General features: G+C 69.0%; 60 protein-coding genes and 2 tRNA genes (1 of these 62 cut by a window edge). 41 read left to right on the top strand and 21 right to left on the bottom strand.

All coding sequences use genetic code 11. The features are described from left to right. The 3 genes in view from ftsY to AB0O24_RS12995 are tightly spaced (at most 50 nt apart) and all read left to right on the top strand, a layout consistent with a single transcriptional unit that may run on beyond the window. Nucleotides 1–439, top strand: the 3' portion of a protein-coding gene (gene ftsY / locus AB0O24_RS13005) for a signal recognition particle-docking protein FtsY (protein ID WP_275798150.1). Its footprint begins 434 nt before the window's first position; 439 of the gene's 873 nt are visible here — the last part of the coding sequence; its start codon lies off the left edge, out of view; its stop codon occupies nt 437–439. 50 nt (nt 440–489) lie between these two features. Further along, nucleotides 490–990, top strand: a complete 501-nt coding sequence (locus AB0O24_RS13000) for a DUF2004 domain-containing protein (RefSeq protein WP_058596508.1) — start codon at nt 490–492, stop codon at nt 988–990. 4 nt (nt 991–994) lie between these two features. Continuing rightward, nucleotides 995–1423 carry an MSMEG_6728 family protein gene (locus tag AB0O24_RS12995; RefSeq protein ID WP_363375403.1) on the top strand — a complete coding sequence of 143 codons (429 nt, stop codon included), beginning with the start codon at nt 995–997 and terminating at the stop codon, nt 1421–1423. Between the two features lie 7 nt (nt 1424–1430). On the opposite strand, the gene AB0O24_RS12990 is transcribed toward AB0O24_RS12995, so the two are convergent. The 4 genes from AB0O24_RS12990 to lipB all read right to left on the bottom strand — a co-directional run bounded on the left by AB0O24_RS12990 (nt 1431) and on the right by lipB (nt 4692). Continuing rightward, nucleotides 1431–1730: a hypothetical protein gene (locus AB0O24_RS12990; RefSeq protein ID WP_275798146.1), complete on the bottom strand. Its 300-nt coding sequence runs from the start codon at nt 1728–1730 to the stop codon at nt 1431–1433. Continuing rightward, the gene (locus tag AB0O24_RS12985) at nt 1727–2896 is read right to left on the bottom strand and encodes an inorganic phosphate transporter (RefSeq protein WP_363375400.1); all 1170 of its coding nucleotides are present in this window, start codon (nt 2894–2896) and stop codon (nt 1727–1729) included. The genes AB0O24_RS12990 and AB0O24_RS12985 overlap by 4 nt, the downstream gene beginning before the upstream one ends. A 126-nt stretch (nt 2897–3022) precedes the next feature. After that, nucleotides 3023–4057, bottom strand: coding sequence for a lipoyl synthase (gene lipA / locus AB0O24_RS12980; protein WP_275798142.1), 1035 nt, complete (start codon nt 4055–4057; stop codon nt 3023–3025). Next, the gene (gene lipB / locus AB0O24_RS12975) at nt 4054–4692 is read right to left on the bottom strand and encodes a lipoyl(octanoyl) transferase LipB (RefSeq protein WP_363375397.1); all 639 of its coding nucleotides are present in this window, start codon (nt 4690–4692) and stop codon (nt 4054–4056) included. The genes lipA and lipB overlap by 4 nt, the downstream gene beginning before the upstream one ends. Nucleotides 4693–4758: 66 nt before the next feature. On the opposite strand from lipB, the gene AB0O24_RS12970 reads away from it, so the two are divergent. Then, complete coding sequence (locus tag AB0O24_RS12970) at nt 4759–5307, top strand: TetR/AcrR family transcriptional regulator (protein WP_275798138.1); 549 nt, start codon at nt 4759–4761, stop codon at nt 5305–5307. A 52-nt stretch (nt 5308–5359) separates the two neighbouring features. Next, nucleotides 5360–6904 carry a signal recognition particle protein gene (gene ffh / locus AB0O24_RS12965; protein ID WP_363375394.1) on the top strand — a complete coding sequence of 515 codons (1545 nt, stop codon included), beginning with the start codon at nt 5360–5362 and terminating at the stop codon, nt 6902–6904. Between the two features lie 25 nt (nt 6905–6929). On the opposite strand, the gene AB0O24_RS12960 is transcribed toward ffh, so the two are convergent. Beyond that, nucleotides 6930–7649, bottom strand: a complete 720-nt coding sequence (locus AB0O24_RS12960; protein ID WP_275798134.1) for an SGNH/GDSL hydrolase family protein — start codon at nt 7647–7649, stop codon at nt 6930–6932. Nucleotides 7650–7707: 58 nt separating this feature from the next. Then, on the bottom strand, nt 7708–8871 hold the full coding sequence (locus tag AB0O24_RS12955) for a glutamate--cysteine ligase (protein ID WP_275798132.1): 1164 nt from the start codon (nt 8869–8871) through the stop codon (nt 7708–7710). A 193-nt stretch (nt 8872–9064) separates the two neighbouring features. Here AB0O24_RS12955 and rpsP point away from each other — a divergent pair, with 193 nt between their 5' ends. The 4 genes from rpsP to trmD are packed head-to-tail and all read left to right on the top strand — an operon-like array spanning nt 9065 to nt 11082. Then, nucleotides 9065–9481 (top strand): 30S ribosomal protein S16, encoded by a 417-nt coding sequence (gene rpsP, locus AB0O24_RS12950; protein ID WP_275798131.1) that lies wholly within the window; start codon nt 9065–9067, stop codon nt 9479–9481. Between the two features lie 5 nt (nt 9482–9486). Continuing rightward, a complete protein-coding gene (locus AB0O24_RS12945) occupies nt 9487–9717 on the top strand; it encodes an RNA-binding protein (RefSeq protein ID WP_275798129.1) in 231 nt (76 codons plus the stop codon). Further along, nucleotides 9717–10391: a ribosome maturation factor RimM gene (gene rimM, locus AB0O24_RS12940; RefSeq protein WP_275798128.1), complete on the top strand. Its 675-nt coding sequence runs from the start codon at nt 9717–9719 to the stop codon at nt 10389–10391. The genes AB0O24_RS12945 and rimM overlap by 1 nt, the downstream gene beginning before the upstream one ends. A 1-nt stretch (nt 10392) precedes the next feature. After that, nucleotides 10393–11082, top strand: a complete 690-nt coding sequence (gene trmD, locus AB0O24_RS12935) for a tRNA (guanosine(37)-N1)-methyltransferase TrmD (protein ID WP_275798126.1) — start codon at nt 10393–10395, stop codon at nt 11080–11082. A 59-nt stretch (nt 11083–11141) separates the two neighbouring features. Here the strand turns inward: trmD and map are convergent, their stop codons facing one another. After that, complete coding sequence (gene map, locus AB0O24_RS12930; RefSeq protein WP_363375388.1) at nt 11142–11924, bottom strand: type I methionyl aminopeptidase; 783 nt, start codon at nt 11922–11924, stop codon at nt 11142–11144. A gap of 108 nt (nt 11925–12032) precedes the next feature. Between map and AB0O24_RS12925 the strand changes: the two genes are divergently transcribed. From AB0O24_RS12925 to AB0O24_RS12880, 10 genes are all read left to right on the top strand, one after another. Then, nucleotides 12033–12524 (top strand): MFS transporter permease, encoded by a 492-nt coding sequence (locus AB0O24_RS12925; RefSeq protein WP_363375387.1) that lies wholly within the window; start codon nt 12033–12035, stop codon nt 12522–12524. A 160-nt stretch (nt 12525–12684) separates the two neighbouring features. Next, complete coding sequence (rplS, locus tag AB0O24_RS12920; RefSeq protein WP_058597687.1) at nt 12685–13032, top strand: 50S ribosomal protein L19; 348 nt, start codon at nt 12685–12687, stop codon at nt 13030–13032. A 143-nt stretch (nt 13033–13175) separates the two neighbouring features. Further along, complete coding sequence (gene lepB / locus AB0O24_RS12915) at nt 13176–13928, top strand: signal peptidase I (protein ID WP_275801333.1); 753 nt, start codon at nt 13176–13178, stop codon at nt 13926–13928. A gap of 29 nt (nt 13929–13957) precedes the next feature. Beyond that, nucleotides 13958–14578: a ribonuclease HII gene (locus AB0O24_RS12910; protein WP_275801336.1), complete on the top strand. Its 621-nt coding sequence runs from the start codon at nt 13958–13960 to the stop codon at nt 14576–14578. A gap of 113 nt (nt 14579–14691) precedes the next feature. Beyond that, nucleotides 14692–15015 (top strand): DUF2469 family protein, encoded by a 324-nt coding sequence (locus AB0O24_RS12905; protein ID WP_013586353.1) that lies wholly within the window; start codon nt 14692–14694, stop codon nt 15013–15015. Nucleotides 15016–15121: 106 nt separating this feature from the next. Then, the gene (locus tag AB0O24_RS12900; RefSeq protein WP_275801330.1) at nt 15122–15484 is read left to right on the top strand and encodes a YraN family protein; all 363 of its coding nucleotides are present in this window, start codon (nt 15122–15124) and stop codon (nt 15482–15484) included. Then, complete coding sequence (locus tag AB0O24_RS12895) at nt 15481–17004, top strand: YifB family Mg chelatase-like AAA ATPase (RefSeq protein WP_275801328.1); 1524 nt, start codon at nt 15481–15483, stop codon at nt 17002–17004. Before AB0O24_RS12900 ends, AB0O24_RS12895 begins: the two co-directional genes overlap by 4 nt. After that, nucleotides 17001–18161 (top strand): DNA-processing protein DprA, encoded by a 1161-nt coding sequence (gene dprA, locus AB0O24_RS12890; RefSeq protein WP_275801326.1) that lies wholly within the window; start codon nt 17001–17003, stop codon nt 18159–18161. Before AB0O24_RS12895 ends, dprA begins: the two co-directional genes overlap by 4 nt. Before the next feature lie 123 nt (nt 18162–18284). Beyond that, on the top strand, nt 18285–19190 hold the full coding sequence (locus AB0O24_RS12885; RefSeq protein ID WP_275801324.1) for a tyrosine recombinase XerC: 906 nt from the start codon (nt 18285–18287) through the stop codon (nt 19188–19190). Between the two features lie 407 nt (nt 19191–19597). After that, nucleotides 19598–20077, top strand: a complete 480-nt coding sequence (locus tag AB0O24_RS12880; RefSeq protein ID WP_275801322.1) for a DUF3060 domain-containing protein — start codon at nt 19598–19600, stop codon at nt 20075–20077. A 20-nt stretch (nt 20078–20097) separates the two neighbouring features. Here the strand turns inward: AB0O24_RS12880 and AB0O24_RS12875 are convergent, their stop codons facing one another. Continuing rightward, entirely contained in the window at nt 20098–20598 is a 501-nt protein-coding gene (locus tag AB0O24_RS12875; RefSeq protein ID WP_275801319.1) for a M23 family metallopeptidase, read from the bottom strand. Nucleotides 20599–20939: 341 nt separating this feature from the next. Here AB0O24_RS12875 and rpsB point away from each other — a divergent pair, with 341 nt between their 5' ends. The 9 genes from rpsB (at nt 20940) to AB0O24_RS12830 (ending at nt 27680) form a co-directional block, all read left to right on the top strand. After that, a complete protein-coding gene (gene rpsB, locus AB0O24_RS12870; protein ID WP_275801317.1) occupies nt 20940–21833 on the top strand; it encodes a 30S ribosomal protein S2 in 894 nt (297 codons plus the stop codon). 142 nt (nt 21834–21975) lie between these two features. Then, nucleotides 21976–22803: a translation elongation factor Ts gene (gene tsf, locus AB0O24_RS12865; protein WP_275801315.1), complete on the top strand. Its 828-nt coding sequence runs from the start codon at nt 21976–21978 to the stop codon at nt 22801–22803. Nucleotides 22804–22933: 130 nt separating this feature from the next. Continuing rightward, on the top strand, nt 22934–23653 hold the full coding sequence (pyrH, locus tag AB0O24_RS12860; RefSeq protein ID WP_275797029.1) for a UMP kinase: 720 nt from the start codon (nt 22934–22936) through the stop codon (nt 23651–23653). 75 nt (nt 23654–23728) lie between these two features. After that, nucleotides 23729–24283 carry a ribosome recycling factor gene (gene frr, locus AB0O24_RS12855; protein ID WP_058596098.1) on the top strand — a complete coding sequence of 185 codons (555 nt, stop codon included), beginning with the start codon at nt 23729–23731 and terminating at the stop codon, nt 24281–24283. A gap of 5 nt (nt 24284–24288) precedes the next feature. After that, on the top strand, nt 24289–25341 hold the full coding sequence (locus tag AB0O24_RS12850; RefSeq protein ID WP_363375377.1) for a phosphatidate cytidylyltransferase: 1053 nt from the start codon (nt 24289–24291) through the stop codon (nt 25339–25341). Further along, nucleotides 25338–25913: a DivIVA domain-containing protein gene (locus AB0O24_RS12845; protein ID WP_275801834.1), complete on the top strand. Its 576-nt coding sequence runs from the start codon at nt 25338–25340 to the stop codon at nt 25911–25913. Before AB0O24_RS12850 ends, AB0O24_RS12845 begins: the two co-directional genes overlap by 4 nt. Before the next feature lie 46 nt (nt 25914–25959). Beyond that, nucleotides 25960–26661 (top strand): transglycosylase SLT domain-containing protein, encoded by a 702-nt coding sequence (locus AB0O24_RS12840; protein ID WP_275801833.1) that lies wholly within the window; start codon nt 25960–25962, stop codon nt 26659–26661. A 9-nt stretch (nt 26662–26670) separates the two neighbouring features. Continuing rightward, complete coding sequence (locus tag AB0O24_RS12835; RefSeq protein ID WP_275801832.1) at nt 26671–26958, top strand: hypothetical protein; 288 nt, start codon at nt 26671–26673, stop codon at nt 26956–26958. Continuing rightward, complete coding sequence (locus AB0O24_RS12830) at nt 26958–27680, top strand: alpha/beta fold hydrolase (protein ID WP_275801830.1); 723 nt, start codon at nt 26958–26960, stop codon at nt 27678–27680. Before AB0O24_RS12835 ends, AB0O24_RS12830 begins: the two co-directional genes overlap by 1 nt. Nucleotides 27681–27686: 6 nt before the next feature. Here the strand turns inward: AB0O24_RS12830 and AB0O24_RS12825 are convergent, their stop codons facing one another. After that, on the bottom strand, nt 27687–28760 hold the full coding sequence (locus AB0O24_RS12825) for an AI-2E family transporter (RefSeq protein ID WP_275801829.1): 1074 nt from the start codon (nt 28758–28760) through the stop codon (nt 27687–27689). A gap of 173 nt (nt 28761–28933) precedes the next feature. Here AB0O24_RS12825 and AB0O24_RS12820 point away from each other — a divergent pair, with 173 nt between their 5' ends. Both AB0O24_RS12820 and AB0O24_RS12815 read left to right on the top strand, forming a co-directional pair. Then, a complete protein-coding gene (locus AB0O24_RS12820) occupies nt 28934–30814 on the top strand; it encodes a glycosyl transferase (protein WP_275801828.1) in 1881 nt (626 codons plus the stop codon). Next, on the top strand, nt 30811–31752 hold the full coding sequence (locus AB0O24_RS12815) for a tetratricopeptide repeat protein (protein WP_275801826.1): 942 nt from the start codon (nt 30811–30813) through the stop codon (nt 31750–31752). The genes AB0O24_RS12820 and AB0O24_RS12815 overlap by 4 nt, the downstream gene beginning before the upstream one ends. Before the next feature lie 55 nt (nt 31753–31807). Here AB0O24_RS12815 and glgB read toward each other — a convergent pair whose 3' ends face one another. The 3 genes from glgB to glgX all read right to left on the bottom strand — a co-directional run bounded on the left by glgB (nt 31808) and on the right by glgX (nt 38180). Next, nucleotides 31808–33949 carry a 1,4-alpha-glucan branching protein GlgB gene (gene glgB, locus AB0O24_RS12810; protein WP_363375369.1) on the bottom strand — a complete coding sequence of 714 codons (2142 nt, stop codon included), beginning with the start codon at nt 33947–33949 and terminating at the stop codon, nt 31808–31810. Continuing rightward, entirely contained in the window at nt 33946–36030 is a 2085-nt protein-coding gene (locus AB0O24_RS12805; RefSeq protein WP_363375367.1) for a maltotransferase domain-containing protein, read from the bottom strand. Before AB0O24_RS12805 ends, glgB begins: the two co-directional genes overlap by 4 nt. 68 nt (nt 36031–36098) lie before the next feature. Further along, entirely contained in the window at nt 36099–38180 is a 2082-nt protein-coding gene (glgX, locus tag AB0O24_RS12800) for a glycogen debranching protein GlgX (protein WP_363375364.1), read from the bottom strand. A 49-nt stretch (nt 38181–38229) separates the two neighbouring features. Here glgX and AB0O24_RS12795 point away from each other — a divergent pair, with 49 nt between their 5' ends. The 3 genes from AB0O24_RS12795 (at nt 38230) to ligA (ending at nt 43164) form a co-directional block, all read left to right on the top strand. Beyond that, entirely contained in the window at nt 38230–39414 is a 1185-nt protein-coding gene (locus AB0O24_RS12795) for a cysteine desulfurase family protein (RefSeq protein WP_363375361.1), read from the top strand. Nucleotides 39415–39423: 9 nt separating this feature from the next. Next, on the top strand, nt 39424–40521 hold the full coding sequence (gene mnmA, locus AB0O24_RS12790; protein WP_363375358.1) for a tRNA 2-thiouridine(34) synthase MnmA: 1098 nt from the start codon (nt 39424–39426) through the stop codon (nt 40519–40521). A 222-nt stretch (nt 40522–40743) separates the two neighbouring features. Beyond that, complete coding sequence (gene ligA / locus AB0O24_RS12785; RefSeq protein ID WP_275798107.1) at nt 40744–43164, top strand: NAD-dependent DNA ligase LigA; 2421 nt, start codon at nt 40744–40746, stop codon at nt 43162–43164. 46 nt (nt 43165–43210) lie between these two features. Here ligA and AB0O24_RS12780 read toward each other — a convergent pair whose 3' ends face one another. Continuing rightward, complete coding sequence (locus AB0O24_RS12780) at nt 43211–44893, bottom strand: long-chain-fatty-acid--CoA ligase (protein ID WP_275798106.1); 1683 nt, start codon at nt 44891–44893, stop codon at nt 43211–43213. 177 nt (nt 44894–45070) lie between these two features. Between AB0O24_RS12780 and gatC the strand changes: the two genes are divergently transcribed. The 6 genes from gatC (at nt 45071) to AB0O24_RS12750 (ending at nt 50770) form a co-directional block, all read left to right on the top strand. Then, nucleotides 45071–45370 (top strand): Asp-tRNA(Asn)/Glu-tRNA(Gln) amidotransferase subunit GatC, encoded by a 300-nt coding sequence (gene gatC / locus AB0O24_RS12775; protein WP_058626747.1) that lies wholly within the window; start codon nt 45071–45073, stop codon nt 45368–45370. Next, complete coding sequence (gene gatA / locus AB0O24_RS12770) at nt 45367–46908, top strand: Asp-tRNA(Asn)/Glu-tRNA(Gln) amidotransferase subunit GatA (RefSeq protein ID WP_275798103.1); 1542 nt, start codon at nt 45367–45369, stop codon at nt 46906–46908. Before gatC ends, gatA begins: the two co-directional genes overlap by 4 nt. Next, nucleotides 46908–48425 (top strand): Asp-tRNA(Asn)/Glu-tRNA(Gln) amidotransferase subunit GatB, encoded by a 1518-nt coding sequence (gene gatB, locus AB0O24_RS12765; protein WP_275798101.1) that lies wholly within the window; start codon nt 46908–46910, stop codon nt 48423–48425. Before gatA ends, gatB begins: the two co-directional genes overlap by 1 nt. Before the next feature lie 136 nt (nt 48426–48561). Then, nucleotides 48562–49818, top strand: coding sequence for a DNA polymerase IV (locus AB0O24_RS12760; RefSeq protein ID WP_363375352.1), 1257 nt, complete (start codon nt 48562–48564; stop codon nt 49816–49818). A gap of 63 nt (nt 49819–49881) precedes the next feature. Beyond that, entirely contained in the window at nt 49882–50202 is a 321-nt protein-coding gene (locus tag AB0O24_RS12755) for a hypothetical protein (protein WP_058596110.1), read from the top strand. After that, entirely contained in the window at nt 50177–50770 is a 594-nt protein-coding gene (locus AB0O24_RS12750) for a hypothetical protein (protein WP_275798096.1), read from the top strand. Before AB0O24_RS12755 ends, AB0O24_RS12750 begins: the two co-directional genes overlap by 26 nt. A 190-nt stretch (nt 50771–50960) precedes the next feature. Here AB0O24_RS12750 and AB0O24_RS12745 read toward each other — a convergent pair whose 3' ends face one another. The 6 genes from AB0O24_RS12745 to AB0O24_RS12720 form a co-directional block, all read right to left on the bottom strand. After that, nucleotides 50961–51440: a DUF2017 family protein gene (locus tag AB0O24_RS12745; protein ID WP_363375350.1), complete on the bottom strand. Its 480-nt coding sequence runs from the start codon at nt 51438–51440 to the stop codon at nt 50961–50963. Continuing rightward, nucleotides 51437–51736 (bottom strand): ATP-dependent Clp protease adapter ClpS, encoded by a 300-nt coding sequence (gene clpS, locus AB0O24_RS12740; RefSeq protein WP_275798120.1) that lies wholly within the window; start codon nt 51734–51736, stop codon nt 51437–51439. The genes AB0O24_RS12745 and clpS overlap by 4 nt, the downstream gene beginning before the upstream one ends. Further along, the gene (locus tag AB0O24_RS12735; protein WP_275798093.1) at nt 51736–52113 is read right to left on the bottom strand and encodes a metallopeptidase family protein; all 378 of its coding nucleotides are present in this window, start codon (nt 52111–52113) and stop codon (nt 51736–51738) included. Before AB0O24_RS12735 ends, clpS begins: the two co-directional genes overlap by 1 nt. A gap of 104 nt (nt 52114–52217) precedes the next feature. Continuing rightward, nucleotides 52218–52293: transfer RNA gene (locus AB0O24_RS12730), tRNA-His, on the bottom strand. A 36-nt stretch (nt 52294–52329) separates the two neighbouring features. Next, nucleotides 52330–52956, bottom strand: coding sequence for an oligoribonuclease (gene orn / locus AB0O24_RS12725; protein ID WP_275798955.1), 627 nt, complete (start codon nt 52954–52956; stop codon nt 52330–52332). Nucleotides 52957–52995: 39 nt separating this feature from the next. Next, nucleotides 52996–53068: transfer RNA gene (locus tag AB0O24_RS12720), tRNA-Arg, on the bottom strand. Between the two features lie 114 nt (nt 53069–53182). Between AB0O24_RS12720 and AB0O24_RS12715 the strand changes: the two genes are divergently transcribed. Beyond that, nucleotides 53183–53392, top strand: coding sequence for a methyltransferase (locus AB0O24_RS12715; RefSeq protein ID WP_275798953.1), 210 nt, complete (start codon nt 53183–53185; stop codon nt 53390–53392). A 72-nt stretch (nt 53393–53464) separates the two neighbouring features. Here AB0O24_RS12715 and AB0O24_RS12710 read toward each other — a convergent pair whose 3' ends face one another. Then, complete coding sequence (locus AB0O24_RS12710; RefSeq protein WP_275798951.1) at nt 53465–54064, bottom strand: hypothetical protein; 600 nt, start codon at nt 54062–54064, stop codon at nt 53465–53467. Between the two features lie 61 nt (nt 54065–54125). Between AB0O24_RS12710 and AB0O24_RS12705 the strand changes: the two genes are divergently transcribed. Beyond that, nucleotides 54126–55544 (top strand): PLP-dependent aminotransferase family protein, encoded by a 1419-nt coding sequence (locus AB0O24_RS12705; protein WP_363375346.1) that lies wholly within the window; start codon nt 54126–54128, stop codon nt 55542–55544. Between the two features lie 28 nt (nt 55545–55572). On the opposite strand, the gene AB0O24_RS12700 is transcribed toward AB0O24_RS12705, so the two are convergent. Beyond that, a complete protein-coding gene (locus tag AB0O24_RS12700; protein WP_275798945.1) occupies nt 55573–55830 on the bottom strand; it encodes a hypothetical protein in 258 nt (85 codons plus the stop codon). Nucleotides 55831–55945 lie beyond the last annotated feature (115 nt).

Here is a 55945-nt window from a genome sequence, read left to right as displayed (position 1 = left end):
AGCCGCGATCGTGCGTCCGCAGCACGAGGGTCAGGATCCGGCATCCGTCGCTTTCCAGACGGTCGCGCACGCGAAAGAGACGGGGACGGAGATCGTCCTCGTCGACACCGCCGGCCGTCTGCACACCAAGGGCGGGCTCATGGACGAGCTCGGCAAGATCAAGCGGGTGATCGAGAAGCAGGCGCCGATCGCCGAGGTGCTCCTCGTGCTCGATGCCACCACCGGCCAGAACGGGCTCATGCAGGCCCAGGCGTTCCTCGACAGCGCCGGGGTCACCGGTCTCGTGCTGACCAAGCTCGACGGCTCGGCGAAGGGCGGGTTCGTGCTGGCCGTGCAGGAACGCACGGGCATTCCGGTCAAGCTGCTCGGCCAGGGTGAGGGCATCAACGACCTCACCGGTTTCACGCCGCACGTTTTCGCCGCATCGCTCGTCGACTGACCCGGGCGGGTCGCCTTCCCGAAGCGCGTGCCGCCTGGTTTCATGGGGGTATGGCGATCGAGCACGATTTCTTCGGACTCCTCGAGTCCGGGCCCGACGGGTCGATCTTCTGGTCGGAGAACGTCGAGTTCGGCGATCAGAGTGTGACCGTCGATCTCACGGCCCCCGACCAGGATGACGTGTCCGTCGAGGCCCTCGATGTCGCGGCCGCCATGATCTCGGCGCTCGAAGCCATCGACCTGGCTGCGCGCAACGCCATGGTGGGTGAGCTGGACTCCCGCACCAGCGAGGTCACCGAGTACATCCTCCAGCAGCAGGCGACGCTCGGCGAGGAGATCGACGATCTGCTCATCGACCCGTCCGGCGATACGCACATCGATGTGATCAAGTCGATGCAGTTGATGAGCGTGACGATCCTCGCGGATGAGCACGGTGGGACCGATCCGTTCGCGGTTCTCGAGTACGCCCTCGATCCGGATGCCACGGACGACGTGCTGCTGGTGAACCTCGCGTCCGACGGCTCGGTGCAGTCGGTTACGAGCGCTGACTGACCTCGTGCAGACGTTCCTCCCGTATGCATCTTTCGTCGAGTCGGCCCTCGTCCTCGACACGAAGCGTCTGGGTAAGCAGCGCGTCGAAACCTTCCAGCTGCTGCGGGCTCTGACCGTCCCCGGCCACGGGTTCCGCAACCACCCGGCCGCCAGAATGTGGGCTGAACACCTGCCTGCACTGGTGTCCTATGGCCTCGTCATGACCGACGAATGGATCGGACGAGGGCATTCGGACACCGTGCGCGAGAAGATCCGCGCCTTCGCTCCGGAGGTCGACGGCGCGCGACAAGCTGACCTCGACCTCCCGCCGTGGCTCGCCGACGAGCCGTTCCACCTCGCTCACCGCTCGAACCTGGTGCGCAAGGACGCGGCGTTCTACGTGCCCCGCTTCGGCGACGTCCCCGACGACCTGCCCTACATCTGGCCGGTCTGATCGACGCTCAAGATCCGTGGAACGCGGGGATCACGAGGTAGACCCCGTAGATCACCGCCGCCGCGACTCCGGCGAAGCAGGCGAGGCCCGCGACGGTGGCGGGCAGGGGACGCCGGCGCTCACGCGGGAACGCGACAGCGGTCGGGCCCTCCGGATCCTCTCCGGCCGCCACCCTCAGGTCGGGCGCACCCACCGCCAGCAACCGGATGCCGAGGGCGAAAAGCCCGACGATCAGGAGTGTGACACCTAGTCCGACGAGGAAGACGAGGAGGATGGCTCCTCCCTCGTCGCTGAGCCATTCGTTCATGCTCGTTCTCCTTCGGGCTGACGCCGGCCGAGCGCGTCGGCGCTCACGGACTCATCGTTGACGTTGTTCGCGGACACGGGACGTCGACGCGCGAGCACGAACAGGCCCGCGCACGCCGCGAGGCCGAGGATCAGCACGATCATCAGTCCGGCAAGGCCCGTGGATGCCGCCCACGCGGCGCCCCCGCCCACGATGGCGGCGGCGGGCAGCGTCACCACCCAGGCGAAAGCGATGCGCGTCACGACGTTCCAGTGCACGGAGGCGAGGCGCTTGCCGAGGCCCGAGCCGATCACGGCTCCCGAGGTCACCTGCGTGGTCGACAGCGGGAAGCCGAGGGTCGAGGAGATGAGGATCGTCGAGGCCGCGCTCGTTTCCGCCGCGAAGCCCTGGGGTGGCTTCACGTCGGTGATCCGCTTCCCGACCGTCCGCATGATGCGCCATCCGCCGAGGTAGGTGCCGAGCGCGATGGCGCCGCCCGCGCTGAGGATCACCCACAGCTGCGGACCGGTGCCGGCCTCCTGCGCTCCGGCGACGATCAGGGTGAGCGTGATCACGCCCATCGTCTTCTGGGCATCGTTCGTGCCGTGGGCGAGTGAGACGAGGGAGGCGGAGATGGTCTGGCCGTGGCGGAATGCGGTCGTGGATCCGGCCACTGTCGCCATTCTCGTGATGCGGTAGACGAGGTAGGTCGCAGCGAGCGCCACCGTGCCGGCGATGAACGGTGACAGCAGGGCGGGCAGCACGATCTTGGACAGCACTCCGCCCCACTCCACCGCTTGGAAGCCGGCGCCGATCACGGCGGCGCCGATGAGGCCCCCGAAGAGCGCGTGCGTCGAGCTGGACGGGAGGCCGAGCCACCAGGTGAGCAGGTTCCAGACCACGGCGCCCATGAGGCCGGCGAAGATCATCGGAACCGTGATCTGCGGGAGACCCCGGTCGTCCTGGGCGAGGATGCCCTCCGACACCGTCTTCGCGACAGCCGTCGACAGGAACGCGCCGACGAGGTTCAGGACAGCGGAGATGAGGACGGCGACTCTGGGCTTCAAAGCGCCTGTGGCGACCGAGGTGGCCATGGCATTGGCGGTGTCATGGAAGCCGTTGGTGAAGTCGAAGAAGATCGCCAGGGCGATGACGAGAAGGACGGGCAGGACGACGGCGAGATCCACCGTAGCTCCGTTCGCAAGGGTGATGTCGAGGTGGGTCGGTCGACCCGGCGACACGGTAGACCCCGCGGGTGACCACGGGGTTCCCTTCCCTCACGGCGCGAGAAGGCGTAGCCTCCGCACCGCACGTCACACTGCTTGAGCGAAGTCCACGCCGTCTGCCGCGATGTCCTTCGCGAGGTGAGCGAGGTGCGGCGGAATCTCGCGCCCCTTCGACACCATGGACTGCGCCCACAGCCGCCCGGCGCGGTAGGACGAACGCACGAGGGGCCCCGCGAGAACGCCGAGGAAACCGATGCGTTCCGCCTCCTCCTTGAAGGCGACGAACTCGGCGGGCTTGACCCACCGCTGCACGGGGAGGTGGCGCGGGGTCGGGCGCAGGTACTGGGTGATGGTGATGATGTCGGTCCCGGCCTCGTGCAGGTCGTTCAGTGCCTGCACCACCTCTTCGGGCTCCTCGCCCATCCCGAGGATCAGGTTCGACTTCGTGATGAGCCCGGCGTCGCGCGCCGCGGTCAGCACGCCCAGGGAGCGCTCGTAGCGGAAGGCGGGACGGATGCGCTTGAAGATGCGCGGCACCGTCTCGACGTTGTGTGCGAAGACCTCGGGCCGTGAGGAGAAGACCTCCTCGAGGAGTGCGGGGTTCCCCGAGAAGTCCGTCGCGAGGATCTCGACGCCGGTGCCGGGGTTCTCGGCGTGGATGCGCCGCACCGTCTCGGCATGGAGCCATGCGCCCTCATCCGGCAGGTCGTCGCGGGCGACGCCCGTGACCGTGGCGTACCGCAGTTGCATCCGGGTCACGCTCTCGGCAACGCGACGCGGCTCGTCGGTGTCGTAATCCGCGGGTTTGCCGGTGTCGATCTGGCAGAAGTCGCACCGACGGGTGCACTGCGAGCCCCCGATGAGGAAGGTGGCCTCGCGGTCCTCCCAGCACTCGAAGATGTTGGGGCATCCGGCCTCCTGGCAGACGGTGTGAAGCTCCTCGGTCTTCACGAGGTTCTGCAGCGCCGTGTATTCGGGCCCCATCTTGGCCTTGGTCTTGATCCACTCGGGCTTGCGCTCGATCGGCGTCTCGGCGTTGCGCACTTCGAGGCGCAGCAGCTTCCGTCCGTTCGGAGCGGTGGATGCCGGGACTCCGGCCGATCCGGTGCCACAGGTGCTCATGCCGCCACCCCCGCGTACTCGGAGTGGAAGACGTCGACGATGCGGGGCACGAGGTCGCCGGGGGAGACGTCTGCTCCGATCACCTCGCTCACGGTCGTCACGCCGGCATCCGAGATCCCGCACGGGACGATCCGCCGGAAGGCGGCCAACGAGTTGTCGCAGTTGACGGCGAAGCCGTGCATGGTCACTCCTCTTTCGACGCGGACTCCGATCGCCGCGACCTTGTCGAGGCCGAGCGGGCGCTGCACCCAGACGCCGCTGCGGCCATCCACGCGGATGCCGTCGACGCCGATCGGGGCGAGAGCGGCGATGATCAGCGACTCGAGGCGGCGCACGTGCGCGACGACGTCCACCGGCTCGGGCAGACGCACGATCGGGTAGCCGACGAGTTGGCCCGGACCGTGCCAGGTGATCTTTCCCCCGCGGTCGACGTCGATGACCGGCGTCCCGTCGTCGGGCCGTTCGTGATCCTCGGTGCGCTTGCCCGCGGTGTACACGGCTTCGTGTTCGAGGAGGAGCAGCGTGTCGGGGCGACGCCCGGCGACCACCTCCGCGTGGATGCGCCTCTGATGCGACCAGCCGTCGAGGTAGGGCACGTAGTCCGGGGCGAACCCCACGTGGTCGATGTCGAGCATCTCGGCTCCCGCCGTTGTTGGATTGCGTCTAATAATACACGCGGCCCCGTCTTCTAGGCTGGCGGCATGACCTCGCCGAGCCGCAGTGGACGCCCTCGCGCCTCGTCACGCGAGGTCCTCGCCGAGGCGGCGTGCGAGCTGTTCCTCGAGCGCGGATACGAGGCGACATCGGTATCCGACATCACGCGCCGCGCCGGCGTGAGCCGTTCCAGCTTCTTCAACTACTTCTCGGCCAAGAGCGACGTGCTGTGGTCGGGGTTCGACGAGCAGTCGGCGCGTGGCGTCGCCCTCTTGCGCGACGGCGTCGGCACGAGCGAGGCGCTCACGTCGATCGGCGAGGGATTGACCCCCGATGCCCTCGCCCTCGCGATCACGAACGCGGATGCCATGGGGATCGCCGCCGAACTCGACCGCGACCGCGCGGTGCGCCAGTTCCAGCTGCAGCGCGAGATAGCGGCGCGCCTGGTCCGCGACGGCGCGGCGCCGCTCGTCGCTCAGGTGAAGGCGGGAGCGCTGTCGGCGGCGGTCCTGGCTTCTGTCTGGGCCTGGGCCGACCGCACCGCGGCGGGTCGGTCGCTTCCCGACACGCTCGCCGAAGCCCTCGCCGAGGCCTGACCGCCTCGCCGGAGCGGCACGGTTCCCGCGCCCCGCGTAAACTCGACTCATCATGGCGACTTTCGGCACCCTCTCCGACCGGCTCACAGAGACCTTCCGCAATCTCCGGAAGAAGGGCCAGCTCACGCCCGCAGACGTCGACGGGACGGTGCGCGAGATCCGCCGTGCCCTCCTCGACGCCGACGTCGCGCTGCCCGTGGTCAAGGAGTTCACCGCGGCCGTCCGCGAGCGCGCCCTCGGCGACGAGGTCAACCGTGCGCTGAACCCCGCGCAGCAGGTCGTGCAAATCGTCAACGACGAGCTCATCGGCATCCTGGGCGGCCAGCAGCGCCGTCTGCAGTTCGCGAAGAACCCGCCCACGGTCATCATGCTCGCGGGGCTCCAGGGTTCGGGTAAGACGACCTTCGCCGGGAAGCTCGCGAAGATGCTCGAGAAAGACGGCCACACGCCGCTCCTCGTCGCGTGCGACCTCCAGCGGCCGAACGCGGTGAACCAGCTGCAGGTGGTCGCCGAGCGCGCCGGGGCCGCGATCTACGCCCCCGAGCCCGGCAACGGCGTCGGCGACCCGGTGAAGGTCGCGCGCGACGGCGTCGCCTACGCCACGCGCCAGCAACACGACATCGTGATCATCGACACGGCCGGCCGGCTCGGCGTCGACGCCGAGCTGATGAAGCAGGCGTCCGACATCCGCAAGGCGACCGACCCGGACGAGGTGCTCTTCGTCATCGACGCGATGATCGGTCAGGATGCCGTGAACACGGCGAAGGCGTTCCAGGACGGTGTCGACTTCACCGGCGTCGTGCTGTCGAAGCTCGACGGTGACGCGCGCGGTGGGGCCGCTCTCTCAGTCGCCTCTGTCACCGGTCGCCCGATCATCTTCGCGTCGACCGGCGAGGGTCTCGACGACGTCGAGCCCTTCCACCCCGACCGCATGGCATCCCGCATCCTCGACCTCGGTGACATCCTCACCCTGATCGAGCAGGCGCAGAACGCGTTCGACGAGGCCGAGGCGATGAAGGTCGCCGAGAAGATCGCGACCGAGACGTTCACGCTCGAGGACTTCCTCGAGCAGATGCAGCAGATGAAGAAGATGGGCTCCATGAAGAAGATGCTCGGGATGCTCCCGGGCATGGGAAACATGAAGCAGCAGCTCGAGGACTTCGACGAGCGCGAGATCGACCGCACCGAGGCCATCATCCGCTCGATGACCCCGGGCGAGCGTCGCAACCCGAAGGTCCTCAACGGCTCGCGCCGTCTGCGCATCGCGCGCGGTTCCGGCATGACCGTCACCGACGTCAACCAGCTCGTCCAGCGCTTCGAGCAGGCCGCCAAGATGATGAAGACGGTCGCCCGCGGTGGAGTGCCCAACATCCCCGGCATGGGCCCCGTCGGCGGCAAGCCCGGCGCCTCGTCGAAGCGCGGCAAGCAGCAGAAGGCGAAGGGGTCGCGCTCGGGCAACCCGGCCAAGCGCGCGGCCGAGAACGCCGGGATCGCGGCATCCACGGCTCCGACCGGCTCGGGCTTCGGGCTGGGCGGTCAGAAGGCGCCGACGGAGGCGGACCTCGCCGAACTGCAGAAGATGCTCGGCCGCGGCTGACGTCGACGGAGCGTCTCGGTCGGCCTCAGGGCAGGACGTCCGCGTCCTGCAGGGCCGACACGATCGTCTGCTCGATCGCCTTCTGGCCGCGAGCCGTCGGGTGCACGTCGTCGTCCTGCAGCCACTCGGGGTGTCCGAGCAGGGGCTGGCCGATGTCGATGTACGTTCCGCCGACCGCGTCGATCGCATCGTGGAGCGCGTCGGACGTGACCGCGTTGTCGTCCGGGATGTCGGACTCGTCGTTCCAGATCGTGCTCAAACCGACGATGCGTGCGGTGGGCACGGCTTGGTGGAGCTCGTCCACCGTGGCGGTCGTGTCCGCGCGGATCTCGTCGGGGTCCTGCCAGAAGTCGTTACTCGACGACTCCACGATGAGCAGATCCGGCTGCAGGGCAGCGACGGCGGGCGCGAAGCCCGCATAGGCGGTTCCGCACTCACCCTCGACGACGAATCCCATCCCTCCGCAAGCGAGGTTCGTCAGCGCGAGGTGGGCTCGGGATGCCATGAGATCGGGCCATGCCTCACCGATGGCCAATCCCGCACCCGACATGAGCGAGTCGCCCACCGTGACCACGCGCAGGCGCGGGGGAGTGGTGGTGGCCGGAGCGGCAGCAGGAGACTCGACGCCGAAGGTCAGTTCGGGCTGCGGCGCGGCCGGTTCGGGCGCGCACGCGGTCAAGGTCGCGACCAGACCCGCGAGGAGCACGGCCACGGAGCGAGCCGAGCGGGAACGAACGGGGGTCATGGCGCGATCCTAGAGGCGCGGCCATGAGAATCCGCCGAGCGCCCGATCGCCGGATCGGTCACGCGCGGAGCGCCGCCAGGTGCTCTCGCAGCGTCGGGCCCGCGCGGAACTCCCGGATGAGATGCTGCACGACCTCGCGCAGATCGCCGTCGGCGGCTTCGGCCACGGCGAGCTGCCGCGCGGAACTGCCGCCGGTCGAGAGAATGGTCTCAAGGCCCGCGAATTCCCGCGCGCACTTCAGCTCGACGGCGATGTCGGCGAGCTCCTCCATCGTCTCCCGCAAGTGCTCCACCACCGGTCGTTGCGTGCCGTCCCGGTCGACGATGACCCGCGCGTCGAGCCCGTATCGCGCGGAACGCCACTTGTTCTCGCGGGCGAACCACGGGGGGATCCCCGGGAGCTCCTTGCCCTCGTCGATGAGTCGGGAGAAGTGTTCCACGAGTGTCTGGGCGAGAGCGGCGACCGCGGCCAGCTCGGGAAGAGTGGACATCCCGTCGCACGCGCGGATCTCAACGGTGCCCCAGCGCGGGGCCGGACGGATGTCCCACCGCACCTCGGTGGCATCCGCCATCACGCCCGTGCGGACCATGTCGTCGAGATAGGCCTCGAACTGGTCCCACGTCTCCAGCTGCCAGGGGAGCCCCGCCGTCGGCAGTTGCTGGAAGACGAGGGAGCGGTTGGAGACGTATCCGGTCCGCTCGCCGGCCCAGAAGGGACTGGATGCCGAGAGCGCCTGCAGGTGAGGAAGGTAGACGGTCAGGGCGTTGACGATCGGTAGCACCTTGTCCACGCTGTCGACGCCGACGTGGACGTGCACGCCCCAGATCATCATGTTCCGGCCCCACCACTGGGTCCGCTCGATGAGGGTGTGATACCTCGTCTTGTCGGTGACCTGCTGGTCGTACCACTGAGCGAACGGGTGACTGCCCGCGCAGAGCAGCTCGATGCCACGCGGCTCGGTCTCTTCGCGCAGCGCGCCGATGGCGTCGCCGATGTCGTCGACGGCCGCGGCGACCGTGTCCCCGACGCCACTCGTCACCTCGACGGTGTTGGTGAGCAGTTCGCCCGTCACCGTGAAGCGTTCCAGAGCCGTGCGCTCCTCGACGAGATCCAGGATCTCGGGGGCTCGGGGAACGAGATCGCCCGTGTCGCGGTCGGCGAGCATCAGCTCCCACTCCAGCCCCACGGACGAGCGCGTCGAGGAAGCGAACTGCAGCGTCATTCGGTCAGTCTGACACGGGACACGCGCGACGTTCTGTTTCGCGCCTCGCCGTGTCATCTGGCAGAATAGAGGGTCGGACCAGGCACTCGACCCTCTATCCAGTGTCGGCCCGCCTTTTTGAGCTTCCGCCGGGTGTGCACCCCACGCTCCAGGCGATCGGTTCGTTCGCTTTTCACCATCCAGGAGAAAATTCGTGGCTGTCAAGATCCGTCTCAAGCGTCTCGGTAAGATCCGTGCGCCCTACTACCGCATCGTCGTCGCCGACTCGCGCACCAAGCGCGACGGCCGCGTGATCGAGGAGATCGGTAAGTACCACCCCACCGAGGAGCCCTCGTTCATCGAGGTCGACTCGGACCGCGCGCAGTACTGGCTCTCGGTCGGCGCCCAGCCCACCGAGCAGGTCGCTGCGATCCTCAAGCTCACGGGCGACTGGGGCAAGTTCAAGGGCGACAAGGACGCCGTGTCCACCGTCAAGGTGCGCGAGCCCAAGGCCGCTTTCGAGGCTGAGGCCGGCAAGAAGTCGGTCGTCAAGCCCAAGGCCGAGAAGAAGGCCGAGGCTCCCGCAGCCGACGCTCCGGCCGACGACGCCGCCGAGACCTCGGCCGAGTAAGTCCCGTGCTGTCTGCCGCGCTCGAACACGTCGTCAAGGGGATCGTCGATCACCCCGACGACGTGACCATCCGTTCCAGCACCTCGCCCCGCGGTGACGTGCTGGAGGTTCGCGTGCACCCCGATGATCGGGGTCGCGTGATCGGGCGCGGCGGACGCACCGCCAAGGCTCTGCGCACCGTCGTGTCCGCCCTCGCCGACGGGCGCCGCGTGCGCGTCGACGTGGCCGACGACTGATGGCGGCCGGCGAACCCGCGGGCGGTCAGCCCGCCAAGACTCAGCTCCGCGTGGGGCGGCTCGTGAAGGCCCACGGCCTCAAGGGTGCCTTCAAGCTCGAGCTCTACACCGACGACCCCGAGGGGCGCTTCGTCCCGGGGAACACCTTCACTCTGCAGGTGCCGGAGTCGTCGCCGTGGCACGGTCGCCCGCTCACGGTCCGCGAGTTCCGGTGGATGAACTCGCACCCGGTCGCCTTCTTCGAGGGCGTCGACGACCGCACGGCCGCCGAAGAGCTCGTCAAGGCGATCCTGTGGATCGACCAGGACACCGCCGACGCTCCCGCCGAAGATGACGCGTGGTACGACCACCAGCTCGTCGGGCTGGATGTCGTGCGTGATGGCGAGACCGTCGGACGTGTCGTCCGGGTCGACCACTTTCCCGCGCAGGACCTGCTGATCGTGCGCCCCTCCGGCGAGGATCGCGAGGTTCTCGTCCCGTTCGTGAGCGCCATCGTGCCCGAGGTCGACATCGCGGGGGGTCGCGTGGTCGTCACGCCCCCGGCCGGTCTCTTCGAGGACCTTCCGAGCGACGAGGGCGACGAGCACGAGCCGACCGATGCCGAAGGCCCCGAGTCCGAGGACGCCCCGAGCGAGGACGCCGCGAGCGCCGACGAACCCCGCCGCGAGGACTGACGTGCGTATCGACGTCGTCTCGATCTTCCCGACGATCTTCGACGCCCTCGAGGTGTCGCTGCTCGGGAAAGCCCGGACGACGGGCCTTCTCGACGTCCGCGTGCACGACCTGCGCGACTACACGCACGACCGCCATCGCACGGTCGACGACACCCCCTACGGCGGGGGTGCGGGCATGGTCATGAAGCCCGAGCCATGGGGCGAAGCCCTCGACGACGTCACACGTGACGCCGAGTCCCGCCCCGTCATCATCTTCCCGTCGCCCGCCGGTGAGCGGTTCACCCAGGCGACCGCGCGCGAGCTTTCCACGGCGTCGCACCTCGTTTTCGGTTGCGGTCGCTACGAGGGGATCGACGAGCGCGTCTTCGACTACGCCGCGGAGCTCGGCGACGTGCGGCTCCTCTCGCTGGGCGACTACGTGCTGAACGGCGGCGAGGTCGCCGTCATGGCGATGGTCGAGGCCATCGGCCGTCTCATCCCCGGCGTCGTCGGCAATCCCGAGAGCCTCGTCGAGGAGTCGCACGAAGACGGTCTCCTGGAGTACCCCTCGTTCACCAAGCCGGCCGTGTGGCGCGAGCGCGAGGTGCCACCGGTTCTTCTCAGTGGAAACCATGGCGCGGTGGCGACCTGGCGGCGCGAGCAGCAGCTGGAACGCACGCGGGAACGTCGACCCGACCTGCTCGCCGACTGAGATCTCGCACGAATGACGGATGCCGCGGCCTCGAGGCCGCGGCATCCGTCATTCGTCTGTCAGTCGACGCCGAGGAACGACCGGTCGGTGAGCACGATCGGTCCGTCTGCGGTGATCGCGACGGTGTGCTCCGAGTGCGCGCCGCGGGAACCGTCGGCGCTGCGGAGGGTCCAGCCGTCCGGATCGGTCACGAGCTCGTCGGTCGTCTGGAGGAACCACGGCTCGAGCGCGACGACCAGGCCGGCGCGCAGGGGGTAACCCCGCCCGGCCTTGCCGTCGTTGGCGACGTGCGGGTCGCCGTGCATCGTGCGGCCGACGCCGTGACCGCCGAAGTCGGTGTTGATGCTGAGCCCCTCGGCGTGGGCGACGGCAGCGATCGCCGCGGAGATGTCGCCGATCTTGTGGCCGACGGTCGCCGCGTCAATCGCGGCGACCAGGGCGCGCTCGGTGGTGTCGATGAGAGCGAGGTCCTCGTCGCGGGGAGTGCCGACCACGAACGAGACGGCCGAGTCGGCGACCCATCCGTCGACGGATGCTGCGAAGTCGAGCGACACGAGGTCACCGTCGCGCAGCACGTAGTCGTGGGGGAGGCCGTGGAGCACCGCATCGTTGATCGAGGTGCACAGCACCTTTCCGAACGGGCTCGCCCCGAATGACGGGTGGTAGTCGATGTAGCAGGACTGCGCCCCGGCGGTCCGGATCATGTCGTGCGCGCGGCGATCGAGGTGGAGGAGATTGGTGCCCACCTTGGTCTCGTCGCGCAACGTCGCCAGCACCTCGGCGACGAATCGGCCGGCCGGGCGCATCGCCTCGATCTCGGCAGGGGTGCGCAGTTCGATCATCGGTGGTTCCCTTCGTCACCGACCATTCTCCCCGATCCCGCCCGTCCGCCCGTCGCACGCCTTCCTCACTCATAGGCGCTGCACAGTGACGGTGCGTAGCCTCGCTCCATGGTGCTTCGCCGAGTGTTCCTCCGATGGCTGTTCCCTGCCGCCTTCGTTCTGCCGCTGTGGCTTTTCGTCGGGTGGATCGTGTTCGCCGGCGGAAGCGGGTGGGCGTTGCTCTGGCTGCTGATCGCGGCCCCGACCGTGTTCGTCTCGGAGATCCTCCTCACGCTGCTGGTCCGCGCGCGGGCCAGCGTGAGGCTGACCGGCGCCGCTGGCTGGCGCGACATCGCCGGGCTCGGTCTCTGGCACCTCGTCATCGTCGCGTTGGGCTTCTACGACGCGCGGCTGTTCTTCGCTCTGCTGGCCCTCAGCGTGGTCGGTGCGCTCGTGCTCTTCTGGTCGTCGCTGTCGCAGCTGTGGAACGAAGCGCGCGGTTCGGTGACCGTTCTGCACGCGCAGGACGGCACCGCGTACATTCCCCCGACGTCCGCGCCGCCGCGCCCACGGACCGTCGGCGACGTGATCGTGGTGCCGGAGAACCGACCGGGGCACTGAGCCGGTTTGGTGCGGCTCGAGGGGCGTGGCAGAATAGGCGTTTGTGCCCTGACCGGCTCTGCCTCAGGGGAGTCCCGCCGCATCCGCGGCCTCGGGCACGCCTCACCTTTTTCCCTCTTATCGTGCGATCGACCTGTGGCGGTCGCAGGAAGTGATGATCATGCAGATCCTCGACTCCGTCGACGCGGCTTCGCTCCGCTCCGACATCCCCGCCTTCGCCCCCGGCGACACCGTCAAGGTGCACGTCAACATCACCGAAGGCAACCGCTCGCGTATCCAGGTTTTCCAGGGCGTCGTCATCGGCCGCTCGGGCGACGGCGTGCGCGAGACCTTCTGCGTCCGCAAGGTCAGCTTCCAGGTCGGCGTCGAGCGCACCTTCCCGGTCCACAGCCCCGTGATCGACCACATCGAGGTCGTCACGCGCGGTGACGTGCGTCGCGCCAAGCTGTACTACCTGCGCAACCTCCGCGGCAAGAAGGCCAAGATCAAGGAGAAGCGCGACCGCTGAGTCGACTCTCTCGAACGCCCCGTGGCTCCGTCACGGGGCGTTCGGCGTTTTCATGGCCACGCCGTCCGGCGCAGGGCGTGCGATGTGCGACCCTTGTTGCTGCGGGTTCTCCGGTGTGCGGCGAGCCTGGTGAAGGATCTTGCATGAGCGACCAGACCGCGTCGACCCCGGATGCCACGGCATCCGCTTCTCCGGACCGTCGACGACGGGGATGGGGCGCCTTCCTGCGCGACATCGTCGTGATCATCCTGATCGCCCTGGTCGTCTCGTTCCTCGTCAAGACGTTCGTGGTGCGCTCGTTCTACATTCCCTCCGCGTCGATGAACAACACCTTGATCGAGCAGGACCGGATCCTCGTTGACGAGCTCACGCCGCGTTTCGGGCAGTACTCGCGCGGCGACGTGGTGGTCTTCCGCGATCCGGGTGGCTGGCTGCCGGTGAACACCGAACCCGCGCGTCCACCGCTGGAAGAGGGCGCGGATTGGGTGCTGTCGCTGTTCGGCCTCTCGGCGCCCGACAGCGATGACCACCTCATCAAGCGGGTGATCGGAACGCCCGGCGACCATGTCGTCTGCTGCAACGCCCTGGGGCAGACCTCGGTCAACGGCGTCCCCCTCGACGAGCCGTACGTGAAGCTCGCGCCCGGGGCTACGGCCCCCAATCCCGTTCCGTACGACATCACCGTTCCCCCCGGTTCGCTGTGGGTGCTCGGCGACAACCGGAACAGCTCGAAGGACTCCCGCTTCAACCAGGATCAGCCCGGACAGGGGTTCGTGCCGATCGACAACGTGGTCGGACGTGCCTTCCTGATCACCTGGCCGTTCTCGCGCTTCGGGCTCATCGACTTCCACCACAACGTCTTCGCGGGGGTGCCCGCCCCGGAGGCGACCCCGTGATCGAACCCACGCTGACGCTCGAACGGCGCATGCTCAAAGAGCACGCGCTGATCATCGCGTGCGACGAGGTCGGACGCGGAGCGCTCGCGGGGCCGGTGGCTGTGGGCGCCGCCGTGATCGATCCCGCGCGATCGCGCAAGCGCGTTCCGGCCGGGCTGCGCGATTCGAAGCTCGTCCCGGAGGCGCGCCGGCCCGAGGTGGCAGCCCGCGCGGCGGCCTTCGTCCAGCACAGTGCCGTCGGGTGGGCGAGCTCTGACGAGATCGATGAGATCGGCATCATCCGCGCCCTCGGGCTCGCCGCCGTCCGGGCGATAGCCGACCTTCGCGCGCACGGTGTCGTCCCCGAAGACGCGCTGGTCATTCTCGATGGGAACCACGACTACATCACCCCGGCGGGGGAGCGCGGCCTGCGCGTCCAGCCCATCGTCAAGGCCGACCGTGACTGCGCGAGCGCCGCTGCGGCATCCGTCATCGCCAAGGTCGCCCGTGACACCGTCATGACCTATCTGCACGACGACCTGCCCGCGTACGGCTGGGCGCGCAACAAGGGCTACGCGAGCCTCGATCACCGCGAGGCGATCTCGGCGCACGGCATGAGCGTGCACCACCGGCACTCCTGGGCGATCGCCGCAGCCCCCACGCTGTTCTGACTGCTTCGCTTCGCGGACGAGACGAGGCTGGACGTCGGCTGCGGGCCAGGACGCGCCCGGGTCGTCGACGCCGTGCGACCTGCGCGACCATGCGCGCCTAGGATGGAGAGACCATGGATGACGACGTCTTCGAGGATTACGACCGCGAACTCGAACTGGCCCTGTACCGCGAGTATCGCGACGTCGTGCAGCAGTTCCAGTACGTGATCGAGACCGAACGCCGGTTCTATCTGGCCAACGATGTCAACGTCGTCCGCCGCGACACCGAGCACGACTTCTACTTCGAGATCTCGATGTCGGACGTCTGGGTGTGGGACATCTACCGGGCCGACAGGTTCGTGAAGTCCGTGCGGGTGCTGACGTTCAAGGACGTGAACGTCGAAGAGCTCTCGCGTCGCGACTTCCAGCTGCCCGAAGAGCTCTCGCTCGACAACTGAGGATCACGGCGGGGCTCTCCTCCCCAATACGGTGAATCGCTGACTCCTCCACCGAAAGCGCCTTCCCCCCTCACGGCGACCGGCCGCGGCTGTCACGCTCTCGGGCATGGCAGCGAAAGACGAACTCGGACGAGCCGGTGAGAACCGCGCCGTCGCGCACCTCAGCAGTAGCGGCTATCTCATCCTCGATCGCAATTGGCGATGTCCGCAGGGCGAAATCGACATCGTCGCGGATCACCACGGGGCGCTCGTGGTCATCGAGGTCAAGACACGGACGAGTGAGGCGTTCGGTCACCCTTTCGACGCCATCGACGCGCGCAAGGCCGCTCGACTCTGGCGCCTCGCGATGGCGTGGATGGCGGAGCACCCCGAGGAGGCACGCGGTCGTCGATTGCGGCTCGACGCGATCGCGGTGACGGGGCCGGATCCGTCGACCGCGCGGCTCGAGCATCTCGAGGATGCCCTGTGACCGTCGCCCGTACCTGGGCGGTCGCACTATCAGGCCTCCGGGGCGACCTCGTGGAGGTCGAAGCCGACCTGTCGCAGCAGACCCCGGAGTTCTCGATCATCGGTCTCCCCGACAAGGCGTTGGGCGAAGCCGGTCGCCGGGTCCGCAACGCGTGTGCGAACCGCGGACTCGACCTTCCCAAGCGTCGGATCACCGTCAATCTCTCCCCGGCCAGCCTGCCCAAGCGCGGCTCGGGTTTCGATGTCGCCATCGCGGTGGCCGCGCTCGCGACGACGGGATCGATGGATGCCGCCCGCGTCTCCGCGACCGTGCACATCGGCGAGCTGGGGCTCGACGGGCGTCTTCGCCCGGTGCCCGGCGTCCTTCCCTCGGTGATGGTCGCCCGCAGGGCCGGTCATCGGCGCGTGGTGGTCCCCGCCGCGAACGCGGGCGAGGCGGACCTCGTCGAGGGAATGGAGGTCTGTGCCGCCGGCTGTCTCGCCGAGGTCGTGCGGTGGCACGGCGGCTCGTGCGACGCCGCGGACCTCGAGCCGGTCCTTCCTACGGTGCCGCCGGCCCGCGACGCTCCGGCGCTCGAACTCGCCGACGTCGTCGGACAAACCGACGCGGTGGACGCGCTGGTGGTCGCTGCCGCCGGCGGGCACCACATGTTGATGAGCGGTCCACCGGGGGCAGGCAAGACGATGTTGGCGCGCAGACTCCCCGGCATCCTTCCCGACCTGGACGACCAGGCAGCGCTATCGGTGGCCTCCGTTCGCTCGCTCTCGGGTGAGACCGTCGTACGCCTGTCTCGGACCCCGCCGTTCGAGAGCCCCCACCACGGCGCGAGCGCTGCGGCACTGATCGGGGGCGGGTCCGGCATCGTGCGGCCGGGGGCCATCGCCCGTGCGAGCGAGGGCGTGCTGTTTCTCGATGAGGGCGGAGAGTTCCCCGCCTCGGTCCTCGATGCCCTGCGCCAGCCGCTCGAGAGTGGGGAGATCCACCTTCATCGCTCGGGTGTGGCGGCGACCTACCCCGCGCGATTCCAACTCGTGGTCGCGACCAACCCCTGCCCGTGCGGGCAGTACGGCGTTCCCGGCGGTTCCTGCGAATGCCCGCCCCAGGCGATCCGTCGGTACACGCGCCGCCTTTCCGGCCCTCTGCTCGATCGGATCGACATCGATCTGCGCCTCCAACGGGTGTCCGCCGCGAGGCGCGGCACCGAGACCGCGACCATCACGACTCGTGAGGCGAGGGCCATCGTCGCCGACGCGCGGGAGCGCGCTGCCCGACGCTGGGCGGACACCCCCTGGTCGCGGAATGCGGACGCTCCCGGGACGTGGCTGAGAGGACCCGCGTCTCCATCCGTCGACGTGCTCCGCCCGCTCGATACCGCGCTGCGACGCGGCGCACTGACCCTGCGCGGGTACGACCGCCTGCTCCGCGTCGCGTGGACCGTCGCCGACATCGCTGGTCACGACGCAATCACGGTGGACGACATCGGGCGGGCGCTGTACCTCCGGCGGGGGATGAGCGCGTGAGCCTGCCCGATCTGTCTCCCGAGGCAGCTCGTGCTGCGCTCACCGGCATCTCGGGTGTGGTGGCCGGGATGGAATGCGAGGCATATGCACGCACGATCTGGAACGTCATCGCCGAGCCGGGGGACGGCGCAGCGGGGGCGCTGATCACCGCCGTCGGCGCCGTGGAGGCTCTGCGGACGGCCGCGACGCCGACGGACGACGAGTGGGCGGCGGCCCGCGCGCGGTGGTCGCCGAGGTTGCGCCCCGCGGCCGTCCGATCCGCTCTCGACGGCGCTCGACGAGCGGGGGCCCGCCTGGTGGTGCCCGGCGATCCCGACTGGCCGTCGCGTGTCGACGACCTCGGCTTCCACGCTCCCATCGCACTGTGGGTGCGGGGGAGCGTCCGAGACCCCCTCGCATCGGCCGTGTCGATCGTGGGTGCGCGCGCGGCGACGCCGTACGGCGAGGGGGTGACCGCAGATCTCGCCGCCGAACTCGGCGCATCCGGGGTCGCGATCGTCTCCGGGGCGGCCTATGGGATCGATGGGGCCGCTCATCGGGCGGCGCTGTCGACGGGCGCGACGACGGTCGCCTTCCTCGCGGGGGGAGTTGATCGGGCGTACCCGCGCGGGCACGAAGGGCTGCTCGAACGGATCGCCGTATCCGGCGCGGTCTGGAGCGAGACCCCGTGCGGATCGAGCCCCACGAAGTGGAGGTTCCTCGCGCGCAACCGCCTCATCGCCGCGATGGCGGACGCCGTGGTCGTGGTGGAGGCCGGATGGAGGAGCGGCTCACTGAACACCGCGGCGCACGCGGCGACTCTGGGCCGAGCGTTGGGGGCGGTTCCGGGGCCCGTCACCTCGGCGGCATCAGCGGGGTGCCATCGCATCCTGCGGGAGTACGGCGGCGTGTGCGTGACCTCGGCTGAGGACGTTCGCGAGATGCTCGGCGACGTGTCGATGACACAGGTTCCCGGGGGGTCTCCGGACGAGGGGCGGACGGACGAGACAACTCGCATCTTCGACGCTCTCTCCCCGCGCGTCGGGCGGCGGACGGACGACATCGCGCGCCGCAGCGGACTTTCGGTGGCAGAGGCGCAGACTCACCTCGGACTCGCCGAGCTCGAGGGGCGGGTGGTGCGGGACGACGACGGAGGCTGGCGTGCGGTGCGCGAGTGACGCGAGTCCGTGCGGCGTCGGTGTGCACTTGCCCACGACGCGGGCCGCCGGGAATCACCGTTCGACGAGGAGTCCGCGCGCGCCCTGTCACCCCTCGGCAGCGATCGGGGGCAATCTGGAGTCATGCGCTCTTCCGCCGCCGCAGAGGCGTTCCTGTCGCACCTTGCGACCGTGCGCCGACTCTCACCGGCCACCGTTCGCGCGTACCGATCCGACCTCGCAGACCTGGTGCGCTCGACGCGCGACCCTGAGCTGGCCGACCTCGACATCGAGATGCTCCGCGAATGGCAGTGGGAGGCGACGACCACCGGCCTGTCCAAAGCAACCGCCGCTCGACGGACGTCGTCCGTCCGTGCCTTCTTCTCGTGGGCGCGAGACGAGGGCCTCATCGACTTCGACCCGTCGGCTCGCCTCGTCGCCCCGAAACGGGGGCGGACCCTGCCCGTCGTCGCGACGAGTTCGGCTCTCGACGAGGTTCTCGCGAGCGCCGCAACCCGCGCCGAGACCGGCGATCCTCTCGAGCTTCGCGATCACGCCGTCCTGGAGATGCTGTACGGGTCTGGCGCGCGCGTGTCGGAGCTGTGCGGACTCGACCTCGACGACGTGGACCGTGACAATCGCACCCTGCGACTGCGCGGCAAAGGAGACAAAGAGCGAGTCGTTCCGTACGGCCTCCCCGCCGCGCGCGCACTGGATGCCTACCTCGTGCGCGGTCGGCCCGTGTTGAGCGCGCGCGACGATGGCGGGGCCGGACGCGCCGTGTTCATCGGTGCGAGGGGCGCGCGGCTCGGCCCGCGTGCCGTCCATGCGCTCGTGTCACGGGTCGTCGGCCCTGCAGTGGGAGCCGAGGCGCTCGGTCCGCACGCCTTGAGACATTCCGCGGCCACCCACCTTCTCGACGGCGGCGCAGATCTGCGGACCGTCCAGGAGATCCTCGGGCACGCGAGTCTCGGGACGACGCAGATCTACACCCACGTCTCGGGTGAGCGACTACGCGAGGCCTACCGGCTCGCGCACCCGCGCGCCTGAACTTCCGGCGAGTTCTTGCCGCGCGCCGCGTGATGCGCCGCGGGCTCGCGTCCTGTCTGCGCTCACCGACGGGCGAGCGCCAGCGGCCTGCCCATCGACCCGTGTCCGTCACGTGCCGCGTCAGCTGGGACGGCCGAGACCGGCGCGGAACTCGCAGAGGTCGGGACAGCTAGCGCCCGCCCCACCGCCAGCCGTACCGTGGAAGAGTGAATCGACGGGGACGTGCGCGAAGCGTCGCGCTGGCGGCAGGGGTTCTCGTCGCGCTGCTGACGGGCTGCGCGCTCGCGCCACAGCCGACCGTCACTCGCCTGCCCCCGGGGATGGGGGCAGGCGCGACACACCCCGCGGGGACCGTTCCGTCCCCGTCGGTGGTCCCCGCGAGCCCGTCGTTCACTGCGTCGACCCCGGTGCCCGCGGAATCCGCGTCCTCGAACAACGGGACCGGTAACGGCGACACGGGCAATGGCGGCACGGGCAATGGCGGCACGACGGACGGTGACGGGGTGACCTGCGCCGACGGAGAGTCCGCATCGATTTCGGGGAGCGAGAAGACCGTGCGCGTCGAGGGGGCGTGCGCCGCGCTATCGGTCTCGGGAAGCGCGCTGACCGTCGATGCGACGGCTGCGCGTATCGGCTCCCTCATGATCGCGGGGGACCGCGTCCGGGTGGACGCCGCCGAGATCGGCGCGGTCTCGGTGCAGGGCAACGACGGTGCGATCAGTTCAGCGGGGACGATCGGCAGCGTCGATTTGAGCGGTGACAGAACCCGGGTCACCGCGGTGGGCGCGATTTCGTCCGTCGCGGTCCGCGGTCAGAACAATACCGTGACCGCCGGCGGGGGCGTCGGCGACCGCGTGGTCGAGGGTCGCGACAACCAGATCGGTTGAGACGAGCTCCGCGTCGGGCTTCAGCAGCACGGCAGGAGCACCGCTCGCGGGACGCCACCCCAGAGGCGCAGGGGATTGATGTACTGCCCATGGAGCCGTACGCCGAAGTGCACGATCCCCGGCGCGGTGTGGCCACCCGCCACGACGGCACCCACCGGCGATCCCCGCGAAACGGCGTCTCCCGCAGCCAGCTCCGTCGTGACCGGTTCGAGAGTCGTCACCAAACCGTCGCCGTGGTCGATCGTGACGACAGGTCGGCCCGCGACCATCCCGGCGAACGCGATGCGGCCGGCCGCCGGTGCTCGAACGGATGAGCCCGCCGCAAGGTCCACACCGCGGTGACCCGGTCCGTACGCGTGGGCGGGTGCCTCGTAACGACGGACGAGCTGCACCTCGTCGACCGGCCACACCCAGCCGCGCTGCGCGAGATCATCCGTCGCCGAGACCGCAGCCGCCGGACAGATCACGGACACGACGATCGCGATCGCCGCGAAGACCGAGCGGAGAGGTGAACGCCACATGGGGTCAGTGTCGCCGGGGCGGCGGTCGTCGATGGCGCGGAAGCCGCGGAATGGGGACGAATCGGCGAAACACGCCGTGGGGGAGGAGCTGCCAGGGCGAGCGGTCTCCGATGCCCGTCCTGTACACTGGCAGACGCATCTCGTGTATTCGGGATGACTCCGCGTGCCCAGAGCGCAGCGCGCCGTCCTTCGGGACAGCGCATCGCGTGGCATCCACACCCCATGGTCCTCCGCTCCGGCGGTTGGCGGGTGTGCGCCGGGCACCAGGCTCGTCGGACGACTCGTCCGGCGCGATCAACCACAACCACGGCGCCCGAGCGCCCAGAAACAGGAGTACGACCATGGCCGTCGTCACCATCCGCCAGCTGCTCGACAGCGGCGTTCACTTCGGACACCAGACCCGCCGGTGGAACCCGAAGGTGAAGCGCTTCATCCTGACCGAGCGTTCCGGCATCCACATCATCGACCTGCAGCAGTCGCTCGGCTACATCGACAAGGCGTACGAGTTCGTCAAGGAGACGGTCGCGCACGGCGGCACCATCCTCTTCGTCGGCACCAAGAAGCAGGCGCAGGAAGTCCTCGCCGAGCAGGCGACCCGCGTGGGCCAGCCCTACGTGAACCAGCGCTGGCTCGGTGGCCTCCTCACCAACTTCCAGACGGTGTCGAAGCGCCTCGCCCGCATGAAGGAGCTCGAGGAGCTCGACTACGAGAACCCGGCGGAGAGCGGCTTCACCAAGAAGGAGCTCCTCCTCAAGAAGCGCGAGCTCGACAAGCTGCACAAGTCGCTCGGTGGTATCCGCAACCTGCAGAAGACCCCCTCGGCCATCTGGGTCGTCGACGCCAAGCGCGAGCACCTCGCGGTCGACGAGGCCAAGAAGCTCGGCATCCCCGTCATCGGCATCCTCGACACGAACGCCGACCCCGACGAGTTCCAGTACCCGATCCCCGGCAACGACGACGCGATCCGTTCGGTCAGCCTGCTGACGCGCATCATCGCCGACGCCGCCGCCGAGGGCCTCATCCAGCGTCACCAGCCCGCCGGTGAAGACGAGGCCGCCGAGCCCCTCGCCGAGTGGGAGCGCGAGCTCCTCGAGACCAACGCCGAGACCACCGAGGCCGCGACCGAGTCGGCTGCCGACGAGGCCGGTGCCGAGGCTCACGACGAGACCGTCGCCGCCGAGGCGGGCGAGTCCGCCGCCGAGGTCGCCGACGCCGAGGCCGCCGACAGCAAGTAAGCAGCGCGACGTTCGCGTCACCGCGACGTCACCCGCACAGGCTACGTCCGGCGGGGTCGTGACCGTACCTCCTGTGGAGGTGCGGCGCCACGGCCCCGCCGAGCTCTTATCAAGAACGCATACGACAAGGAGACGCCACACCATGGCAAACTTCACGATCGCCGACATCAAGGCGCTGCGCGAGCAGCTCGGCACCGGCATGGTCGACACCAAGAAGGCTCTCGAAGAGGCCGACGGCGACGTCGAGAAGGCCGTCGAGATCCTGCGCCTCAAGGGTGCGAAGGGCAACGCCAAGCGCGCTGACCGCTCCACGAGCGAGGGCCTCGTCGTCGCTCGCGAGAACAACGGTTCCGTGACGCTGCTCGAGCTCGCCTGCGAGACCGACTTCGTCGCCAAGAACGAGCGCTTCATCGCTCTCGCCGACAAGGTCGTCGACGCGGCCGCCGCCGCGGGCGCCGACTCGGTCGAGGCCGCCCTCGCCGCCGACGCCGACGGCCAGACCGTCGAGCAGCTGATCTCCGACGAGGCCGCGATCATCGGCGAGAAGGTCGAACTGCGTCGCGTCCGCACCATCTCGGGCGATAAGTTCGAGGTCTACCTGCACAAGACCAGCAAGGACCTTCCCCCGCAGGTCGGCGTGGTGCTCGCCTACACCGGTGACGACGCCGAAACGGCTCGCTCCATCGCGCAGCACATCTCGTTCGCCAACCCCTCGTACCTCACTCGCGATGCCGTGCCCGAGGCCGACGTCGAGAAGGAGCGCGAGATCGTCACCGAGATCTCCCGCAACGAGGGCAAGCCCGAGGCCGCCCTGCCGAAGATCGTCGAAGGCCGTGTGAACGCCTTCTTCAAGCAGGTCGCCCTGCTCGACCAGGACTACGCGAAGGACAACAAGCTGTCCGTCGCCAAGGTCGCGTCCGACGCCGGTCTGACCCTGACCGACTTCGCCCGCTTCAAGGTCGGCGCGTAACACCTCGACAGGCTGACGGCCCGTCACAAGGCCCGGGATGCCATGGCATCCCGGGCCTTTTTCCCGCGCGCGCGACGTTTCGAGTCCGCCGCCAGGCAGATAGTTTGGATGGAACGAGAGGACATGACACGTGATCGATGAAGCGACCAAGCGCCGCCGGGTGCTCCTGAAGCTGTCGGGTGAGGCATTCGGCGGAGGCCAGCTCGGGGTCAACCCCGACGTGGTCAGCCAGATCGCACGAGAGATCGCCGAGGCGGTCGATCGTGTCGAGATCGCGATCGTCGTGGGCGGGGGGAACTTCTTCCGCGGCGCCGAGCTCAGCCAGCGCGGAATGGACCGCGGCCGTGCCGACTACATGGGCATGCTCGGGACCGTGATGAACGCCCTCGCCCTCCAGGACTTCCTCGAGCAGGCCGGCGCCGCCACACGCGTGCAGTCCGCCATCTCGATGACACAGGTCGCGGAGCCCTACATCCCGCGTCGCGCCGTGCGCCACCTCGAGAAGGGTCGCGTCGTCATCTTCGGCGCCGGTGCGGGCCTGCCGTACTTCTCCACCGACACGGTCGCGGCGCAGCGCGCGCTCGAGATCGGGGCCGTCGAGGTCCTGGTGGCCAAGAACGGCGTCGACGGCGTCTACACGGCCGATCCTCGCCTCGATCCGTCCGCGACGAAGCTCGACCACCTGACGTACAACGACGCGCTGCAGAAGGGGCTGAAGGTCGTGGACTCGACCGCCTTCAGCCTGTGCATGGACAACGGCATCGACATGCGCGTGTTCGGGATGGAACCCGAGGGCAACGTCACGCGCGCGCTCCTCGGCGAGACGATGGGGACGCTCGTCACCGCGTGACCCGCCGCGTGGGCCCGGGGTGCCGGGCCCACGCGCGACTAGACTGAGACGTCAGTCCCAACGAATGGAGTCACCGTGATCGCCGATGTGCTCGCCGATGCCGGAACGCGCATGGATCGCGCCGTGGAGGCCGCCAAGGAGGACTTCGCGACCGTCCGCACCGGGCGCGCGAACCCCCAGATGTTCCAGAAGGTCCTGGTCGACTACTACGGCTCGCCGACGCCGCTCGCCCAGCTCGCCTCGCTGAACAACCCCGAGGCGCGCACGCTCGTCATCAACCCGTACGACAAGTCGGCGCTGAAGGCGATCGAGCAGGCCATCCGCGACATGCCGAACCTGGGCGTGAACCCCACGAACGACGGCAACATCGTGCGCATCACGATGCCCGAGCTCACCGAGGAGCGCCGTAAAGAGTACGTCAAGCTCGTCCGCGGCAAGGGCGAAGACGCGAAGGTCCAGATCCGCAACCTGCGCCGCAAGGCGAAGGACGACCTCGATGCCCTGAAGAGCGACGTCGGTGAGGACGAGCTGGTCCGCGCCGAGAAAGAGCTCGACGGCGTGACGCGCGCGCACGTCGACCAGATCGACGAGGCCCTCAAGCGCAAAGAGGCCGAACTCCTCGAGGTCTGACGTCGATGACCGATGAGTCCGAACGCGACGACGCCGAGCCGCACACCGGTGCGGCCGGTCGTCGTCGTGCCGACGGACCGCGCCGATCGCCTGCCGCCGGCGAAGGCGTGACGGCGATCGAATCGCAGTTGCGCGCGATGCGATCGGATGCCGAGCAGCACATCGCCCAGGCCCGCGCCGAGTTCGATCAGGCCAACGAGCGGATCAAGCAGCGCACGGGCCGCGACCTGATCCTCGCAACCCTCATCGGCGTTTTGATCGGGGCGGTCGTCATTGCCTCGCTGATCTTCTTCAAGTGGCTGTTCGTCCTCTTTGCTGCGGCGGCCGTGGGGCTGGCGATCTTCGAGTTCTCGCGCGCCCTCCAGGCATCCGGCCGACGCGTCGACATCGGCCCGCAGCTCGGACTCGGTCTTCTGCTCCTGCTGAGCGGATTCTTCGCCGGACTGTGGGTGCACTGGGTCGCTGCGCTGGCTGCGGTCGTCATCGTCATCGTCTGGCGTCTGGTCGGCCAGATGTTCGCTCGCGACGGGCGCACGCGCGCCGCCGTGCTCGGCGATGTCCTCGTGGCGGGATTCATCCAGCTCTACCTTCCGTTCCTCGGCAGTTTCGCGACGATCCTGCTCTCGGAGGATCGGGGCGAGTGGTGGGTGCTCGCCTTCCTCATCGTGGCGGTCGTCTCCGACACCGGTGCCTATGTCTCGGGCTTGACCTTCGGACGCGGCGGACGCCATCCGATGGCACCGCGCATCAGCCCCAAGAAGACCTGGGAAGGCTTCGCGGGGGCGTGCGTCGCCGCTCTGGTCGCCGGTGTCCTCCTCGCGGCGTTCATGCTCCACATCCCGTGGTGGGCCGGGCTGATCTTCGGTGCCGTCGTGCTGGCGACCGCGACGGTCGGCGACCTCGGCGAGTCGATGGTCAAGCGCGACCTCGGCATCAAGGACATGAGCTCGTGGCTTCCGGGCCACGGTGGAGTCCTCGACCGCCTCGACTCGATCCTGCCGTCGGCGATCGCCGCCCTCGCGATGTTCTATCTGCTCGCCCCGCTGGGAGTGTCATGACCGAAACGACGACCGAAGACCGCCGCACGAGCGAGCCGTTCCCGGACGCTCCCGGCCGGACGAAGGGATACGAGAAGCGAGCCGTCGACCAGTTCCTCGCCCGCGCGCGAGAGGCCTTCGAGTCCGACGCAGACGGCACACTGCGCTCGACAGAGGTTCGAGCGATGGCGTTCCCGCTCGTCCGCGGCGGGTACGCCATCGGACCGGTCGATGCCGCGCTCGGACGGGTCGAAGACGCCTTCGCCGCGCGCGAGCGCGAACATGCGCTGTCTCGTCTGGGCGCGCGGGCGTGGGTGGCGGAGACCCGCGACACGGCTCAGGTCGTCCTCGACCGGCTTCAGCGGCCGCGCGGGCACCGGTTCGATCGCGTCGGCTTCATGCGTTACGGCTACCGCGTCGAAGAGGTCGACGTCGCCGCCGACCGCATCGCGCGATACCTCGCCACGGGTGACCCGATCACCGCGGAGCAGGTGCGTTCGGTGGCGTTCCGCATGGAACGCGGCGGTTATCGGGAGCAGCAGGTGGATGCCGTTCTCGACGCGGTCGTCGAAGTGATGCTCGCGATCGGTTGATGCGCACGTCGCCGCCCTTGCGCGGCATCGGTAGACTCGAGGAACTGTGACTTCCGGATCCGACCTCACACGTGCGTCTTCGCGCCACGTCTCGCGCCGTGGCGCGAACTCGGCCGACGTCATTCCCCCCGCCCTCCCTCGCCGCGGCGCCCCTCGGTGGTCTCGCCGCCGTGGTGTGGTCGGTGTCTTCGCCGGTTGCGCCGCGCTTCTCTTCGCGGCGGCCTACGTCGGCCCCATGGGGGCCGTGATATCGAGCGCGAAGGCCGAGGAGCCGAAGACGGTGACGCTCTTCGCCGAGGGGCTGAACGACACGCAGGTCGTCGCCACGTCGGGCGAGCGTGAATCGCCGCAGCTCGACCGTGCGAGCTACAACGTCTACGTCAAGCCGAAGCCGACGCCGACTCCCACTCCCTCCCCGGCAGACCAGGGGTCTTCGGGAGGCGGGGGTGGCCCGCTGTTCTACACGGGCGGCGGTGCGCCCGCCGAGTGGATGGCGGCCGCCGGCATCGCCGAGTCCGACATGGGCTACGTCGATTACATCGTGAGCCGCGAGAGCGGCTGGAACCCGAACGCGACGAACCGCTCCTCGGGGGCGTGTGGGCTCGTGCAAGCGCTGCCGTGCAGCAAGGTTCCCGGTAACGGGTACGACCCGGTCGACAACCTGCGGTGGGCGACCGGGTACGCGACGGGCCGCTACGGCAGCTGGGCCGGTGCGTACGCGTTCTGGACCAGCAACCACTGGTGGTGAGTGGCATCCATGCCCCGCTCACGCAAGCGCCGGCCGGATCCCCGTCGCGGCGATGACTCGCTCGACCGGTTGATCGCCGGCTGGAAGCGCAGCGAGATCAAGCGCGGTATCGAATGGACCGTTCAGCCCATCTCGGCCCCTCAGGCGCAGAAGGAGTATCGCTGCCCGGGATGCGGTCGGGCTGTCGAGCCGGGCGTGGCGCACGTGGTGGTGTGGCGCGCGGACGGTGTTCTCGGCGACGCGGCCGACCTGGCCGCGCGTCGCCACTGGCACACACCCTGTTGGAGGATTGCGTGATGGAGATTCGCGGACCCGTCCTGCTCCCGGCGCGACGAGAAGACATCGATCTGCAGACCGTCGACGGTCTCACCCTGGTGGGTGAGCTCGCCCTTCCGGCCGAGCGCGAGCCCGTCGCGACGCTCGTCACCCTGCACCCCCTGCCCACCGCGGGCGGGTTCATGGATTCGCACATCCTGCGTAAGGCGGCCGGCCGCCTCCCAGCGCTGGCGGACCTGGCGGTCCTGCGATTCAACACACGGGGGACGACCTCGCCTCGCGGCACGAGTGAGGGCTCGTTCGACGGGGGAGCGGCCGAGGCTTTCGACGTCGCCGCGGCCATGGACGTCGTCCGGGAGCGCGGGCTGCCGCGCCCCTGGCTCGTCGGTTGGTCGTTCGGCACGGAGCTCGCGTTGAAGTACGGACGCGACCACGACATCGAAGGCGTCATCCTGCTCTCTCCGCCCCTGCATCGCGCGACCGCCGAGGAGGTCGCCGCGTGGGGTGACGATAACCGTCGTGTGGTGGTGCTCGTGCCGGAGTTCGACGACTACCTGCGCCCCGACGAGGCTCGCGAGCGATTCGCGTCGATCCCGCACGCGACGCTCATCGCGGTGGACGGCGGCAAGCATCTCTGGGTCGGCGAGACGCAGACCCGCCGTGTCCTGACCGAGATCGTCGCCGCGGTGAACCCCGACGCGTTGCCGCTCGCCGTCGAATGGGACGACGACGTCACGGAGTGACCGTCGTCAGCGCTCGTTCTGGCGCGGGATGATGACCTCGCGATAGATGATCAGGATGCTGGCCGCCACAGGGATGGCGATCAGCGCGCCGAGCAGGTTCAGCAGCGCCCCGCCCGCGAGCGCCGCGATGACGACGACCGCTCCCGGGACCGACACCGCGCGGTTCATGATGCGCGGTGAGATGACGTAGGCCTCGATCTGCATGTACACGAGGTAGTAGATGAGGGCGATGAGGGCCATCGTCGGCGAGCCGAGACCGGGGATCAGACACGTGAGGACGATGATCGTCGATCCGGTCAGGGTTCCCACGAGCGGGATGAGCGAGAAGAAGAAGGCCACGACCGCGAGGACCGCCGGGAAGGGCGCGTTGATGATGCTCAGGAAGATCGCGCTCAGGATGCCGTTGATCACGCCCAGACTGACCTGGCCCATCACGTAGTACCCCACCGAATCCGTGATCTTCTCGGCCAGTTCGATGAAGCGGGCGCGCTTCGAGGCGGGAACCAGCTGGTAGACCGCCGACTTGAGCGACGGCGTGGATGCCGTGAAGTAGATCGTCAGGATCAGCACGATGAAGGCGCCACCGAGGCCCGCCGCGACCGCCCCGCCGATCGTCAAGAGGCTGTTGCCGACCATGGTCGAGATCGAGCCGACGTCGAGCGTCGAGAACCAGTGCTGGATGCCGGCCCACACCTGATCGAGCGGGAGCCATGGAAGCGTCGACGAGGCCCAGTCCTGCGCGCCGGAGACGATCTCGTTCCACCGACCGGGCCGGAGGAGCTCCTCGATCTGCGCGACGAGCTGGGCGATCTGGCTCACGATGATCGGGACGACCATCAGGATGATGCCCGCGAAGATGCCGAGCACACCGAGGATCGTCGCGAGGACGGCCGCCCAGCGCGGGAGCCCGCGCCGTTCGAGGAAGGAGACCACCGGGTCGAGGCCGAGCGAGAGGAACAGCGCGGTGCCCACGTAGAGGAGGATCGTCGACAGGTTCTCGACGCTGCCGATGAGCAGGAGCCCGACGCCGACACCGAGCGTCGCGAGCAGTGCTACCCGGAATGGGTTGTGGATCTTCATGCCGGGGACTCCCGCCTCCTGCGGCCGTGGCCGCGTCCTTTCCGCAAGGATACTGAGCGCGCGGCGGCGGGGCGCGTACGTTCCTCGCCGCGAACTTTCAGGAGTCCTCCGATAGTCTGAAACGTCGATTCTTCGGCGACCACCCGAGTCGCCGATTGGGGATGGTGCATAGCGTGAGATTCGTCTGGGCCGTGGTGGCGTTCATCATCGCCGCCGTCATGATCGGTGCGGGCATTGCCCAGCGCACCGTGTTCCAAGGGCCGGCGGAGACATCGCAGACGATCCAGACGGATCAGTCGACCGCCTACACGATGATCGACGGCGCGGTCCTCGGCAGCCTTCCGGGGGCGCAGACGCTGCGTGTCGAGGGCGCCTCGAACGTCTTCGTGTCGTACGGCCGCACCGAAGACATGCGCGCGTGGCTCTCGGACGCCGAGTACACCTCGGTCACGATGGGCGACCAGAACACCGTCGAGACCTCGGTCATCGAACCGACCGTGGAGCCCACGCCCGCGGATTCGACGACCGCGACGGATGCGACCGGGGGCACGGATGCCACGGGAACGGCCGGCACCACGACGGGAACGCAGACGGCCGGTGCGCGTTCGCCGGTCGGTTCCGACCTCTGGCTCGACGAGTTCGAGCAGACCGGCACCCTCACCCAGACCCTGCAGCTTCCCGCCGACATGAGCGTCCTCGTCGCCTCGGACGGGCAGGCGCCGGCCCCCTCCACCATCACGGTGACGTGGCCGGTCGACAACTCCACTCCGTGGGCGGGCCCGCTCATCGTGGGCGGGGGAGTCGTTCTGCTCATCGGCCTCGTGCTCTACGTCCTCGGCATCCGTCATGTCCGTCGCTCGCGGCGTCCCCGTCGCAAGGGGCTTCCGCTGCCGGTGACGGAACCCATTTCGATCGCCGACGCCGACGACAAAGGGGTGATCAGCGAGTCGACCCGCCGTCGGGGGAACGGCCGGACGCGCGGTGTGCTCGGGTCGGGTCGTCGCGCGCTCGTCGCTCTTCCCGCCCTCGGGGTGTCCGCCGCCCTCTTCGCGGGCTGCTCCGCCGACGCTTGGCCGCAGATCGCCGCGTCGGATTCGCCGAGCCCGTCCGCAACGGTCATCGTGCCCGAGGGGCAGTTCCCCCCGGCGGTGACCGAGGCGCAGGCGCAGCGCATCGTCTCGCGGATCTCGCAGACGGTCGCGCAGGCCGATGCGGCGATGGACGCCACCGCCGCGGAGACGCGCCTGACGGGTCCGGCGCTCGCCGAGCGCAAGACCAACTACACACTTCGTGCGGCCATCCCCGATCGTCCGGCGCTGCCCGCCATCCCCGCCGAGCCGGTGCAGATCACGCTTCCCCAGACCACGAACGCGTGGCCGCGTACCGTGATGACCGTCGTCGAGTCCGCGGACGCGAGCGCCCCCACGACGACCATCATGATGATGACGCAGGACAACCCCTGGTCGGAGTACCGGGCGTCCTACGTCGGCAACCTCGAGGCATCCACCAACCTGCCCGAACTCGCCGCACCGTACGTCGGCGCGACCCAGGTGCCGCCGGACTCCTCGTTCCTGGTGATGCCGCCGAACGAGCTCGCCACCGCTTACGCGGACCTCATCAACAACGGCCAGAACAGCGCGTCGTGGTCGAAGTTCGACACGGCCAACGACCTGCTCCTGCCGGCGATCGAGGACAACAAGAAGAAGCGCACCGACGAGCTCAACCAGACCGGAGCGGGCACGGCGGAGATCAGCTTCACGGCGTCGGCCGGTCCCACGGATCCGATCGCGCTCGCCACTCTCGACACCGGCGCGATCGTCGCTGTGAACGTCTACGAGAGCGACACGGCGAAGCCGACCAACGCGGACGCCGTCATCAAGCTCGACAACAACCCCGCGGTCAAGGCTCTCACCGGCGTCGACCAGTCGGCGACGGGCTTCACCACGACCTACTCCGACCAGATCTTCTTCTACGTCCCCAGCCAGGGGTCGGACGATCCGATCCGTCTCCTCGGCTACCGATCCAGCCTCCTCGAAGCGAAGGTGTCCCCGTGAGCACTCCCGCCCCCGGTTCCGTCATGCGCGGTGCGGTCGATCTGTCGTCGCTGCGCAACCGTCCCACGCCGCCCGCGTCGGGTGGCGCTCCCGCGCAGGCCGCGGATGCCACGACGGCGAAGCTGATCTTCGACGTCACCGATGCGACCTTCGGCGACGTGCTCGAGCTGTCGCGCACGGTTCCCGTTGTCGTCGACCTGTGGGCGGAGTGGTGCGGGCCCTGCAAGCAGCTCAGCCCCGTGCTCGAGAAGGTCGTGACCGAACTCGGCGGACGGGTCGTGCTCGCGAAAGTCGACGTCGATGCCAATCCTCAGCTCGCACAGGGCTTCCGCGCGCAATCGATCCCGATGGTGGTCGCCCTCGTCGCGGGCCAGCCGGTTCCCCTCTTCAACGGTGCCGTTCCCGAGCAGCAGGTGCGCGACGTCTTCGCGCAGCTCCTGCAGCTGGCGGCGCAGCACGGCGTGACCGGAACGGTGCCGACGGCGGACGGAGCCGCGGATGCCGACGAGCCCGCCGAGGCTCCGCTGCCGCCGCTGCACGCCGAGGCCTTCGCAGCGATCGAAGAAGGCGACTATCCGCGCGCCATCTCGGCGTACGAGCGCGCTCTCGCGGAGAACCCACGCGACGCCGAGGCTGCCGCCGGTCTCGGGCAGGTTCGTCTTCTGAACCGGGTCCAGGGCGCAGACCTGCAGCAGGCACGCGCGGCTGCTGCTGCGGCTCCCACCGACGTCGAGGCGCAGTTCCTCGTCGCCGATCTCGATCTCGCCGGCGGCCACGTCGACGACGCGTTCGGACGCCTGCTCGACCTGTTCGCAACCCTTCCGGCGGAGGAGCGCGCTCCGGTGCGTGCGCGTCTCCTGGAGCTGTTCGGCATCGTCGGCGACGATGACGCGCGCGTCCTCCGCGCGCGCGGGCGCTTGGCATCCCTGCTCTTCTGACGCTCACGACGAAGGCCCCGTCCGCGGACGGGGCCTTCGTCGTTGTCGTGCCCGGTCAGGCGCCGGCCGAGTGCTGGAGCCAGAGGACCCCGAGGGGCGGCAGAGTGAGAACGGCGCTTCCGCGCGCGTCCGTCGTCACGGCGCCGAAGTTGCCCTGACCCGAGCCGCCGAAGGCTTCGGCGTCGCTGTTGAGGACCTCGGTCCACGTCCCCGCCTCGGGGAGGTCGATCGGGAAGTCGCCGAGGGGCACGCCCGAGAAGTTGCACAGCACGGCGATCGTGTTGCCGTGGTGATCGCGACGGGCGAAAGCCAGCACGTTCGGGTTCCAGGCGGGTGCGCCCAGGCGCGAGAACGCCGCTCCGTCGTGATCGCGAGACCACAGCGGAGCGTGCTCCTTGTAGACGCGGTTGAGCTCGGCCACGAAGTCGTGCAACTGCGCGTGAGACGGCTGGTCGAGCATCCACCAGTCCAAGCCGCGGCCCTCGGACCACTCCGACATCTGGCCGAACTCCTGGCCCATGAACAGCAGCTGCTTGCCGGGGTGGCCCCACATGTACGCCAGGAACGCGCGCATGTTCGCGAGCTTCTGCCAGTGGTCTCCCGGCATCCGTCCGAAGAGGCTGCCCTTGCCGTGCACGACCTCGTCGTGGCTGATCGGAAGGATGAAGTTCTCACTGAACGCGTACACGAACGAGAACGACAGCTCTCCCTCGTGGTGAGAGCGGTACATCGGGTCACGCGCGATGTACTGCAGGGAGTCGTTCATCCACCCCATGTTCCACTTGAAGCCGAAACCGAGGCCGGCGTGGGACGTGGGCGCGGTGACACCCGGGAAGCTCGTGGACTCCTCGGCGATCATCGCGATACCGGGGTAGCGCTTGTACGAGGTCGCGTTGACCTCCTGCAGGAAGCGGATCGCCTCGAGGTTTTCGCGCCCGCCGAACTGGTTGGGGGCCCACTCGCCGTCGTTGCGGGAGTAGTCGAGATAGAGCATGGAGGCGACGGCATCCACTCTCAAACCATCGACGTGGAACTCTTCGAACCAGTAGAGCGCGTTCGCGACGAGGAAGTTGCGCACCTCGTTGCGGCCGTAGTCGAAGATGAGCGTTCCCCAGTCCTTGTGCTCACCGCGGCGGGGGTCGGGGTGCTCGTAGAGCGCCTCCCCGTCGAAGCGCGCGAGCGCGAACTCATCCTTGGGGAAGTGACCGGGGACCCAGTCCATGATCACGCCGATGCCCGCCTGGTGCAGGCGGTCGATCAGGTAGCGCAGGTCGTCGGGGTCGCCGAAGCGGCTCGTCGGGGCGTAGTAGCCCGAGACCTGGTAGCCCCAGGAGCCGCCGAACGGGTGTTCGGCGAGCGGCAGGAACTCGACGTGTGTGAAGCCCTGAGCACCCACGTAGGCGATGATCTCGTCCGCGGCGTCGCGATACGACAGCCCCTGCTTCCATGAGCCGAGGTGGAGCTCGTAGATCGACATCGGACGGTCGATGGGAGCGCTGTTCGAGCGCTCCGCGATCCAGCTGTCGTCCGACCAGGTGTAGGCCGAATCCGTGACGACCGAAGCAATCGCCGGCGGAACTTCGGCGAGGCGCGCCATCGGGTCGGCTTTCTGCACCCACGCGCCACTGCGAGCGAGGATCTCGAACTTGTAGCGTGCGCCGACGCCCACGCCCGGCACGAAGAGCTCCCAGATCCCGCTGGACCCCATGGAGCGCATCGCGCTGCCCTGTCCGTCCCAGCCGTTGAAGTCGCCGATCACGCGCTGCGCCCGTGCATTGGGAGCCCAGACGGTGAAGGCTGTGCCGGAGATTCCGTCGATCTCGCGCACGTGCGCTCCGAGGACGCGCCACAGTTCCTCGTGTCGGCCCTCGGCGATGAGGTGCAGGTCGAGCTCGCCGACCGATGGTGGGAAGCGGTACGGATCGTCGGCGACGTGACCGACGCCGTCGTCATAGGTCGAGCGGACGCGGTAGGCACCGGGGTGACCTGGGACGGATCCCTCCCAGATGCCGCCGCGCACGTGCGACAGAACGGCCGTCGTGCCGTCGTCGAGTTCGGCGACCACGTCCTTGGCGAGGGGGCGACGAACGCGGATCACCCACCCCTCCGCGGTCTTGTGCGCACCGAGGACGCTGTGCGGATCGTGATGCGTGCCGTAGGCGACGGCATCCAGGAGCTCGGCGGGAAGCGTGCTCATCGGACCTCCTTCACGTGCAGGATGTGCACGGGTTCGTCGAACGCGTCCAAGCGCACGAAGTTGTGATCGGCCCAGGTCCACACCTGACCGGTCACGAGGTCTTCGACCTCGTAAGGGGTGCCGGGCTCGACGCCCCACACCGTGGTGTCGAGGTGCACCGTGCTCTGCCGCGCCGAGTGCGGGTCGACATTGGCGACCACGATGATCGTGTCGCTCTCACCGGTGGGGGAGAGCGCCGCGTCGAGGTGCTTCGAATAGACCAGGATCGCGTCGTCGTCGCTCCAGTGCACGTCGAGATTGCGAAGCTGGCGCAGAGCGGGGTGGTCGCGGCGCGCCTGGTTCAGCATGCGCAGGTAGGGAGCGAGGGAATCGCCCGCCGCCTCGGCACCCGCCCAATCGCGGAACTTGTACTCGTACTTCTCGTTGTCGATGTTCTCTTCCGACCCCGGACGAGCCACGTTCTCATAGAGCTCGTAACCGGCGTAGACGCCATAGGTCGGCGCGGCCGTCGCCGCCAGCGCCGCGCGGATCTTGTAGGCCGGACGGCCGCCGAACTGCAGGTACTCGGTGAGGATGTCGGGGGTGTTGACGAAGAGATTGGGGCGCAGGAAGTCGGAGGTCTCGTGCGCGAGGCCCGAGAAGAACTCCTCGAGCTCTTCCTTCGTGTTCCGCCACGTGAAGTAGGTGTAGCTCTGCTGGAACCCGGCCATGGCGAGTCCCTGCAGCGGGGCGGGGCGCGTGAACGCCTCGGCGAGGAAGACGACGTCGGGCTCTTCGGCGCTGACGGTCGCGATCAGCCACTCCCAGAACTGCAGGGGCTTGGTGTGCGGGTTGTCGACGCGGAAGATGCGGACGCCCTGGGCGATCCAGTGCCGCACGATCCGCAAGACCTCGGCGCGGATGCCGTCGGGGTCGTTGTCGAAGTTGACCGGGTAGATGTCCTGGTACTTCTTCGGCGGATTCTCGGCGTAGGCGATCGAGCCGTCGGGCAGCGTCGTGAACCACTCGGGATGCTCCGTCACCCACGGGTGGTCGGGCGAGGCCTGGAGGGCCAGGTCGAGGGCGACCTCGATGCCCTGAGCGCGTGCGGCCGAGACGAAGGCGCGGAAGTCGTCGAGAGTGCCGAGGTCGGGGTGCACGGTGTCGTGACCTCCCGCTGGGCCCCCGATGGCCCACGGGGAGCCGGGGTCGCCGGGCGACGTGACGAGGGTGTTGTTGGGGCCCTTGCGGTTGCTCTCGCCAATGGGGTGGATCGGCGGCAGGTACAGCACGTCGAAGCCCATGCCGGCGACCCCCGGCAGACGGTCGGTCGCGGTGCGGAAGGTTCCGCTCACGACGGTTCCGTCTTCGGCGCGCGTCGCGCCCTCGGATCGGGGGAAGAACTCGTACCACGCGCCGACGCCGGCGCGCTCCCGCTCGACGAGCAGCTCGGTCTCGCGCCCCACCGAGACCAGGCCCATCACGGGCCGGGCCGCGAAGATGGCGGCGATCTCGCCGCTGCGGACGATCTCGAGGGCGACGTCATCGTGCGTGTCCGGGTCGCGCAGCGCGCGCGCTGCCTCGTAGAGCACGTCCTTGTCGCTGCCGGGGCGCTTCTTCTCTCCGCGTGCGCGGTCGAACAGGCGGGCACCGATCTCGCGCATGAGGGCCGTGTCGACCCCGGCGGCGATCTTGACGTCGGCCGCGTGCTCCCAGGTCGCGAACTCGTCGGCGAACGCCTCGAAGCGGAATCGCCAAATGCCCTGCTCGAGCGGAGCGACGAGCGTGGACCACCGGTCGAACCCGTCGTTCAGGGGGCTGAGCCGGTGCAGCGACTCGTCGCCGGAGGGCGAGAACAACCTCACGTGCACGCCGATGCGGTCATGCCCTTCGCGGAATGCGGTCACCGTGAAGGGGACGGCTTCGCCGACGTACGCCGACGGGCGGAATCGTCCGCCCGGCACGCTGGGGTGGGGGAGCGCGAGCGGGATACGCGGCGTCACCACGCCCTTCGCGGTCGGCGTCGGTTTGACCGGGCGCTCGGGAATCGAGGCGCCGCTGCGCCAGGGACGTACGGGCGTAGGAGTCGTCGTGGTGGCCACGATCCGAACCTATCGCGGCCCGCCGACCTCACGGCATCCATTCTCCCGGCCTTGACACGACGGCCCGGTTATTCGACGCGGAACAGTCTCATTGACGTTCCCGCGACGGCGAGCACATCTCCCGCGGCGAAGCGTTTGCCGTGCTCGGTCGGGGCCTCTTCCTCGCTCGACCAGAGCGAGACGAACGCGACGCCCGGCTCCAGCGTCGGCAGCGTCATGTCGATCGCGCGCTCGTTGCCGTGCACGATGAGCAGGATGCGATTGAGCTCCTCGTCCTCGGGCGTCGAGGTCGCCAGGTACTGCAGGGTCCGGTGCGACGGATCGGTCCACCGCTCGCCCGACATGGTCTCGCCCCGCTCGTCGAACCACTCCATCACCGAGGCCGAGGGAATGCTCTCTCCCGCTCGGGCGAAACGCTTCGGGCGCAGCGCCGGGTTCTCGCGCCGCAGCTGCAGGAGGCGCTGCGTGTGGGCGAACAGGTCGCGTTGCCAGGGTGCGAGGTCCCACGACAGCCACGTGAGGGTCGAGTCGTGACAGTAGGCGTTGTTGTTGCCGCGTTGGGTGCGGCCCATCTCGTCGCCCGCGGTGATCATCGGGACGCCCGCAGACAGCAGGAGCGTGCCCATGAGGTTGCGCATCGCTTTGCGGCGCGTGGCGAGCACCTGTTCGTCGTCGGTGCGACCCTCGGCACCGTGGTTGAACGAGCGGTTCGTGTCGGCGCCGTCGCGATTCTGCTCGCCGTTGCCGAGATTGTGCTTGACGTCGTACGAGACCAGGTCGCGGAGCGTGAATCCGTCGTGGGCGGTCACGAAGTTGATGCTCGCGAGAGGTCCGCGCTCTTCGCTGAACGTGTTGGACGAACCGGCGAGTCGCGTCGCGAAGCCCCCGATGCCGACCGGGGCGGTGTCGGCCCGGCGGGCGTAGTCGATGTCGCTCAGCCAGAAATTGCGCACCCGATCGCGGTAGCGGTCGTTCCATTCGTGCCAGCCCTCGCCGAAGGCGCCGGTCTGCCACCCGCCCATGCCGACGTCCCACGGCTCGGCGATGAGCTTGGTCCCAGCCAGGTGCTCGTCGTCTCGGATGGCCTGCAGCAGCGGATGATCGGGCGTGAAGGAATGGTTCGCGTCGCGCCCGAGCGTCACCGCGAGGTCGAAGCGGAAGCCGTCGATCTGCACCTCGTTCGTCCAGTACCGCAACGAGTCCAGGACGAGGCGCGCAGCGGCATCCGTCGACGTGTTCACCGCATTGCCGCATCCGGTCTCGTCGATGTAGACGCCGTCGTCGGTCTGTCGGTAATAGGAGCGGTTGTCGATGCCGCGCAGGCTCGTCCGTGGACCGCCGATGCTCTCTTCCGCCGTGTGGTTGTAGACCACGTCGAGGATCACCTCGAGGCCGGCCTCGTGCAGGAGCTTGACCATTCCCTTGAACTCGCGCAGGACGGCCTCGGGCCCCTCGGCGCGGCTCGCGGCCGTGGCGTACGCGGCGTGCGGGGTGAAGAAGTTCAGCGAGTTGTAGCCCCAGTAGTTGGTGAGGCCGAGCTGGAGCAGGCGCGGCTCGGTCGCGAAAGCGTGCACGGGAAGCAGTTCGACGCTCGTGATACCGAGCGACTGGAAGTGCTCGATCATCGCGGGGTGCGCGAGGCCGGCGTACGTGCCGTGCAGGGCGGGCGGGATGAACGGATGCCGCTTCGTCAGGCCTTTGACATGGCCCTCGTAGATGACGGTGCGGTCCATCGGCACCTGCGGCTTGGTGGACGCGCCCCAGTCGAAGGCGCCGTCGACGACGACGGAGCGCCAGTCGCCGAAGGATCCGGAGACGAGTCCGCGCGAGTACGGCTCGATCAGGAGCGTCTGCGGATTGAAGGTGTTGCCCGGTCCCTGCGGGCCGCCGACGCGGATCGCATAGCGGGCGCCCGGGCGCAGCATCGGGGTCGTGACCTCGAAGACCCCGCCACCCACCGCCTCCATCGTGAAGGTCTCGGTCGCCCAGTCGAGATCGACATCGTCGAAGACGAGGAGCTGCATCGCATCGGCGTGAGCCGACCAGACGCGCAGCGTCTCCCCGTCGGGACCGAGCGTCACGCCGAGGTCGTCGAGAGCGTCGTCGAGCAGGCCGGCGTGCGGGGAAAGGACAGTCTCGGGTCGGACCATGAGATCTAGGGTAGTGAAGGCGACGCGCGTCGTCGGGAGGGAAAGCGGGATGCAGGTCTATCTCGATCACGCAGCGACCACCCCGCTGCGCGCAGAAGCCCGTGATGCCTGGCTGGCCGCCCACGAGGTGCTGGGCAACCCGTCCTCGATCCACGGTGCCGGCCAAGCTGCGCGGCGCCTGCTCGAGGACGCCCGCGACGAGCTCGCGCGCGTCCTGCGGTGCCAACCGATCGAGATCGTCTTCACCTCCGGAGGTACTGAGGCGGCTAACCTCGCCCTGAAGGGACTGTGGTGGGCGCGTCCTCACGGAGCCGACACCGTGGTCCTCCCCGACGGAGAGCACCACGCCACGCTCGACGTCGTCGGCTGGCTCGCGTCCGCTGAGGGTGCCGATGTCCGGGCGGTCGCTTTGGACCATGCGGGACGCATCGGCACCGACGCCTTCGCCGCCGCCCTCCCCGGCGCGGCGCTCGCGACGGCCCTCGTGGCGAACAACGAGGTCGGGACGGTGCAGGATGCCGCAAACCTGGCGTCCGTGGCATCCGCGGCCGGAGTGCCCCTCCATCTCGACGCGGTCTCGGCCCTCGGACAGGTCCCGATCGATTTCGCCGGCTGGCGGGGGGCGGGCACGGCGAGCGGAGGCCTGGCCGCGCTGTCGGTGTCGGCGCACAAGGTCGGTGGTCCCGTCGGCGTCGGAGCGGCCGTGGTGTCGCGCCACGCGACCCTGACGCCCCTGGTGCACGGCGGGGGGCAGCAGCGGGGGCTCCGCGCCGGTACCCAGGACGTCGCCGGGGCGGCCGCCTTCGCGGCGGCGGCCACCGCCGCCGAGGCCGAACGTGAGAGCGAGACGCGGCGACTGAGCGCACTGCGCGATCGGCTGATCGACGGCATCCGTCGTTCGATTCCCGAGGCTCGGCTGCTGGGCGACCCCGTCAACCGGCTTCCCGGGAATGCGCACGTCCTGTTTCCGGATGCCGCGGGCGAGACGCTGCTGTTCGTCCTCGACATGGCGGGGGTGGCGGTTTCCACCGGGTCGGCGTGCCAGGCCGGAGTCGCCGAGCCGTCTCACGTGGTCCTGGCTCTGGGGCTGGGGGAGCGCGCGGCGCGTTCGGTGCTTCGTTTCACCCTTGGACGCACCTCCACCGCGGCGGACGTCGATGCGGTCCTCACCCTGCTTCCGGACGCCTACGCCCGGGCTGTGGCATCCGGAGCCCGTTCAGGTCAGGCTTCGTAGACTGGGACGATGCGAGTTCTGGCGGCGATGAGCGGTGGCGTCGATTCCGCGGTGGCGGCGGCGCGTGCCGTCGACGCGGGCCACGACGTCGTCGGCGTGCACCTGGCGCTCTCGCGCGCGGGCGGCACGCTCCGTGCGGGGAGTCGCGGATGCTGCACGATCGAGGACGCGATGGACGCGCGACGCGCGGCAGACAGGCTCGGGATGCCGTTCTACGTCTGGGACTTCTCCGAGCGGTTCCGCGACGACGTGATCGACGATTTCGTCGCGGAGTACCGTGCGGGTCGGACACCCAACCCCTGCATGCGATGCAACGAGAAGATCAAGTTCGCCGCGCTCCTCGAGCGCGCGATCGAGCTCGGGTTCGACGCCGTCTGCACCGGGCACTACGCCACCCTCGTCGACACGCCGGAAGGACGCGAGCTGCACCGGGCATCGGACAACGCCAAGGACCAGTCGTACGTCCTGGGCGTGCTGACGGCCGAACAGCTCGCTCACACCTACTTCCCGCTGGGCTCGACCCCGTCGAAGGCGCTCGTGCGCGCCGAGGCGGAGGAGCGCGGCCTGACGGTGGCGCAGAAGCCCGACAGCCACGACATCTGCTTCATCCCCGACGGTGACACCCGCGGCTGGCTCGCTGACAAGGTCGGCGCCGAGAAAGGCGAGATCCTCGACCGTTCGGGAGCCGTGGTGGGAACCCACGACGGGGCGCACGCGTTCACCGTCGGCCAGCGTCGAGGGCTGCAGCTGGGCGTCCCCGCCGCGGACGGCAAGCCGAGGTTCGTCCTCGAGGTGCGGCCGGTCAACAACACCGTCGTGGTCGGCCCGAAAGAGGCGCTCGCCTGCGCCGAGATCGCGGGGGAGCGCTTCACCTGGGCGGGCCGGGCGCCCGTGGCGTCGACGTTCGCGTGCGACGTGCAGATCCGTGCCCACGCCGATCCGGTTCCCGCTCTCGCGTCGCTGGAGGACGGGATGCTGACGGTGCGGCCCGAGGTTCCGTTCGACGGGGTGGCGCCGGGTCAGACGGCGGTGCTCTACGACGGCACGCGCGTGATCGGGCAGTTCACGATCGACCGGACCGTGTCGGCGGTGCCGGTCGAGGTCTGAGCGCTGTCGCGAAGGCGCGGCGTCGGGACAGGCGGAAGGCGCTAAGCGCCGGTGGAGCGACGGGCGGACGGCGCTGCGCGCGGGTGGCGTGACGGGCGGAGGACGAGGGACGAGCGGAGGATTGCCGCGTCGGAATCTCCCTCCCGTCGTCCCTCATCCTCCGCTCGACACGCTCCCGCAAGGCCCGCGCTCGATGTCGGAGCCTCTCCCTAAGCTGGATCCGTGACCGAGCACGATCAGCTTCCCGACCTCTCCCTCGACGACGCGCGCACGGAGGCGGCCGACCTGACCCAGCGCATCGTCGACGCCCGGGAGGCGTACTACGGTCGCGATGCCGAGCTCGTCGACGACGCGACGTACGACGGCTGGATGCATCGGCTCGAGGCGCTCGAGCGGCTTCACCCCGAGCTGCAGGGGCAGGACAGCCCGACGCTGTCGGTCGGTGCGGCCGGCGCCACGGATCTCGCGACGATCGAGCACGCCGAGCGCATGCTCAGTCTCGACAACGTGTTCTCGCCCGACGAGCTGCGCGATTGGGCGGTCAAGACCGAAGCCGCCGCGGGGCGAAAGGTGCACTGGCTCAGCGAGCTCAAGATCGACGGCCTGGCGATCAGCCTGAGGTACGAGAACGGCGTGCTGACCTCGGCGGCGACGCGCGGCGACGGGCGCGTGGGCGAGATCGTCACCGAGAACGCGCTTCGCCTCGCGGGTGTGCCGCGTGAGCTCTCGGGAGAGGGCCATCCGGCCCTCGTGGAGGTGCGCGGAGAGGTCTTCATCCCCGTCGCGAAGTTCGAGAACCTCAACCGCCTCCAGGGGGAGTTCCGGGAGCGCGCCGTTGCCGAGGCGCGAGAGCGTGCCGCCGGTCGACGTGGTGCGCGCGCGTTCGACGAAGAGAAGGCGGAGCAGGCTGCGGCGCGCCGGTTCCCCGCCTTCGCCAACCCGCGGAACGCGGCCAGCGGTGGTCTGCGTCAGCAGATCGAGAAGAAGAGCGGTCTCGAACTCGAAGCGGGCCTCGCGCGAATCGACTCCCTGTCGCTGTACGTGCACGGGATCGGCGCGTGGCCCGATCCCCCCGTTGCGGCGCAGAGCGAGATCTACGAGCTCCTCGCGTCGTGGGGACTCCCCACGTCGCCCTACAGCCGCGTCGAGTCGAGCATCGACGGCGTGCTGTCGTTCGTCGCGCACTACGGCGAACACCGACACGACGTCGAGCACGAGATCGACGGCGTGGTGGTCAAGGTCGACGAGCTCGCCTTGCACGACGAGCTCGGCGCGACCAGCCGTGCCCCGCGGTGGGCGATCGCGTACAAGTACCCGCCCGAGCAGGTGAACACGAAGCTGCTCGACATCGTCGTCTCGGTCGGTCGCACCGGCCGCGCGACGCCGTTCGCGGTGATGGAACCGGCGAAGGTCGCAGGCAGCGTGGTGCGCCAGGCGACTCTGCACAATCAAGACGTGGTCAAGGTCAAGGGTGTCCTCATCGGCGACACCGTGGTCCTGCGAAAGGCCGGCGACGTCATCCCCGAGGTGCTCGGCCCCGTGGTCGAGCTGCGCGACGGGACCGAGAGAGCCTTCGTGATGCCGGCGGATTGTCCCGAGTGCGGCACGCCTCTTCGGCCCGCGAAAGAGGGCGACATCGACCTGCGGTGTCCCAATGCGCGCTCGTGCCCCGCGCAGGTGCGAGGCCGCGTCGAGCACATCGGCTCGCGCGGTGCTCTCGACATCGAGGCTCTCGGTGAGGTCACGGCGGCCGCGCTCACGCAGCCGGACGTGCCCGAGCGTCCGCCGCTCGACACCGAGGCCGGGTTGTTCGACCTGACCGTCGAAGAGCTGGTTCCGATCGAGGTCGTCGTCCGCGATTCCGAAACGGGTGAGCGCAAGGTCGACCCGGACACCGGCGAACTCGTGCGTCGAGCGCCGTTTCAGAAGCTTGGTCCCGCTTCGTACCCACCCGGGGCGGAAGACCTCGATCCGGCCGAGCGTCGGCGCCGCGGTATCCGTAAGGACTACCGCGAGGTCCTGCCCTCCGAGCAGGCGGTCAAGCTGGTCGCCGAACTCGAGAAAGCCAAGACGAAAGACCTGTGGCGTCTGCTCGTCTCGCTGAACATCCGCCATGTCGGCCCCGTCGCCGCGCGGGCACTCGCGCAGTGGTTCGGATCTCTGGATGCCATCCGCGCAGCGTCGCGCGAAGAGCTCGCCGCGGTCGAGGGGGTCGGCGGCATCATCGCCGACGCCGTGATCGACTGGTTCGAGGTCGACTGGCATCGAGAGATCGTCGATCGGTGGGCGGCTGCCGGGGTGCGGTTCTCGGTGCCGGGGCACCCCGGGCCCGGGGCCGCCGCCGCGGCGGGTGGGGTTCTCGCCGGCCTCACCGTGGTCGCGACGGGCTCGCTCGACGGCTATACGCGTGAAGGCGCGCAAGAAGCGATCCTGGCCGCCGGCGGGAAGGCCGCCTCGAGCGTCTCGAAGAAGACCGACTTCGTCGCGGCGGGACCGGGTGCCGGATCCAAGCTCGCGAAGGCCGAGGAGCTCGGGCTGCGCATCCTGGATGCCGCGCAGTTCCGCATCCTGGTCGAGCAGGGACCCGCAGCCCTCGATGGCGGTGCGGCCGAAGACTCGGACGCGGTCGCCGACGAGCATTAGGCCGCACGGAGGTGCGCTCGGCGAGCCGGCACCGTTCAGGCGGCGATCACCCCTTCGGAAGGAGCTGCTCCCGTACCTGGCGACGGAGCACCTTGCCGATGAGCGACTTCGGCAGTTCGTCGACGACGACGATGCGACGCGGGACCTTGTAGGGCGTCAGGATGCCGCGCGCGAACGCCCGCACCGCCTCAGCGTCGAACGCGCCGGGCGTCGTCGGGACCACCGCGGCGACGACCTCCTCACCGGAGTGCTCATTCGGCAGGCCGACGACGGCGACGTCAGCCACGTCGGGGTGCTGGCGCAGCACGTTCTCGACCTCGGTGGGCGCGACATTGAAACCGCCCGTGATGATCAGTTCTTTGATCCGGTCGACGATGCGGACGAACCCGGCGTCATCGATCGTGACGATGTCTCCCGTGCGGAACCACCCGTCGACGAAGACTTCGTCGGTCGCTTCGGGCTTGCCGTAGTAGCCGGAGAACACCTGCGGTCCTCGAACCAGCAGTTCGCCGCGTTCGACGTCGCGGCGCGGGTCGTCGGGGTCGACGACACGACACTCGGTGCCGGGGAGCGGAAGACCGACCGTCCCGGCGACGCGGTTGTCGGCGACGGGGTTCGCCATGAGGACGGGGGAGCACTCGCTCAGACCGTATCCCTCGACCAGGTATCCGCCCGTGGCCTTCTCGAAGGGGACGACCAGATCGTGCGGCAGCGCCATCGCGCCGGAGATCGCCACGTCGGTGCCGTGGAGCGAGATGCCCTTCGCCTGCGCCGCGGCGAGGAGCCGCTCCGCGATCGGCGGAACCAGGGGCAGGAAGGTCGCGGGGTGCTTCTTCGTCACAGCCAGGACCAGATCGGGATCGAACTTGGGGAACAGCACCAGTCGCGCCCCCATCGACATGGCGAACGTGAGGCACAGAGTGAGCCCGTAGGCGTGGAACATCGGCAGGACGGCATAGACAACGCACCCTTCGCCCCGCACGATCTGCGGCACCCACGCGCGCGCTTGCGCGGCGTTGGCGAGGAGATTCGCGTGCGTCAGCATGGCACCCTTGGGGGTACCGGTGGTGCCGCTCGTGTACTGGATGATCGCCAGGTCGGCCGACGAGGGACGCGGGTGCGTCTCGGGCAGCGGCGCGCGACGCACGAGGTCGGCCCAGGGGGTGGCGTCCCGCGTCTTCTCGGTGAGTGCCGCCCGCGACTCTCGGGCCTTCGCGATCGGGAGGCGAAGCGCCAGGCGCATGCGGAACGGCATCGCTTCTGTCACGTCGACCGACACGAGCGTCGTCAGCCGCAGGTCGGCGGGGAAGTCCTGCACCGTGCGCACGACCTTGCTCCAGACGATGGCGTGCTTCGCGCCGTGGTCTTCGAACTGCTTCCGCAGCTCGCGAGCGGTGTAGAGCGGGTTGTGCTCGACGACGACGGCGCCGAGCCGCAGGACGGCGTAGAACGCAACGATGTGCTGCGGGCAGTTCGGCAGCACGATCGCCACCGGGTCGCCGGCGCGCACGCCGTGAGCGGCCAGCGCGCCTGCGACGCGCGCGATCTCGGCGGACATCTCGGCGTACGTCGTCTCTCGTCCGAAGAACTGGAGCGCCGGAGCGTCGGGATAGTCGCGGGTCGAGGCATCGACGATGTCGACGAGCGACCCGGTCTGGGGCTCGAGGTCCTCGGGGACACCGGCGGCGTAGCTGTGGGTCCAGGGACGGGGCGGATCGAAGCTGGTCACCGGGCCAGCCTAGGGCGAGGCATGTCGCGCGGGGCGTTGTTCACAGCCGCGATCCGTGTCCACAGGATTTCGGAGGCGAATCGACCGTTCCTCCCCAGGCGTGTCCCGCTCGGCGACTCTCCCCGGCCATGCCGGTCGCGAGCGCAGGGCGAACACGACGCGAACTAGGATCGGAGGGTGTCTGAAATCACTCCTGATCTCGTGCGCCATCTCGGTGTGCTCGCCCGGATCCAGTTGAGCGACGAGGAGGTCCAGAGCCTCACCGGCCAGCTGGATGCCATCGTCGACAACATCGCGAAGGTGTCCGAGGTGGCGACCCCCGAGGTCGTCGCGACGAGCCACCCGATCCCGCTCGAGAACGTCTTCCGCCCCGACGCCGTGCAGCCGCAGCTGACGCGCGAGCAGGTGCTGCAGAACGCCCCCGACCAGGCAGACGGGCGATTCCGCGTGACCGCGATCCTGGGAGAAGAGCAGTGACCGATCTCACCCGCCTGACCGCGGCCGACTTGGCCGCGAAGATCTCGTCGTCCGAGGTGTCCAGCGTCGAAGCCACGCAGGCGCACCTCGACCGCATCGCCGCCGTTGATGGCGACGTCCACGCGTTCCTGCACGTCAGCGACCACGCCCTCGACGTCGCGGCTGACATCGACCGCCGTCGCGCCGCCGGTGAGCAGCTGCACGAGCTGGCCGGAGTGCCGCTCGCGGTGAAGGACGTGCTCGTCACGACCGACATGCCCTCCACCAGCGGTTCCAAGATCCTCGAGGGCTACATGTCGCCCTACGACGCCACGGTCGTCGCTCGTTCCCGTGCCGCCGGTCTCGTGCCGCTCGGGAAGACCAACATGGACGAGTTCGCGATGGGCTCGTCCACGGAGTTCTCCGCCTACGGTCCCACCCGTAACCCCTGGGATCTCGACCGCATTCCGGGTGGTTCCGGCGGTGGCTCGGCGGCAGCCGTCGCCGCCTTCGAGGCACCCCTGGCCCTCGGCTCCGACACCGGCGGGTCGATCCGTCAGCCCGCCCACGTCACCGGAACGGTCGGCGTGAAGCCCACCTACGGCGGGGTCAGCCGCTACGGCGCGATCGCCCTGGCCTCGAGCCTCGACCAGGTCGGTCCGGTCACCCGCACCGTGCTCGACGCTGGCCTGCTGCACGACGTGATCGGCGGGCATGACGCGAACGATTCCACTTCGTTGTCGGACGCGTGGCCCTCATTCGCCGCGGCCGCCCGAGAGGGGGCGACCGGTGAGGTCCTGAAGGGCCTGAGAGTGGGCGTCATCCGCGAGCTCGACGACCGCGGCTTCCAGAAGGGCGTGTCGGACTCGTTCCGCGCCTCGCTGGCTGCCATGGAAGCCCAGGGCGCCGAGATCGTGGAGATCAACGCGCCTCACTTCGAGTACGGAGTCGCCGCGTACTACCTGATCCTTCCCGCCGAAGCATCGAGCAATCTCGCGAAGTTCGACTCGGTGCGATTCGGTCTCCGCGTGACCCCGCAGGGTGCCCCCACGGTCGAGAACGTCATGGCCGCGACGCGCGACGCCGGGTTCGGGCCCGAGGTCAAGCGCCGCATCATCCTCGGAACGTACGCGCTGTCCGCCGGCTATTACGACGCCTACTACGGCAGCGCGCAGAAGGTGCGCACGCTGATCCAGCAGGACTTCGACGCCGCTTTCGCGCAGGTGGACGTCATCGCGACGCCCTCGGCGCCGACGACGGCCTTCCGACTCGGCGAGAAGATCGACGACCCCCTGCAGATGTACCTCAACGACATCACCACGATCCCTGCCAACCTCGCGGGCGTCCCGGGTATCTCGATCCCCAGCGGCCTGGCCGAAGAAGACGGGCTGCCCGTCGGCATCCAGTTCCTCGCCCCGGCGCGGGAAGACGCGCGCCTGTACCGCGTCGGCGCGGCGCTCGAGGCGTTGCTCGTCGACCAGTGGGGCGCACCGCTCCTCGACAAGGCCCCCTCTCTCACCCTTCGACAGGCTCAGGGACCGAAAGCAGGAATGATCTGATGGCGAAAGATGCCCTGATGGACTTCGACGAGGCGCTCGAGATGTTCGAGCCCGTCCTCGGTTTCGAGGTGCACGTCGAGCTCAACACCGCGACCAAGATGTTCTCGTCGGCGCCGAACCCGGCGAACGAGGCGAACCACGGCGCCGAGCCGAACACGCTCGTCGCGCCGGTCGACATGGGGCTCCCCGGCGCCCTGCCGGTCGTCAACGCCGAAGCGATCCGTTCGTCGATCAGCCTGGGCCTCGCCCTCGGCTGCTCGATCGCACCCTCGAGCCGCTTCGCGCGAAAGAACTACTTCTACCCCGACCTCGGCAAGAACTATCAGATCTCGCAGTACGACGAGCCGATCGCGTTCGAGGGATCGGTCGAGGTCGAGCTCGAAGACGGCACGATCGTCACCGTGCCGATCGAGCGCGCCCACATGGAGGAAGACGCGGGCAAACTCACCCACATGGGCGGCGCGACCGGTCGCATCCAGGGCGCCGAGTACTCGCTCGTCGACTACAACCGGGCCGGTGTGCCGCTCGTCGAGATCGTCACCAAGCCGATCTTCGGTGCGGAGCACTCCGCCCCCGCCCTCGCCAAGGCGTACGTCGCGACGATTCGCGACATCGTTCGCGGTCTCGGCATCTCGGAGGCGCGCCTGGAGCGCGGAAACCTCCGCTGCGATGCGAACGTGTCGCTGCGGCCGCGCGGCCAGGAAAAGCTCGGCACCCGCACCGAGACGAAGAACGTGAACTCGATGCGCTCTGTCGAGCGCGCCGTGCGGTACGAGATCCAGCGCCAGGCCGCGATCCTCGCCAAGGGTGGCACCATCACGCAAGAGACGCGGCACTGGCACGAAGACACCGGACGTACCTCTCCCGGTCGACCGAAGTCGGATGCCGACGACTACCGCTACTTCCCGGAGCCCGACCTGCTCCCCGTGGTGCCTGCGCCCGAACTGATCGAGGAGCTCCGAGCGGCGCTCCCCGAGCCTCCCGCCGCGCGTCGGCGTCGGCTCAAGGCCGAGTGGGGCTTCACCGACCTGGAGTTCCAGGACGTCGCCAACGGCGGGCTCCTCGACGCGGTGGCCGACACGATCGCCGCAGGGGCCGCCCCCGCGGCCGCGCGCAAGTGGTGGACGGGCGAGATCACCCGCGTCGCCAACGCGCAGGAGCGCGATGCGGCCGACCTCGTCTCGCCGGCGAACGTCGCGGCCCTTCAGAAGCTCGTGGATGCGGGCACGCTCACTGACAAGCTCGCCCGTCAGGTGCTCGAAGGCGTCATCGCCGGTGAGGGGACACCCGAAGAGGTCGTCGATGCGCGCGGGCTCGCCGTCGTCTCCGATGACGGTGCGTTGATCGCGGCGATCGACGATGCGCTCGCGGCACAGCCCGATGTCCTCGCGAAGATCCGTGATGGCAAGGTACAGGCCGCCGGCGCTGTCATCGGTGCGGTCATGAAGGCGATGAAGGGGCAGGCCGACGCCGCCCGCGTGCGAGAGCTCGTGCTGGAGCGCGCGGCCGCGCAGTAGAACCCCTCGCAGGACCCCGGATGCCACGATCCCGGCCGCGCACGCGCGGCGGGCCGTGGCATCCGTCGTTCTCCCGGTGTTGAGGCATCGCCAGCGTGACCGTCTCGATGTCGGAGGCCCGGGAGAGAATGGACGTATGGGACGCGGGGACGGCACGGGGCGCATCGTCTCGCCCCCCGACGCGGATGACACCGGCACCGGCATCCTGCACGTCGACATGGATGCGTTCTTCGCCTCGGTCGCTGTGCTCGACGACCCGTCCCTCGCCGGAAAGCCGCTCATCATCGGCGGATCCGAGGGTCGCGGCGTGGTGTCGAGCGCGTCCTACGAGGCTCGCCGCTATGGGGTGAAGTCGGCCATGCCGGTCGCTGTCGCGCTGAGACTGTGCCCGACCGCGATCGTCGTCAATCCTCCGTATCACCGGTACACCGAGATGTCGCGGCAGGTCATGGCGATCTTCCACGACGTCACGCCCCTCGTCGAGCCCCTCTCGATCGACGAGGCCTTCCTCGACGTGCGAGGAGCTCGACGCCTATGGGGGAGTCCGGGGCGGATCGCGCGCGATCTCCGCGCTCGGGTCCAGGCCGAGACCGGACTCACGTGCAGCATCGGCGTCGCCGCGACGAAGCACGTGGCGAAGATGGCGTCGACGATCTCCAAACCCGACGGGCTGCTCGTCGTCGCGGCGAGTCAGACCGAGGCCTTCCTGCGGCCGCGGTCCGTGCGCGCCCTCTGGGGAGTGGGCCCCAAGGCGGCCGAGTCTCTCGAGGCGCGCGGCATCCGTCTCGTCTCCGACATCCTGGACGCGCCACGGGCCGTGCTCGAGCAGGCACTGGGATCGGCGATGGCAGAGCGGGTCTGGCACCTCTCGCGCGGAATCGACGCCCGCGCGGTGCACACGGGGCGCACGGAGAAGAGCATCGGTCACGAAGAGACGTTCCACGCCGACATCTCCGACACCCGCACGCTCCACGTCGAGCTGCGCCGTCTCGCGGATCGGGTCGGCGCACGTCTGCGCGCGCAGCAGTACGAGGCGGGCACCGTGGCCATCAAGGTGCGCTTCAGCGACTTCACCACGGTGAGTCGCTCGCGCACCCTGTCCGAAGCGACCTCCGTCGGTCAACGCATCGGCGATGCGGCGATCGAGCTGTTCGACGCGATCGACCGTCGACAAGCGGTGCGACTCGTGGGCGTGCGCGGCGAGAAGCTCGCGCCGGCGACCATGGCCGCGACCCTGTGGGACGACGACGCCGAATGGCGCCGTGTCGAGGGCGCGCTCGACAGCGCCGTCGCCCGTTTCGGTCGCGGCGCCGTGACCCGCGGCTCGTTGCTCGGCCCCACCCGCGGCGGCGGGGCACTCCCGACCAACCCCCGCCCGACGTACGACCACTGACACGGTCCGCGCGACGGCGCAACACCCCTGGGCTCCGATGGACGTCGCGGGTACGGTGGGGACATGCCCAACATCGCATTGGAACTCGGCAAGCAGTCCACCAACTTCGGCGTCACGGCCGCGTACGGCGAGCAGCAGGACGTCGACGGCGTCCGTATCGTCCCGGTCGCGCTCACGTGGGCCGGTTTCGGCGGCGGATCCGATGAGCAGGGCAACGGCGGCGGTGGCGGTGGCGGCTACACCCTGCCGCTCGGCGCGTACATCCGTCGCGGCGACGACCTCCGCTTCGACCCGAACATCGTGTCGCTGCTCGCCGTCGCCGTTCCGTTCGTGTGGGTCGCGGGTCGCGCGCTCAGCCGTGTCATCCGCGCCCTCAAGAAGTAACGCGGACGACGTCGACGAGGCTCTCGCCGCGGCCACGTCCGCGGTGTTCGAGCGCGTGCGCGCGGTCGCCGCAACCAACCCGGTGATCGTCATCGATGGGCGCAGCGGAGCAGGGAAGAGCTCTCTCGCACGCCGTCTCGTCTCGGCCTGGCCGCTGAGAGGACGCGTGCAGCTCGTCGCGCTCGACGATGTCTATCCCGGTTGGGACGGTCTCGCCGCCGGCTCGACGTACGCGTGCGAGATGATCTTGACCCCGCACGCGAAAGGCGCTGTGGGGGTGTGGCAACGCTGGAACTGGGATGCCGGCGAGCGTGCGGAAGCCTACGCCGTCGATCCGTCCCTCCCGCTCGTCGTCGAAGGAGCGGGCGCTTTGACGCCGGAGACCGCGCGATTGGCGGACGTCGCCGTGTGGGTCGATGCGCCGTCGCCCTCGCGTAAACATCGAGCTCTCGAGCGAGACGGCGATACGTATCGTCCGCACTGGGAGCGTTGGGCGGCGCAAGAGGACCGGCACATCGAGCAGAACGGCCCGGTGTCGCTCGCGACCCTGTTCGTGCGGGTGCCGTAAACCGGACGCGCTGACCCCGACGTTTGCAAGCGCTTGGACAGTGGCGCGTCCGGTGGCTTCGACGAGCTCAGCCACCTCGGTAATGTCGCGTCCGGAAGCTTCGACGAACTCAGCCACCCGGGCTGACGCCCCGGTGTCTGAGTCGTCAGGTCCCTGAGCTCGTCGGAGGGACCGGGTCGCGCGACGACGCTCAGCGGCGGTCGAGTGCGGTGACGAGACCGTCGAGGCGATAGCCGATCCAGTCGTAGATCCCGAAGCGCGGATCATCGGGCTGATGATCGTCTTCGCTGTGGATGCCGAGGCGTGTCGCCATCACGAGACGCACCGCCGACAGGGTCCGCATCCACGACAGGGCCTCGTCTTCGCCGAGAGCGATGGTCAGGGTGGCATCCGGGTCGCCGTGGTCATGCGCCCCGCCGTCCATGCCGAGGGTGCGGAGGATGACCTCCGCGTCGGCGGCACGTCGACCGAGCAGGTCGTCGCCGGTCAGCCGACGGAACTCCCGTGTCGCTTCCTCATCATCGGGATACGCATCCGGCAGCAGGCGTGCGACGGCAGGGTCGTCACTGCGCTGCGTGTCCGTCACGACGTCACGGAACTGCCCGACGATGCCGGCGAGGTGAAGGGCCTCGAGACCGCTGATCTCGAGGACGACGATCTTGTCGCTCACGCGGGTTCCTTCCGAACTGTCGCCCACAGGCCGTAATCGTGCATGGCATGCGCGTGTGCTTCCATCACCTCGCGGGGGCCGCGGGCAACGACCGCGTGGCCGTCGTGGTGCACGGCGAGCATGAGCTGCTCGGCCGTCGCGGCGTCGAAGCCGAAGTAGGTGCGGAACACGTGGCTGACATAGCTCATGAGGTTCACGGGGTCGTTCCACACCACCGTTTGCCACGACGAGGGCGGAACGGCAGTGAGCTCGGTGTCGTCGACGACGTCGAGATCGGGGGTGGCCACCGTCGGCATCATGCCCACCCCAATTCGTGCAGGCGCGCATCGTCGATGCCGTAGAAGTGGGCGATCTCGTGGACCAGGGTCGTGTGGATCTCGTCGCGGAGCTCCTGCTCGTCGGAGCAGGCTGCGAGGTGCGGCTCGCGGTAGAGGATGATGCGGTCGGGAAGCTCGCCTACGCCGTATCGGTCGCGCTCCGTCAACGCCCAACCGTCATACAGCCCGAGAAGATCGAGCGATCCGTCCTCAGGCCGGTCTTCCACGACGAACACGACGTTGTCCAAGCCCTCGACCATGTCGTCGGGGAGCTGGTCGAGCTCGTTGACGACCAACGCCTCGAACTGTTCGGCGTCGAGACGGAGCGCGACGCCGGAACCCGCGTCTTCGCTCATGTCATCTCCTGAAAGTCGCCGCTCGGGCAATTCTACGGTCGATCGGCTCGAGCCCCGACGAAAGACGAAGGCCCGTCGAGATTCTCGACGGGCCTTCAAGGGAGTGGGGTGGCTAACGGGACTTGAACCCGCGACCCCCGCGACCACAACGCGGTGCTCTACCAACTGAGCTATAGCCACCATGTGTCTGCCGCAGCGGACAACTGAACAATTATGTCACACGTGGTGAGCGAACGACGACACGGCCGAGGACGCGATCGTCTTTGCCTCGTCGCTCGTGGGACCTGGCTGAGGGACGAACACGGCCTCGCGATAGTAGGCGAGCTCACGGATGGACTCGAGGATGTCGGCGAGCGCCCGGTGTCCGCCGTTCTTCGCCGGTGCGTGGATGTACGCCCGCGGATACCACCGGCGGGACAGCTCTTTGATGCTCGAGACGTCGACGTTTCGATAGTGCAGCCAGCGATCGACGCGCGGCATGTATTTGGCCAGGAACATGCGGTCGGTGCCGATGGTGTTGCCCGCGAGGGGGGCCTTTCCCTCGACCGGCGCGAACCGCTGGATGTATTCCAACGCCTGGAACTCGGCATCCGCGAGGCTCACCCCGTGGGGGATCTCTTCGAGGAGTCCGGACGAACGGTGCATCTCGGTGACGAACTCGCCCATGTTCTCCATCGCCGAAGCGTCGGGCTTGATCACGATGTGGAAGCCGGGGTCGAGCACGTTGAGCTCGAAGTCGGTGACGACGACGGCGATCTCGACCAGCTCATCGACCGCGAGGTCGAGGCCCGTCATCTCGCAGTCGATCCAGACGAGCCGGTCATTCGTGGAGGCGCCTACCATCCCTCCAGTCTAGTGAGGGGGTCCGACACCGGAGCCGAGTCCCCCAGACACGATTCGAACGTGTGACCGGCGGATTAGAAGGCCGCTGCTCTATCCACTGAGCTACTGGGGGTCGTGCACCAGGATATCTCCGCCGTCCGGCCCCATCGCACCGACTTGCGTCGATGCCCTGGCCGCGGGCGGCGGACAGAGGTACTCTGCCGCCATCGAGAGCAAAGGAGCACTCATGTCCGAAACGGTGACGCGACGCCTCTGGGTCGCATACGGGCCCGCGGGTGTCGTCGGCAAGATCCAGAAGGATGCCGATGGCTACGGCGTGCATATGGCGGGGAAGGACGAGCCGCTGGGCGTCTACCCCACGATGGAGATCGCGAAGAACGCTCTGCACTCGCACCTGAAGCCCGGGAGCGACTGGCCAGAGTTCCGCGAGCACTGAACAGAGCTCCCCGCGCGCAGCCTCGGACGGGCGGCGCGCGGGGACTCTCTCGTTGCACGTGCGCGGGCACCGTCACACGTGCGCGGGCGCGAGGACCTTGTCGCGCGTGGCCAGCAGAGGCAGGGCCACGTGGACCAGTGGCCCGATGCCGAGGGCGAAGACCACGGTTCCGATCCCCACGGTGCCGCCGAGGATCCATCCGAGGACGAGCACGGTTCCCTCGACACCGAGCCGACAGGCCCAGATCGGCCAGCCGAAGCGCGCGTGGAGACCTGTCATGAGCCCGTCGCGCGGGCCGGGACCGAAGCGGGCGCCGATATAGAGACCGGATGCCGCCGCCACGACGACGACACCTGCCACGAGCATGAGTGCTTGGAGCCACCACGCGTCGGGGTGCGGGAGGAATCCCAGAGCGATCTGCATACTCGTGCCGACCAGCAGGATGTTGGCGACCGTACCGACCCCGGGCTTCTGGCGCAGGGGGATCCACAGGAGGAGAACGCCGAGTCCCACGATGTTGGTGATCCATCCGACGCCGATTCCGGTGACGCGCGAGAGTCCCTCCGCGAAGACCGTCCAGGGGTCGACCCCGAGCCCGGCTGCGACCGTGAGCGCACAGCCGAAGCCGTAGGCGATCAGGCCAACGAGGAGACGAAGAATGCGCTCGGACATGAGGAAATCCAATCAGGGAATTGGCTTTTGCGCGTAATGCCAATTCGTCTATCGTGGCCTCATGGATTCCCGGATCTCGGCACGCGCTCTGGCGGAAGCCCTGGGCGGCTGGCGGGGCAACGGACCCGCCTACGAAGCTCTCGCGGATGCCGTACGGCTGCTCTGCCTCGACAACCGCATCGCTCCCCGGACGGCCCTGCCGGCGGAACGTGAACTCGCCGCGGCGCTGTCGCTGAGCCGGACCACCGTCGCGGCCGCGTATCGAAGTCTTCGCGACACGGGCCACATCGAAAGCCTGCGGGGGAGTGGGAGCGTGACACGCCCCCTACCGCGGAACGATCCCGGGGGCCTGGCGGCCGCGACGGACGCGATAGATCTGCAGCAGGCCAGCCCCGCCGCATGGCCCGGTCTGCCCGCGGTCATCAGCGAGGTGCTCCAGGATGCCAGCGCCATCGTCGCCCGTTCCGGATACGACGTGGTCGGGTCGCTCGCTCTCCGTGAGGCGATCGCGGATCGATACCGGCGACGCGGGGTGCCGACCACAGCCGACCAGATCCTCGTCACGACGGGCGCTCAGAGTGCGATCCACCTCGCGGCATCCGTGCTTCTCAATCGCGCGGACCGTGTGTTGATCGAGACGCCGACCTACCCGCACGCAGCGGAGGCTTTCCGATACGTGGGCGCCCGCCTGGTCGGGGTGCCGGTCTCGACGACGGACGGGTGGGACCTCGACCGGGCAGCGCAGACCTTCGCGCGGACTCTGCCCTCTCTCGCGTACCTCATGCCGGACTTCCAGAACCCGACGGGTCGCTCGATGTCTCCCGAGGAAGTGGATGTGTTCGTGGGGGGTGCCGAGATGACCGGCACCTTCCTCGTCCTGGATGAGACCACGGCGGACCTCGACATCGACCGACCGGGTCGTGCCACGCATTTTCCCGAGTCCGATCTGGTGATTCGCATCGGCTCGCTGGGCAAGACGGTCTGGGGCGGGTTGCGCGTCGGGTGGATTCGCGCCGAAACGGACATCGTCCGCCGCTTGGCCAGCGGTCGGCCGGTTCACGATCTGGGCACGCCCGAACTCGAACAGGCCGTCGCCACGCTGCTCGTTCCCCGCCTCGACGAGATCGTCGTCCAGCGGGGAGATCTGCTCCGCGCCGGGCGCGACGCCCTGGTGCGCGCCCTGCGCTCGACCTTCGCCGACTGGGAGATCCCCACCCCGCACGGAGGGGTGTCGCTCTGGCTCGGGATCGGCGAGCCCGTCAGCACGCCCCTCGTCATGAACGCCCGCTCTCGCGGTCTCCTCCTCTCGGCCGGATCGCGGTTCGCGACCGAGGGCGGACACGATCGGCGACTGCGGATGCCGTTCACCGCCCCGCCGGCCACTCTCGATCGCGCAGTCGACCTGCTCGGGGCGGCGTGGGCGGACGTCCGCGCCGAGGGCCGGACGTCACGCCTCGGCGAGCTCACCGCGCTGGTGTGAGGCGCTCCGCCACCGCCCCGAAAGCAGGTCATCGCGCGTAGCGAAGACATTCGAGAGCCTCGGCCGCGGACCAGAACTCGCCGAGCCGTCGGAAGGCGCCGGACGCGGAGTGGAACCGCTCGGCGGCATATCGCCAGCCGCGCTCGGACGCCGTGGCCCGAACGTGCCCCACAACGACTCCGCGTCGGTCGGCGATGCGCCACAGACCAGCGGCGACATGGGTCGCTGCGCCCCACCCGGCCGGACGCGGTGCCGGAGCGAGGTCGTTCCACAGTGTGGTGCTCATGCGGGGAAATCTACGACCGACCTCCGACGTTGAGACTGATAGTGCTTCGTTCGGGTCTGACTCAGCCACCGACTGACTTTGTGTCTTTGTAATGATCGGTCGGCTCGGGCGAGGT

The sequence above is a fragment of the Microbacterium sp. NPDC086615 genome (assembly GCF_040686055.1).
In the GTDB taxonomy this organism is placed as follows: Bacteria; Actinomycetota; Actinomycetes; order Actinomycetales; family Microbacteriaceae; genus Microbacterium.
This window is presented reverse-complemented; position numbering and strand designations above follow the sequence as displayed.

Coding starts and splice junctions, on each gene's coding strand:
- AB0O24_RS12825 (WP_275801829.1), bottom strand. CDS start 28,760: ATGAAGATCCACAACCCATTCCGGGTAGCACTGCTCGCGACGCTCGGT.
- AB0O24_RS13000 (WP_058596508.1), top strand. CDS start 490: ATGGCGATCGAGCACGATTTCTTCGGACTCCTCGAGTCCGGGCCCGAC.
- orn (WP_275798955.1), bottom strand. CDS start 52,956: ATGGTAGGCGCCTCCACGAATGACCGGCTCGTCTGGATCGACTGCGAG.
- glgB (WP_363375369.1), bottom strand. CDS start 33,949: ATGAGCACGCTTCCCGCCGAGCTCCTGGATGCCGTCGCCTACGGCACG.
- lipA (WP_275798142.1), bottom strand. CDS start 4,057: ATGAGCACCTGTGGCACCGGATCGGCCGGAGTCCCGGCATCCACCGCT.
- rimM (WP_275798128.1), top strand. CDS start 9,717: ATGGCGGCCGGCGAACCCGCGGGCGGTCAGCCCGCCAAGACTCAGCTC.
- AB0O24_RS12850 (WP_363375377.1), top strand. CDS start 24,289: ATGACCGATGAGTCCGAACGCGACGACGCCGAGCCGCACACCGGTGCG.
- AB0O24_RS12715 (WP_275798953.1), top strand. CDS start 53,183: ATGTCCGAAACGGTGACGCGACGCCTCTGGGTCGCATACGGGCCCGCG.
- AB0O24_RS12700 (WP_275798945.1), bottom strand. CDS start 55,830: ATGAGCACCACACTGTGGAACGACCTCGCTCCGGCACCGCGTCCGGCC.
- AB0O24_RS12875 (WP_275801319.1), bottom strand. CDS start 20,598: ATGTGGCGTTCACCTCTCCGCTCGGTCTTCGCGGCGATCGCGATCGTC.
- gatB (WP_275798101.1), top strand. CDS start 46,908: ATGGCGAAAGATGCCCTGATGGACTTCGACGAGGCGCTCGAGATGTTC.
- lipB (WP_363375397.1), bottom strand. CDS start 4,692: ATGCTCGACATCGACCACGTGGGGTTCGCCCCGGACTACGTGCCCTAC.
- AB0O24_RS12910 (WP_275801336.1), top strand. CDS start 13,958: ATGCTCAAAGAGCACGCGCTGATCATCGCGTGCGACGAGGTCGGACGC.
- AB0O24_RS12970 (WP_275798138.1), top strand. CDS start 4,759: ATGACCTCGCCGAGCCGCAGTGGACGCCCTCGCGCCTCGTCACGCGAG.
- AB0O24_RS12845 (WP_275801834.1), top strand. CDS start 25,338: ATGACCGAAACGACGACCGAAGACCGCCGCACGAGCGAGCCGTTCCCG.
- AB0O24_RS12835 (WP_275801832.1), top strand. CDS start 26,671: ATGCCCCGCTCACGCAAGCGCCGGCCGGATCCCCGTCGCGGCGATGAC.
- AB0O24_RS12960 (WP_275798134.1), bottom strand. CDS start 7,649: ATGACCCCCGTTCGTTCCCGCTCGGCTCGCTCCGTGGCCGTGCTCCTC.
- AB0O24_RS12760 (WP_363375352.1), top strand. CDS start 48,562: ATGGGACGCGGGGACGGCACGGGGCGCATCGTCTCGCCCCCCGACGCG.
- AB0O24_RS12905 (WP_013586353.1), top strand. CDS start 14,692: ATGGATGACGACGTCTTCGAGGATTACGACCGCGAACTCGAACTGGCC.
- AB0O24_RS12990 (WP_275798146.1), bottom strand. CDS start 1,730: ATGAACGAATGGCTCAGCGACGAGGGAGGAGCCATCCTCCTCGTCTTC.
- AB0O24_RS12830 (WP_275801830.1), top strand. CDS start 26,958: ATGGAGATTCGCGGACCCGTCCTGCTCCCGGCGCGACGAGAAGACATC.
- glgX (WP_363375364.1), bottom strand. CDS start 38,180: ATGGTCCGACCCGAGACTGTCCTTTCCCCGCACGCCGGCCTGCTCGAC.
- rpsB (WP_275801317.1), top strand. CDS start 20,940: ATGGCCGTCGTCACCATCCGCCAGCTGCTCGACAGCGGCGTTCACTTC.
- AB0O24_RS12885 (WP_275801324.1), top strand. CDS start 18,285: ATGCGCTCTTCCGCCGCCGCAGAGGCGTTCCTGTCGCACCTTGCGACC.
- AB0O24_RS12900 (WP_275801330.1), top strand. CDS start 15,122: ATGGCAGCGAAAGACGAACTCGGACGAGCCGGTGAGAACCGCGCCGTC.
- rplS (WP_058597687.1), top strand. CDS start 12,685: ATGCAGATCCTCGACTCCGTCGACGCGGCTTCGCTCCGCTCCGACATC.
- AB0O24_RS12710 (WP_275798951.1), bottom strand. CDS start 54,064: ATGTCCGAGCGCATTCTTCGTCTCCTCGTTGGCCTGATCGCCTACGGC.
- mnmA (WP_363375358.1), top strand. CDS start 39,424: ATGCGAGTTCTGGCGGCGATGAGCGGTGGCGTCGATTCCGCGGTGGCG.
- map (WP_363375388.1), bottom strand. CDS start 11,924: ATGATCGAACTGCGCACCCCTGCCGAGATCGAGGCGATGCGCCCGGCC.
- AB0O24_RS12795 (WP_363375361.1), top strand. CDS start 38,230: ATGCAGGTCTATCTCGATCACGCAGCGACCACCCCGCTGCGCGCAGAA.
- AB0O24_RS12735 (WP_275798093.1), bottom strand. CDS start 52,113: ATGAGCGAAGACGCGGGTTCCGGCGTCGCGCTCCGTCTCGACGCCGAA.
- tsf (WP_275801315.1), top strand. CDS start 21,976: ATGGCAAACTTCACGATCGCCGACATCAAGGCGCTGCGCGAGCAGCTC.
- AB0O24_RS12925 (WP_363375387.1), top strand. CDS start 12,033: ATGGTGCTTCGCCGAGTGTTCCTCCGATGGCTGTTCCCTGCCGCCTTC.
- AB0O24_RS12755 (WP_058596110.1), top strand. CDS start 49,882: ATGCCCAACATCGCATTGGAACTCGGCAAGCAGTCCACCAACTTCGGC.
- AB0O24_RS12705 (WP_363375346.1), top strand. CDS start 54,126: ATGGATTCCCGGATCTCGGCACGCGCTCTGGCGGAAGCCCTGGGCGGC.
- clpS (WP_275798120.1), bottom strand. CDS start 51,736: ATGCCGACGGTGGCCACCCCCGATCTCGACGTCGTCGACGACACCGAG.
- ffh (WP_363375394.1), top strand. CDS start 5,360: ATGGCGACTTTCGGCACCCTCTCCGACCGGCTCACAGAGACCTTCCGC.
- lepB (WP_275801333.1), top strand. CDS start 13,176: ATGAGCGACCAGACCGCGTCGACCCCGGATGCCACGGCATCCGCTTCT.
- AB0O24_RS12955 (WP_275798132.1), bottom strand. CDS start 8,871: ATGACGCTGCAGTTCGCTTCCTCGACGCGCTCGTCCGTGGGGCTGGAG.